This is a genomic window from Cohnella sp., assembly GCF_041641335.1.
In the GTDB taxonomy this organism is placed as follows: domain Bacteria; phylum Bacillota; class Bacilli; order Paenibacillales; family Paenibacillaceae; genus Cohnella.
Genome location: NZ_JBEPYQ010000059.1, coordinates 1 through 45,167, shown reverse-complemented (window position 1 = coordinate 45,167; position 45,167 = coordinate 1). Strand labels below are relative to the sequence as shown.

Below are 45,167 nucleotides of genomic sequence, written 5' to 3'. Positions count from 1 at the left end.
TTTTACAATCGCAAGAGAATCCATGGTTCTTTGGGTTACGTATCGCCGGATCGATTTGAGGCCATATATTACAAAAAAATCAGCTAAATGCGCTTAAAAGGTGTCCACTTTCTTGACAGAGGTCCAGGCAGACCGTTACGCGAACGAATCGGAGCGGATGTCTGCCTCTAGCGGTCTGGTAGACCGTTACGCGAACGAATCGGAGCGGATGTCTGCCTCTAACGGTCTGGCAGACCGTTACGCGAGCGACTTCGACGGGTACGCCATGACGAAAAAAACCAATCGCTATTTTCGTACATCTTTACTCCGAGGGACTCCAATAATTTGATGTAAGTCAATTGGTCAGCCGAAAAAAAAGGACGAACCGCGTCTAAGCGCAAGGGTTCGTCCTTCTTGTCGTTCATGATGTCTGACTAAGATGTCGCTATTTAATTTACTTCAGGTTGCTGAGGTTGTAGAACGCCGCTTTGCCGCCGTATTTCGCCGTAGAGCCCAGACGATCTTCGATGCGGAGCAGTTGGTTGTACTTCGCCACGCGGTCCGTACGGGACGGAGCGCCTGTTTTGATTTGGCCTGCGTTGGTCGCAACCGCGATGTCGGCGATCGTGCTGTCTTCGGACTCGCCGGAACGGTGGGAGATTACTGCTGTATAGCCAGCGCGCTTCGCCATCTCGATCGCGTCGAACGTCTCGGTCAAGGAACCGATTTGGTTGACTTTAACGAGGATGGAGTTGCCTACGCCCTTCTCGATGCCGTCAGCCAGACGCTCGGTGTTCGTAACGAACAGGTCGTCGCCGACCAGTTGAACTTTGCCGCCCAGCTTCTCGGTCAACAGCTTCCAGCCTTCCCAATCGTCTTCGGAGCAGCCGTCTTCGATCGAGATGATCGGATACTTGTCTACCCAGCTAGCGAGCAAGTCAACGAACTCGGCAGGCGTGAAGGACTTGCCTTCGCCTTCGAGGTGGTATTTGCCGTCTTTGAAGAATTCCGTGGAAGCGACGTCCATGCCGAGGAAAATTTCTTCGCCGGCTTTGTAGCCAGCCTTCTCGATCGCTTCGAGGATCGTCGACAGCGCTTCTTCGTTGGAACCGAGGTTCGGAGCGAAGCCGCCTTCGTCGCCTACGGCCGTGTTCAAGCCTTTGGCTTTCAATACGCCTTTCAGCGCATGGAAGATTTCCGTGCCTGCGCGCAGCGCTTCGGAGAACGTCGGCAAGCCGATCGGCAGCACCATGAACTCTTGCACGTCGATGTTGTTGTCCGCGTGCTCTCCGCCGTTAACGATGTTCATCATCGGTACAGGCAGCGTTTTGGCGTTGAATCCGCCCAGGTAAGTATAGAGAGGAACGTCCAGCGCGTCGGCAGCTGCGCGAGCAACCGCCATGGACACCGCGAGAATCGCGTTGGCGCCAAGCTTCGCCTTGTTCGGCGTGCCGTCCAGTTGAATCATCTTGTTGTCGATCTCGACTTGGTCAAGCGCATCGTAGCCGATGATTTCCGGAGCGATGACCGTGTTGACGTTCTCTACCGCTTTCAGAACGCCTTTGCCGAGGTAACGGCCTTTGTCTCCGTCGCGAAGCTCGACCGCTTCGTACGCGCCCGTAGAGGCGCCGGACGGCACGATGGCATGGCCTTTAGCGCCGGACTCCAGTTGAACTTCGACTTCGACGGTCGGATTGCCGCGAGAATCCAGCACTTCGCGAGCGTATACGTCAGTAATGATCGTCATAGGTAGAACACTCCTTCGGTAGGTTAATGGTTAATACGGTTAGACAATCAAGGATTTGCCCGTCATCTGCTCCGGCTGCGGCAATTGCAGCAGCGTCAGCAGCGTCGGGGCGACGTCAGCCAGAATGCCGCCTTCGCGAAGCGAGAGACCGGCTTGGGTCACGATGCACGGAACGATGTTGGTCGTGTGCGCCGTAAACGGCCGATCATTGTCGTCCAGCACCATGTCCGCGTTGCCGTGGTCGGCGATAATGACGCAAACGCCGCCTTTGGCCGTGACTGCGTCGACGACTCTGCCGAGGCATTCGTCGGTCGCTTCCACCGCTTTGATCGTCGGCTCCAGCATGCCGGAGTGACCGACCATGTCGGGGTTCGCGAAGTTCAGAACGATCGCGTCGTGCTTGTCGTCGGCAATCTCCTTCTCCAGTGCCTCCGTTACCTCGTAAATGCTCATCTCCGGCTGCAGATCATAGGTAGCGACCTTCGGCGAATTAATGAGAATCCGGGTTTCGCCTTCCAGCACGTGGTCCCGTCCGCCGCTGAAGAAGAACGTAACGTGCGGATACTTCTCCGTTTCGGCAATTCTAAGCTGCTTTTTCCCGTGTTGAACGAGCACCTCGCCAAATGTATTATCCAACTCTTTAGGCTTATACGCAACCAAGCCGCCTACGGTTTCCGCGAATAGCGTCATGCACACGAAGTACAGATTTTTCGGGAAGCCCGGACCGCGGTCAAAACCGCGAAAATCCTCATTCGTGAAAACATTAGACAGCTGAATCGCACGATCGGGACGGAAGTTGAAGAAAATAACCGAGTCCTCGGACTCGACCAGTCCGTTTGGCTTGCCATTCGCTCCGACGATCACCGTCGGCACGAAAAACTCGTCGTACACGCCTTGCTCGTAAGAAGCTTTAACCGCTGCGATCGGATCAATCGCCGCAGGGCCTTCGCCGTAAACCATCGCGCGATAGGATTTCTCCACGCGCTCCCAACGCTTGTCGCGATCCATTGCGTAGTAGCGTCCTTGCAGAGTCGCAATTTTGCCGATTCCGAACTCTTCGATCTTGCTTTGCAATTGGGTCAGATAACCGACTGCACTGTCGGGAGCTACGTCGCGGCCGTCAAGGAAGCCGTGGATATACACTTCCTCGAGCTCTTCCCGCTTCGCCAGCTCAAGCAACGCAAACAGGTGGTCGATATGGCTGTGAACGCCTCCGTCAGATAGCAAACCGTACAGATGCAGTTTCTTGCCGTTCTGCTTGGCATGGCGCACCGCACCGACCAGTGTCGAATTGTCAAAGAAGTCCTGATCGCGGATCGACTTGGAGATACGGGTCAAGTCCTGATACACGATGCGGCCTGCTCCGATGTTCAGGTGGCCGACCTCGGAATTGCCCATCTGGCCCTCCGGCAAGCCGACCGCTTCTCCGCTCGCCGTCAACGTCGTGTGAGGGAAATTGCTCCAGTATTTATCGAAATTCGGTTTATTCGCTTGAGCTACGGCGTTGCCATGCTTCTCTTCGCGAATACCGAAGCCGTCCAAAATTATTAGCGCAACCGGTTTGGGAGCTGCCATCTTACTTCGCTCCTTCAACCAACGCCACGTAGGAGGCCGGCTCCAAGCTTGCACCGCCGACCAACGCGCCGTCGATATCGGATTGGCCGAGGTACTCGGCTACCGTGTTCGGCTTAACGCTGCCGCCGTACTGAATGCGCACCTTATTCGCCGCTTCCGCGCCAAACTGCTTGGCCACGACGCTGCGGATGTAGGAGATCGTTTCGTTCGCTTCCGCAGACGTGGACGACTTGCCCGTACCGATCGCCCAGATCGGCTCGTAAGCGATCACGGTCGCCGCGACTTGTTCAGCCGTCAGGCCGGACAGCGCGCCTTCCGTCTGTACGCGAACCACTTCGTTCGTCGTACCGGCTTCGCGCTCTTCCAGCTTCTCGCCTACGCATACGATCGGAACCAGGCCGTGACGGAATGCCGCATGGGCTTTCTTGTTCACGATCTCGTCCGTCTCGCCGAAATATTGACGACGCTCGGAGTGGCCGATAATGACATAATCGATGCCGAGATCTTTCAGCATAACGCCGCTGATCTCGCCCGTGTACGCGCCGTTGTCTTCGAAGTGCAGGTTTTGCGCGCCGACTTTGATCGTCGTGCCCTTAACCGCCTCGACCAACGTTGGAAGCGCCGTGAACGGAGCGCAGATGACGCTCTCCACGCCGGATACTTCCGCTTTGCCTTTGACTTCGGCTACGAAGGACGCTGCCTCGCCCGCTGTCTTGAACATTTTCCAGTTGCCCGCGATAATCGGTGTTCTGCTCATCCTTGTCACCCCTATTTGTCGTTAAGAGCTACGACGCCCGGAAGCGCCTTGCCTTCCATGAACTCCAGGGAAGCGCCGCCGCCCGTGGAGATGTGGTTCATTTTGTCAGCCAGATGGAATTTCTCGGTCGCCGCTGCGGAGTCGCCGCCGCCGATGACGGTGTAAGCGTCCGAGTCCGCGCAAGCTTGCGCTACCTCGCGAGTACCGTTTGCGAAATCATCCACTTCGAATACGCCCATCGGTCCGTTCCAGAGAACCAGCTTGGAGTTTTTGATGACTTCCGCGTAGATTTTACGCGTTTTCGGACCGATATCGACGCCTTCCTTGCTAGCCGGGATACCGTCGATGCCGACAATATCCATGTTGACGGCCGATTTAAAATCTTCCGATACAACGATATCGACCGGGAGATAGAAGTTTTTGCCGAGCTTCTTCGCTTTCTCGACGAATTCGAGCGTCAGATCCAGCTTGGAATCATCGCACAGCGACAAGCCGATCTCATTGCCTTGCGCCTTCAGGAACGTGTAAGAGAGACCTCCGCCGATGAGGATGTTGTCCGCGATCTCGATCATTTTGTTGATGACGTCGATCTTGTCTTTTACCTTGGAGCCGCCTACGATGGCCGTGAACGGACGCTCCGGGTTGTTCAGAGCTTTGCCCAGTACGTCGAGCTCTTTCTCCATCAGCAAGCCGGAAACTGCAGGAATGTGGTGCGCGATGCCTTCCGTCGACGCGTGGGCGCGGTGAGCCGCTCCGAAAGCGTCGTTGACGAACAGATCGGCCAGCGCAGCCAGCGATTTCGCCAGCTCGGCGTCGTTCTTCTCTTCGCCCGCTTCGAATCGCACGTTTTCCAGCAGCAGCACGTCTCCGTCCTTCAACTCGTCAACCTTCGCTTGCACGGATGCTCCGACGACTTCGTCGGCTTTCGCGACCGGCTTGCCCAGCAGCTCGGACAGGCGAGCGGCAACCGGCGTCAAGCGCAGACCGTCGACGACTTGACCGTTCGGACGGCCAAGGTGGCTCGCCAGAATGACTTTCGCACCCTTCTCGATCAGGTGCTTGATCGTTGGCAGCGTCTCGCGGATGCGCGTGTCGTCCGTGATCGCTCCGTTTTCCAGCGGCACGTTGAAATCCACGCGCACGAACACTTTCTTCCCTGCAACCTCTACGTCTCTTACGCTTTTCTTGTTCACGGGTCGAACCTCCTCAGATGGCTGTCTATCTCCTTGCGCAAAGCTAGGCCCCTGTAGGGAGCCCGCCTTGTTTCTGTATCTCGTTCCCCGAAGGGAAGATTTGCTTTTGACCTTGGTTCCCGAGCGGCGAAGTCATTGCATGGGGAACCCCGGCTCTTGCCCTTGGTTCCCAAGCAGCGAAGTCATTGCGTGGGGAACCCCGGCTCTTGCCCTTGGTTCCCAAGCAGCGAAGTCATTGCGTGGGGAACCCCGGCTCTTGCCCTTGGTTCCCAAGCAGCGAAGTCATTGCGTGGGGAACCCCGGCCTTCTCTCCTCAAGAAGCGCAGTCATGCGCAGAGGAGAGCCGCCCTTCCTCCCGGCCCGCGGCCGCTCTTCCCGCTCGATAGTTAAGCGTAGTCCCGGGTTTGCGGAGCAAATCCGGGACGCAGCGATCCAAGCAGGCCGTTCCCCTCTCCCGTCCTCTGTCACTCATCCGACAGCGCTGGGTGTCCAGAGGGCGGAGCCCTCTGGAGTCCCCCGTCGGGAAGGGGGATTTAGGGGGATGCCGCACTCTGATTTAGGGGGATGGTCCCCTCAATTAAAGGGGGGGACTCTTACAAACCCTTGCTTGCGATATAAGAAGCCAAGTCAACAACGCGGTTGGAATAGCCCCACTCGTTGTCGTACCAGGAGATAACTTTAACCATGTTGCCTTCAACGACCATCGTGTTCAGCGCATCGATCGTGGAAGAAGCGGGATCGCCGTTGTAGTCGCTCGATACGAGCGGCTCTTCGGAGTAGTTCATGATGCCTTTCAGAGGGCCTTCTGCAGCAGCTTTCAGAGCCGCGTTCACTTCTTCAACCGTAACGTTGACTTTCAGCTCGGCAACCAGGTCCGTAACGGATACGTTAGGCGTAGGAACGCGCATGGACATACCGTTCAGCTTGCCTTTCAGCTCAGGCAATACGAGAGCAACGGCTTTCGCAGCGCCCGTCGAAGAAGGAATGATGTTCTCTGCAGCAGCGCGGGCGCGGCGCAGGTCTTTGTGAGGCAAATCCAATACTTGCTGGTCGTTCGTGTAGGAGTGGATCGTGTTCATCATGCCCTTAACGATGCCGAACTTGTCGTTCAGAACTTTCGCGAACGGGGCCAAGCAGTTCGTCGTACAGGAAGCATTGGAGATGATCGTGTGCGAAGCCGCGTCGTATTTGTCTTGGTTAACGCCCATAACGATCGTGATGTCTTCGTTCGTTGCAGGAGCGGAGATGATAACTTTCTTCGCGCCGCCTTTCAGGTGAAGCTCGGCTTTGTCTTTCGCCGTGAAGATACCCGTGGATTCAACGACGATCTCAACGCCTACGGAAGCCCAAGGCAGGTTGCCCGGATCGCGCTCTGCAAAAACCTTAACCGATTTGCCGTTCACGATCAGCGCGCCTTCGCCGACTTCAACCGTTCCGTCCAGTTTGCCGTGCGTCGTGTCGTATTTCAGAAGGTGAGCAAGCGTATTAACGTCCGTGAGGTCGTTGATCGCGACGATTTCTACTTCAGGATTGTTCAGCGCTGCGCGGAACACGTTGCGTCCGATACGTCCGAATCCGTTAATACCCACTTTTACTGCTGCCATGTTGGTTTCCTCCTTGGATTGAAAAAAATAATTGATGCTATATCAAGGCGACTAAGCGCCGAGACCGCTATTTAGAGGTCGTTCGAAAAGTCCAATTTTGATCACGAAGCGTTCCAAGAAGCGAGTTCGACTTCGAATCTTGAATTCAGCCGGCTCTTCCGGTACTCACGTAGATTTGACTACGCTCCGTTCCTCATCCCCGGTCTTCATCCAACCTTCCCGGATGCATGGGCGAGCAGTTCGCCGCAAGGCGAACGACCAGCCTCGGTGCTGAAAATCGAACTTTTCGAACACTTATTTGAATGTCGTTCGAACCAGTTGTTTAGAAACGTCGTTCGAAACTTTCGCTATAAGTAAGGATTACCCGAATTACAGGCTTTAAGCTCGCGATTAGCGTTAAATATGCTCAAGCGCTTCTCTCGCCGCCGCTTCGTCCGTTACAAGAACGTCGTCGTGTCCGAAACGCATGACGGACGCGATCGCTTCTCCTTTGCTCTTGCCGCCCGCGATTCCGATGACCACCTCGGCGGCTTCGATATCTTCGAGCCTGAGCCCGGCCGTCGCCATGCGATGCACGACTTTGCCGTGACGGTCGAAATAATATCCGAAGGCTTCCGCCAACGCCCCGTCTTTCACCAGTTCGTCTCTCGTCTCGTCCTTGAGCTTGCGGCGTCTGGCCATCGTCACAGCATCCCCGATTCCGTGAACGACGATTCGCGCTCCTCGGATCATGTCGACGACTTCCCTAACGTTCGGCTCCTGCATAATCGTCTGATAAGCTTCTTCGCTCAGATGATCCGGAACGTGCAGCATTCTGTAGCGCGCTCCCGCCCGTTTGGCCAGCTCCGAAGCGATCGTGTTCGCCTGGTAGTCGACGCTCTCTCCCAGTCCGCCTCTTGCCGGCACGAACCAGTTGTCCTTCATCTGGGAAGGTGCGGAAAATTGCTTGGCCATATGCGCCATCGTGGAACCGCCCATGACGGCGACCACGTCGCCCGGGGAGAGGCTTTCCCGCAGCACGCGGCTGCCCGCTCTGCCGAGTTCCGCCTTGACGAGTGCGGATTCGTCCGAGTCTCCGGGAACGACGACGACTCGTTTAAGTCCGAAAGCTTCGCGAACCTCGTCCTCCAGATCGGACAAACCGAACAACTCCTTGACGATCGGCTCCATCTCTTCGACCAGCTGCCTGCCTCCGGCGGTCAGCGTCATTCCTGTCGACGCCGTATCCAGCAGCCCTTGGGACTTGAGCAGCTCCAGCTCCGACCGAAGCACCCGCTCCGTCATCTCCAGGCTCGCTGCCAGCGTACGCCGGCCGATCGTGCCCTCCAGATAGATCCGGTGCAAAATATCGTACCTCGTCTCCATCACCTTCAGGAGATCCGGAAGCAGCTTCTTCTGAATATCGATTATTTTTCGCATTCTCTCCGCTTATCCTCCTGAGACCGAACGGTCATCGTCGGCAACGATGCGAATAGTTTGGTTGGACACAAAACGTCCCGCCACATCATTTTAAGTCCCACCTCTATTTTAATCCAATCATCGTCATATGGCAAGAGCTTCGTTCCCCGCATCCTTAGCCATCCCCAAACAAACCTCCGGCGCTGCCGTTCTAGGCAGAGCCGGAGGTTGAAAGCGGACACTGCGGCCTTGGGATATACGCCAATGTTGTCAAATAGGATAAAAATTTGTCGCTCCCAACGGTCCTGACGAGTAGGTTGAACTTAGGCGAAACCGAGACTACAGGGCAAAAGCCAAAAAGGTGCCTCCACGCCACCCCAGCCCACGGCGTTAAGGCCAAGTAAGCGCCTCCCCCCAGGCCGCCGCCGAGCATTGTACATAACCTGATAACATTCGGAAATACGCCCCCTCCCTTTTCGTCGCTGTCCAGGAAGGAGGCGTAGGCACACTCTATCCTCGAAGAGGAGCTCGCACGATTCGCGGATCAGTGAAAATATCCAGCCCATCAAGACTGTGCGGGGAAAATTCGCTGACGACCGCTCCGTCCGGCCCGGCCTGAAACCAGTGCTTCGTGTCCGGCGGGATCGTATATTGCTCGCCGGGCTTCAGCGCAATCTCCCGCCAAACCGTGTAGAAGGCTTCGTCCCCTTGGGGCGGACGGCATTGGGGATGGGACGTTGCCGCCCCATCGACGTAGAGATATACCATTCCGAATCGACAACGGAAGGTTTCCTGCTTGCCGGGATTGCCCGCGCCAACCGGCGGATGCCGATGCTCCGCGCAGGTCTGGCCCGGGAACAACACCAAGTCCTTGGCGCAATACCGAGGCGTATTGACGTAAGTCATCAACTGCAGGCCCGTCTTCTCCAGGCTTCCGAGGCCGAAATCGGCAACTTCGATCGACTCATGCTCGCGCTCCCCCAATAGGATGCCCGCCTTGCCGAGATATTCCGCTGCCCTGCTTCTTATCGAAGCAACCCCTTCCGCGCCGAAGGCCTCCGATCCTCCCTCCGCCAACGTCACCCCTCCCGTCAAAAGTACAAGCCGCGTTTGCCAACCGAACCGAACAAGTCCATCTTGCGTCCGATCAGTTCCTTGGCCGCGTCGATCGCGCTCGGGAACAGCACCGTCGGCTCGCACTCGTTCGGACGATCGGCGAGATTCACCCGAAGCTGGCCGAAAAACGCCTTTTTCATTTCAGTCGAAATATTGACCTTACAGATGCCGAGCCGCACCGACTCCGCCACTTCCTCGGGCGAATTGTCCGACCCGCCGTGCAGCACGAGCGGCGCCTGAACGAGGCCGGCGATTTCCTTGAGCCTGTCCAGCTGCAGCTTCGGCTTTCTGGACTTCGGATACATGCCATGCGCGGTGCCGATAGCCACAGCCAACGTGTCGGCCCCAGTGCGCTCCACGAATTCCTTCGCCTCCAGCGGCTCTGTGTACAGAATTTCGTCGCTGCCCCCTTCCATGCTGCCTTCCGCTTGGCCAACCGTCCCCAGCTCTGCCTCTACCGTCACGCCGACCGCATGGGCGACCGCCACGGCCTCCCTGGTCAAGCGGATATTTTCCTCGAAAGGTTTCGTCGAAGCATCGATCATGACCGACGTAAAACCGCAGCGAATGGCCCGGACGATATGGTCGACGCTTCCGCCATGATCCAGGTGAATGACCGTCGGCACCTTCGCTTTGTTCGCGATGTCCCGGCAATAAGCAACGAAGCCGTCCGTCAGAAACTCCAACTCGGAAGGATGGATCGCCAGAATGACCGGTGAATCCAGCCGTTCCGCCGTCTCCATGATCGCCCGCAAGTACTCGCCGTTCCCTACGTTAAAAGCCCCTACCGCGAATTTGTTCCTTTGAGCGACCGACAACAATTCCTTCATCGTAATCAACATGATGTTTCTCTCCCTTTTTTTATATAAGAAAACGTCTTTGCGACGGATTCTTCCCACCTGCCGTTAGCGCGGCGGAGCCGCCACCAGAAGCCCGCCCGCAAACGTGTCGCCCAAGCCGACCGTCCCCGCGAGCTTGCGGGCCTCGAACGCCGGCACCACGCATATCCCTTGCTTTCCGGCAGCGAGCTCGGCAAGTGCCAGCCCGCGCGCGTTCGGCGGCAGTCCGGCCACGATCCCAGCTATCTCCGCTTCGCTGCAAAACTTCCCAGAGACAGCCCGCGCGACTGCGAACCGAGTTCCGCTGCGGAGCGCCTCCTTCCATCCGTCAGCATCCGCACCGGAGAGGCAAGCCGCAAATTCACGAGTGTGCAGGATCAAATTCGACACGCCCAATGCGCTTCTCGCCTCCTCCAGGACGACAAGCAGCCGGTCGTCCGGCAGCTCCAGCAAAGGCTCGTCCAGTCCAAGCAATTCTCCGATTTCGTCCTCGTTGCAGCCCACGCTGCGAATATAGGGTCGGAACCGCTCGATTACGCGAAGCTGGGCTTCCCTTGAAAAAAACGCGGCAAGCTCGAGATGAACCGGAGGAGCCTTTGCTCCCAGCGCGACAATCAAATCGATTTGCTCCTGCATCAAGATGCCCGCCTTATCCTCGTTGTCGGCCGCATTGTACCCGGAGACGAGCAGAGCCCGAAAGGCGTTCGCCTCGTTCTCCAGGCGGTAAGCGAACCCCGCGGCAACCAGCCTTCCGGAAAACTCTCCGGTCCCTCTCAGGATCAGGCGGTTCGCCCGGCCTTCGCAGCTGAACTCCAAAATGTAGTGAACCGGCGGAGCCGCTTCGAGATTGCGCTCTGCCCGCAGACCGTCATGGTCCAGCAAATCATCAAACCTTTCCGTCCAGGCCGGCAAGTTGACCAACGCTTCGTGTCCGGCCGCCGCCGCCGCGCGGGCGGCCTGAAGGCCGGTCCCTCCGATCGCCCACTCCCAGTCCGCCATGCCGCGAAGGTCCCGAAGTAGCTCCTCGTCGGCAACGATATACTCTCCTCCGCTTCCCGCCGCGACGTTCCATGCTATCGCCTCGGCCAGCTCTCTTCTGGAGCGAAGCACAGCGCTTTGCTTGCGCGGGACTACGCCTTCCGCGCGGCGGTCCTTGCATAAGCGTTCATATAACGATGGGTCCAATGCCGCCTTGCCGTCCAAATTGGCCGTAAAGCCGCACGCAATCCGACTCATCCCTTCACCGCCCCTCCGGTAAGCCCTTTGGCCAGTTTCTTCTCGAAAATAAGCACGATCAAAATCAGCGGCAGCGTGACCACGACGCTCGCAGCCGCAACGTCTCCCCACGGAACGTAAAACATTTGCGGAAACAAAGCGATTCCTACCGGGATCGTCTGCGTGCTGACCTTGTTCGTCAGCGTCAGGGCGATCAAAAACTCATTCCACGAAGCGATAAAAACGAGCAGCCCTGCCGTCACGAGCCCAGGCATGACTAGCGGAAGAGCGATTTGCCAGTAGGTACGGACAATGCCGCAGCCGTCTACGGAAGCCGCTTCCTCCAGACCGTCCGGCAGCTCGCGGAAAAACCCGTGTAGCAGCCATACGCATAAGGGCAAGCAGAACAGCATGTAGGAAAAAACAAGCCCGATATGCGTGTTATACAGTCCTAGCCCCCGGATCATCGTATACAGAGGCGAAATAATCGCGATCTGCGGAAACATCGACGTCGCCAGAAACAACCCCAGCGCAAAGCCCTTTCCCTTGATAGGCAGTCTCGCAATCGCGTAAGCGGCCATGCTCCCGAGCAGAAGGCTGATCGCCGTTACACCGGCGGCGACGACCGCGCTATTCCCGATAAACCTGACAAACGTCGATTGAAGCACATTCGAGTAATGCGTCCAAGTGATTTCCGTAGGCAGCAGGGGCGGGAGCGAACTCAAGTCCCGGTCCGGCTTCAGCGACGTGATGATCTGCCATACGAACGGACCGATATTGAGAGCCGAAACCCCGGTCATCGCCAACGTCAGGACAACCGTTTTCCAGATTCTTTTGCGCAGCACCCCGTTTACCTGCCTTCTATTCGCGCATAAGCGCGACGCTGCAGCATTTGAAGAACCAACGCAAGAACAAGCACGGACAGCGCCATTACCGTCGCCATCGCGGCCCCGTAGCCGACCTGCGCGGAGGAAAAGATCGTCTTATAGGCGTAGCTCGAAAGCACCTCGGTCGAATTGGCCGGCCCGCCGCCCGTTAGCACGTACACCAGATCGAAGACACGGAATGCATCGAGCGCCCGCAGCAGAAATGCCGTTAGCAGCGCGGGAAACACCATCGGAAGCGTAATCCGCATAAAACGTTGGCCCGGACGCACTCCGTCGATATCTGCCGCCTCGTAGATGTCCTCTGGTATCGTTTGCATCGCCGCCAGCACGATCAAGGCCATGAACGGCGTCGTTTTCCAGACGTCCGCGACAATGACGGCCCACATCGCGCTGCCGCTGTCGGCCAGCCAGTTATGTGATGAGGAAATCACGCCGAGCCGCTCCAGCAAGTAATTGATCAGCCCGAAATCCGCATTGAACAGCCACTGCCACATGCTGGCGGAAATGACGGTAGGAATCGCCCACGGAATCAGCACGCTGGCGCGGACCCACTTACGCCCGGAAATGTTTTTGTCCAGCAGCACGGCAATACCGAGCCCGATCGCCGTTTCCAGCGCCACCGATAGAGCCGTGAATCCCCAGGTATTGCGGTAAGAGATTTTGAACCAGACGTCGTTTAACAGCCGCTTGTAATTGTCCAATCCGATAAAACGGGACGCCGAATCCAGAAACGAAGCGTCGTAGAAGCTGAGCGACAACGTTTTGAGCACCGGATAAAACCCGACCGCCGCCAGAATCGCAATCGACGGAGCAATAAACAAATAACCGATAAGGGCGGATTTGCGCTGACGTCGCGAGTTCGTCATTGGTTCAGAATCGCGCGAATTTCTTCGTCCAACTGCTTAGTCGCCCGATCGACATGCAGGCTTCCAGACAACACGGCCGAAACGGCGGCTTGCAGCTTCAACGAGATTTGCGGATATTTCGGCGTAATCGGCCTGGCGACCGTACCGTTGAACACCTCCGACAGTTCTGTCAGGAACGGAGCGTTCCGCTTCAGATCCTCATCCTCCAGAACGGACGGGCGAGTCGGGCTGAACGCCATCTTCTTGGCAAAATAAAGCTGGGACTCCTTGCTCGACAGAAACTGCGCGAACTTGACCGCTGCTTCCTTATGCTTGGAATTTTGGGCCACCATAAACTGGTAGCCTCCCATCGTGGACGCGCTCTTTCCTCCCTCGAACGCTGGAAGCGGAGCTACGCCTACCTTGCCCGCGACCTTGGAGCCGGCTTCGTCCTGCGCTACGTTCCACACATAGGACCAGTTGCGAAGGAATACCGCGTTGCCGTCGGTGAAAATCGTGCGGCTCGGCTCTTCGTCGTAAGACAGCAGAGATTTCGGACTGATCCCGCTGTCCAGCGTACTCTTCATAAAAGCGAGCGCTTTCTCCGTTGCCGGGGAATCGATGACGCTCTCTTCGTTCTCATCCACGACCGCCCCGCCGGCGCTGGTCAGAAACTCCACGAAATCACAGACGAGAACTTCAGCCTGCTTGCCTTGCCAGAGGAAGCCATGCAGCTTCGGATTTTGTTCCTTTTCCACAATGAACTGGGCCGTCTTGACTAGCTCGTCCCACGTTTGCGGAACCGCCTGCCCGTACTTCTCCAACAAATCCTTGCGGTAATAGAGCATGCCCCCGTCGACATACCAAGGCATAGCCGCCAATTGCCCCTGGTAGGTCAGCGCCTCGATTACCCCCGGATAGTACTGATCCTTCTCCACGTAAGCATCCATCGGCTCGGTCCAACCGGCCGAGGCGAATTCCGGCACCCACACAACATCGCCGGTAAATACGTCGATGTCGGCCTCTCCCGATGATAAAGCGGTTACAAGATACTGATGGATTTCCGTGCTCATGGACGGAGGCGGCAACTGATGGACATCTACTTCGATGTCGGGATTTTGCGCTTCGAACTCCTTTACCAATTCCGTCCACGAATCTTCGCCGAACGTTTTAATGCCCGTGAACCTGATCGTCACCTTCTCTTCCGCCCCGCCCGATTGCGATGCGGAGGCTGACTGAACGGCGTCGCCGGTCTCCCCCTTTTGTCCGCACCCGCCAAGCACCGCGGCCGCAACGGCCGCTGCCGCCATTCCTCCGACAAGCCTTTTCCCTAACGATTTCAAGCTAAGCCCTCCCCAAGTTTCGATTGTTCGTCGTTCTTGTTGCAAGCTAAAACGCTTAAAACCTTCGTCCACCCCCTGAAAATCAACACAAAGCGTTTAATATTGGTTTATTTTGTTCATTTCACGACTATAATAAGAGATATTTTGGTGATATGTCAACATTTAATTTCTATTTTTGTTTGTTATCAAACAAAAATGCAGGATATTTTCTTATTCGATTCATGGTTTATGTTTGTTTTTTTTGAAACTTGCATTGACACACCCTCAAATCGTTCACTAATATGTTTACATAAACAAACAATGATTATTTGTCGTAGAATCGAAACAAGAACAGGAGAGGTATAAAAATATGTCGGACAAGCGACTCGGAAAGCTGGCCGAGCTAATCAAACAGCGGGGAAATTTGTCCGTGCAGGAGCTCATGGATTACTTTAACGTGTCAGACATGACGATACGCAGAGACTTGCAGAAGCTGGAGAATTCAGGAAAATTCCAGCGTTTTCATGGCGGCATCCGTTTTCTGGACGAGACCCCTCTCGACAAGCGGGAGCACTGCCAGTTGGACGAGAAGAAGCGCATCGCCCATTACTGCCTTTCGCTCATCCAGCCCCGAGATACGATTATTCTGGATTCCGGCACGACGACAAGCCAGATTGCGGCCGCTCTTGCGGATTCGGACATTCGGGACGTCACGGTCATCACCAATTCGTTGACCGCAGCCCATTTGCTCCGCAATCAGGAACACGTTTCGCTGGTCATCAGCGGAGGAGAATTGCGGCATATTTCCCAATCGTTCGTCGGCAGCACGGCGCGGACGTTTTTCGAGAACGTATATGTCAACAAAGCTTTTATTGCCACCGGGGGAATTACAGAAAAGGGATTCTCCACTTCTACTTTCGCCGAAGCGGAAATCAAGCAGTGTATGGCCAATTCCAGCAGTTCCACCTACATCGTTACCGATTCCAGCAAATTCGGAAGTCGCTCTCTTAACTTTTTCGCGCCGCTGGAAGCGGCTAACGCCATCGTAACAGACACGGGAGTTCCCGATGAATGGGTCGCCTTGTGCAAACAACATCAGATCGAAGTCTGCTCGGTTTAATCTATGCCGGAAGCGCAGAAAAAGGCGGAAACCGCAACTTAATGCGGTCCCGCCCCGTATTTCGCATGTGATGTCTCCTGTAAAATTTTCGCACCAAGAAAGCAAACTCCTCCCTTGCTCCCGGCTCAACAATAATTTCAATCCCGAAATCCCTTGCATTTTAGAGTCTTATCCCCTATAATAACTCTTGCTGTACTTAATGAGCGCCCGTGGTCCAACGGATATGACGCAGCCCTCCGAAGGCTGAGATTGAGGTTCGATTCCTCACGGGCGCGCCAATATTGCTTATATCAGCCGGCCGGCTTCAGGCCGGTTTTTTTGTATCCCCGCCCCCCTGCTCAGAGAACCGCAAATTTCTTCGTCAACCCTCTTTGACTTTCTTTGACTTTTAGCTTCGGATTCGCTATGATAAGGAAACCACAGTTCATGAGGAGGGACGCCAAACATGAGTTTTGTACCTATGGTTGTCGAGCAAACCAATCGAGGAGAACGGGCATATGACATCTATTCCCGATTACTCAAAGATCGAATCGTATTTCTGGGAACGCAGGTGAACGACGTAGTCGCCAACTCCATTATCGCTCAATTGCTGTTCCTGGCGGCCGAAGATCCGGAAAAGGACATTCACCTCTACATCAACAGTCCCGGCGGTTCGATTACGGCCGGCATGGCCATATACGATACGATGCAGTTCATCAAGCCGGACGTCTCCACGATTTGCGTCGGCATGGCCGCGTCGATGGGCGCGTTCCTGCTCGCCGCGGGCGCCAAGGGCAAGCGCTTCGCCCTGCCGAACAGCGAAGTAATGATCCACCAGCCGCTCGGAGGAGCCGAAGGGCAAGCCAGCGACATCGAGATCCGCGCTCGCAGAATTCTGAAGCTGCGGGATAAGCTGAACGGCATTCTGGCCGAACGTACCGGCCAGCCGCTGGAAAGAATCGAGAAGGACACCGACCGCGACAACTTCATGGATGCCGAAGTCGCCTGCGAGTACGGTCTGATCGATAAAGTCATCGAGAAAGTCAACTAAGCGTTACTCCCGCATTAAGAAGAAGCCGTTCGGGTCATCCCAAGATGACCTGAACGGCTTCTTCTTACCCCCCCCATTAACACAACTCCAATTGTATGTCAACAAAAATTCAAAACTTTGAATGCCCTCTCTGCTAGTCCACCAAACCATGTTATTCTGTTAATTATAAGAATTCCATTTAGACCCAGTTCTAGCTATCTCTTAGGAACTTTGGAAGAGAGGAATTATGTATGCCTGAAAGATCGTATCCGTACCTTGTAGCCACGTCGTCCGAGGACCCTTCCGCAGCAGGGAGAACGCATTCTGCTCCCGTTGACATGGTTGCAGCTCGTCGGTTGAGCGATAAAGCATCCTTGCTTCGCCCGCTTAAAGATGAGCATCTGCTGGAAGTCTACAGAGAAGCCAAGAAGATGAATCTGTCTCATGAATTCATCGAACTGCTGGAAGAAGCGCTCTCTATCCGTCAGTTGAGCCATTATAAAGAAGCGTAAACCCGTCATCTTTGCGATAACTTTCCTACTCTTTCCGCCCGCCGGCTTAGGCGGGCGGTTTTATTTCTCCTATCTTGCTTCCTGGCTTGCGAACGTCTTAATAATTGGATAATTCAATTAAGTTTCCATCAGGATCTCTGAAATAAATGGAGGTTATCGGTCCTAATGCTCCCGTCCTCTTAACCGGCCCTTCTACGATATCGATGCCTTTTTCGATGAACTGCGTGCGGAGTTCTTCAATCGGCTCTTTGGTTATAAAGCAGAGATCCTCTGAACCAGGCAACGGCGACTGGGCTTTGGGTTCGAACTCATTGCCGTATTCGTGAAGATTGATCTTCTGTTGCCCGAAGGAAAGGGCCTTTCTATTCGCACCGAACGTAATCAATTCCATTCCTAATGCCCCTGTATAAAACCGGACCGTCTTTTCCAAATCCCTAACCGTTAACACGATATGATCGATTCTCTCAATCATGCGATTGGTCTCCTCTCGAACAGTAATCCTGCCTTCATGTCCCTCGGACGTTCATGGGTCAGTCGCAGAAAAAGAGGGCGTCTCGAAAACCGGAGGCCTCCTGCGAGAAACCCTCCGAGCTTTCAAGACGACCTCCGCCTTGTTCGCGTCTATTATTGCATTTCGTATTGAACGGTGACTTGCGTGCTGATCTCGATCTGGCCCGATTGCACCGAGGAAGCCGCGCTGTCCATAGCCATTTCAGCCATCACGGCCTTGGCTTGCGTGCGGGCATACAGCACCGGATTGTTCGACACTTCGCCCTGCACGATGTTCGTGACGCCCTTCAGCTGACGATTGGCCGACGTCGCCAATACCCCGGCTTTGGCAGCCGCGTTCTGCATCGCCTTCTTGAGCGCTTCCAGCTCGTACTGCTCCTTCTTCTCCGTAGAGAATTGCACGCCGTCCAGCCGGTTCGCTCCGGACTCCGTCAACGCATCGAACAGCTTGCCGATGTCCGGCAGCTTCCGGTAGGTCACCTGAATCGAATGAACCGCGATGTAGCCCTTCAGCACGCGTCCGTCCTTCTCCGTATAGTTGTACTCGGGCTGCACGTCGAACCCGGTCGTCGTAACGTCCTTCTTGGCGATGCCGAACGTCTCGTACAGCACCTTCTCCACTCCCGCGAACTGCTTCGCGTTCGCTTGCTGCGCCTCCGTCGCTTTCGACCCGCGCGTCTCGACCGCCAGACGCAGATAAGCGACGTCCGGCTCTACCATCACGGAGCCGCTCGCCCCCACCGTTACCGTATAAGGCGCCGTTTGGACAGCCGAAGCCGAAGTTTCTGCGGACACCGCGTTCCCCTCCCCTTTCACGAATCCGAACCATCCAATTACCGCCGCGGCCAGAACGACCGACAACACTTGCAAAGCGCTTTTTTTCATGACCAAGCCCCTTTCGATCGGTTTGCCTTTATTAACGCAATCGAATAGACAAATGTTTCACGTTCAGGGACAAAAATGTTAAAAACGCAAAAAGCCCCTCCACGGGGGCTTCATGCAAAAAATCTTATTGATTTTCCAGTTCTTCTTTGCTCACGAGTTGGACTAAAGCGGTTACAGCCTGCTCTGCGTCCGAACCCTCCGCGCTGATCGCGACCTCCGTGCCGGAGCTGATCGCCAGGCTCATAATGCCCATGATGCTCTTCGCGTTAACCTTCTTCTCATCCTTCTCAACGAAGACGTCCGAAGAGAATTTATTGGCCTCTTGCACGAATAGTGCCGCCGGTCTGGCGTGAAGACCTGTTTTAAGCCGAACGACTACCGGCTGTCTCGTCATGGACCGGATACCCCCTATCTTTAATTCGTCCCGCTCGTCGGGACTCCCGTGCTCCAGTTCTACATTATTATAACATTGATATGAACAAATGCGCCATACGCTTTATGCCCCGCCGTTTCGGATTTTTTCGGCCAACTCGTCGAGCTTGCGGAGCCGATGGTTAACGCCCGATTTGCTGACCTGGCCTTTCAGCAGATCTCCGACTTCCTTGAGGTTGATATCCGGGTGCTGGAGCCTGACCTCGGCCACCTCGCGGAGCTTGTCGGGAAGATTGTGAAGTCCGATTTCCTTCTCCAAGAGCTTGATGTTATCGATCTGCCGAACCGCGGCTCCGATCGTCTTGTTCAGATTGGCGGTCTCGCAGTTGACGATCCGGTTCACGGAATTGCGCATATCCCGCATGATGCGGACATCCTCGAACTTGAACAGCGCCTGATGCGCGCCGATAATGTTCAGAAATTCGATGATCTTCTCGCCTTCCTTGATGTACAGGATAAAACCCTTCTTCCGCTCAATGAACCGGGCGTTCAGATGGAACTTGTTCGCCAAGTCGACGAGAGCCTTGCAGTGCTCTTCGTACATCGACGAAATCTCGAGGTGGTAGGACGACCCTTCGGGATTGTTCACCGAGCCTCCCGCCAGGAAAGCGCCCCGCAGATAAGCCTTCTTGCAGCAGGATTTACGCACGAGCTCCTTGTCGATGCTCGGATGGAAGAGGAACCCCTCCGAGACGATGCTCAGATCGTTCAAGATCGCTTCGGCCCCGGCTGGAATTCGAACGACGTAGACGTTGTTTTTTTTCAGCCGCATCTTTTTGCGGACGAAAAGCTCAGTGACGACCGTAAAATGGCGCTTTAGCAACGTATAGATTCGACGCGAAATCGCGGCATTCTCCGTGGCGATGTCCAGCACGACCCTGCGGTTCGACAACGAGATCGTACCGTTCATCCGAATCAGCGCAGACAGTTCCGCCCTTTCGCAGCAGCTGTCGCTCTCGAGCATCGTGAGCTCCTTTTTCGTTTGCGCTGCAAAAGACATGCCTTTCTCACCCCTTTCTGAGCATCCAGTTATCGACCAACTGGTAAATGTGCTCGCTTAGTTTCTCCGCGTCATGCCGCAAGTAAGTGCGGAACAGGACGAGTTTGTCCGCGATGACCTTGTAGCCCCGGCGGGTAACCTCCTCCAGGTCCAAGTGGACCGCCTTGGCTCCCTGCTCGGCGTAGAGGTTCTCCACCTGCGGGGGGATTTCTCCATCGTTCACGATGACGTAGTCAAAAAGATGATGGCCGATATGGGCGTGAACGGCGGCCAGATGATCGCTGACGGAATAGTTGTCCGTCTCGCCGGGCTGGGTCATCACGTTGCAGACAAACAGCTTGGCCGCGTTGGATTCCACGATCGCCTCCGCCAGCTCCGGTACGAGCAGATTTGGAATAATGCTCGTATACAGGCTTCCCGGACCGATCAGGATCGCATCCGCTTCCCGCAGGGCCTCGACGGCCTCCGGAAGCGCCTTGACGTCGGGCGGCTCCAGATACACTCTCCGGATGGCGAGCCCCGACTTCGGAATCGCCGACTCTCCTACGACGGTCGAACCGTCCTCCATCTCCGCCTTCAACACGATAGACTGATTGGCCGCCGGCAGCACCCGTCCCCTGACGGCGAGAATGCGGCTCAGCTCGGTAATGCCCGTGACGAAGTCTCCGGTAATGTCCGTCATCGCCGCCAAGATGAGATTGCCGAGGCTGTGTCCGGCCAATCCCGTCCCGTTCTGGAATCTGTATTTCAGCACTTCGGCCATAAGAGGCTCCTTATCGGCGAGCGCGGTCAGCACGTTGCGGATATCGCCGGGAGGCGGAATCTGCAATTCCTCCCTCAGAATGCCGGAACTGCCTCCGTCGTCCGCGACCGTGACGATGGCCGTAATGTCGAGCGGCTTCCGCTTCAAGCCGCGCAGCATAACGGACAGCCCGGTGCCTCCGCCGATCACGACGATCCGCGGCTTGCGGGCAGAGGGTTGTCTTTTGCTCATTCCCTCACCTCAATGCCGGTCGCGTTCGGAGTCGCGGTGGCTTACTCGCACCGATTCCGTATCGCTGGAGCCCAGCCTGCGTCCCAAATATTCGGCTAGCGCCACCGATCTGTGCTTGCCTCCCGTGCATCCGATACCGATGACGATCTGGCTCTTGCCTTCCTTATGGTACATCGGGATCAGAAACTGCAGCATATCGAGCAGCTTCGTCAAAAAAGTCTGCGTCTCCGTCCACTTCATGACATAATCGTACACGTCCGGGTCGACTCCCGTTTTCGGGCGAAGCGTGTCGATATAGTGCGGGTTCGGCAAAAAGCGAACGTCGAAGATTAGATCGGCGTCGATCGGAACGCCGTACTTGAATCCGAACGACGTCACGTTAATCGAGATGTTGTTCTGATCCATGTTCGTGAACCGGGCGACGATCTTCTCTTTCAGCGCGGCGGGCTTCAGATTGCTCGTATCGATAACTTGATTGGCCCAGCCCTTCAAGTCTTCGAGCAGCTTACGCTCCAAGTGTATCCCGTCCAGCGGCAATCCATCCGGCGCCAGCGGGTGACGGCGCCTGCTCTCCTTGTAGCGCTGCACGAGCACCGAGTCGGTCGCGTCGAGGAACAGAATCTCGTAGTGGATCGTGTTATGCTCCCGAATATGATTAAGCGATTCGGACAGCGCCGTGAAGAACTCTCGCCCGCGCAGATCGATCACCAAGGCGACCTTGGCGATTCGGCCTTGCGACTGGTCGATCAAATCCGCGAACTTCGGAATAAGCACCGGCGGCAAATTATCGACGCAGAAGAACCCCAGATCCTCCAAGCTCTGCACGGCGATCGTTTTGCCGGCTCCCGACATCCCCGTTATAATGACGAGCCTAGGCTGCGTCGTTATCGTATCCATGCGTTACCCCTCTCCCTGCGGCCCTGATTACGTTCGTCCCTCTGCGGGACGGTAAAATAACATGAAGCGCCCGGACCGCTTCACGAGCGTGCGGAGCCGAGCGCCTTGCTGCAATTATGCCCGAAGGAACAATCCCGCGGCTCCGACCACTCCGGCGTTGTTGCCGAGCTCCGCCGCCACGATCTCCACTCCTGCCGTCGCGTTGGCCGGCGTCAGCTTGCCGAAGGCTTCGCGAATTTGCGCGAACAGATACTCTCCCGCCTTGCTGACCCCGCCGCCGATAATGAAGCGCTCAGGATTGACGACAAGCGCCACGACCGCCATCGATTTGCCCAGATAGAAGGCGGCCCGGCTGACGATCCTTGCGGCCGCCTCGTCGCCATCCTTCGCCGCGTCGATGACGTGCTTGGCCGTCAGCTCTTCTTCCACGAGAGCGAGCGACGTCTTGTCTCCGCGCGCGACGGCATCCTTCGCCATGCGAATGATTCCGGTAGCCGACGACACCGTCTCCAGACAGCCCATTCTGCCGCAGCCGCATTGGATCGCCTCAAGATCGGGCACGATCGTGATATGGCCCAGTTCCCCGGCCATCCCCGAAGCCCCTTCGATCAGCCGGTCGTTCAGTATGACGCCGCCGCCGACGCCTGTCCCGAGCGTATAGCAAACGCAGTTCCGTACGCCTCTGCCTGCGCCTCCCCATGCTTCGCCGAGAGCGGCGACGTTGGCGTCGTTGTTGATCTTCACCGGCTTGCCCAGCTTCTCTTCCATGATGCCCTTGACCGGTACGTCCTTGAACGGAAGGTTGGGCGAGAAGTTGATAATCCCCTCGGGAATGTTGAGAAACCCGGCAATGCCGATGCCTACGCCGACGACCGCTTCCCATTCCGCCGTTCCCGGAGGAACGAGCTCCCGGACATAGGCCGCGATATTGGACAGAACGGCATCCGCTCCATCGGAGGCTTGCGTAGGTCCTTCGTACGTGCGAAGCAAATCTCCCGTCTCGTTGCACAAGCCGACCTTGATGGACGTTCCGCCCAAATCTACGCCTACGAACAATGAATCTGACATGTTTGTCGACACCTCATAAGGAATAATTAGACTTAAAACAGTCGGCTCCGCCGCCGACGGGTCGGCGACGGAAGCGGCATATGAACCCAAGCTTACAGAGACTGGCTCCAGTCGTGCGTCGCGGAGCCTTCCAGAAACTTCTCGCAATCGAGCGCGGCCATGCAGCCGCTGCCTGCCGCCGTAATCGCCTGGCGGTACTTATGGTCCTGCACGTCTCCGCAAGCGAACACGCCCGGCACGTTCGTCTCCGTCGATCCCGGCTTCACCTGGATATAGCCGAGTTCGTCCGTCTCGATCTGATCGCCGAGAAACTTCGTGTTCGGCGTATGGCCGATCGCCACGAACAAGCCCTGCGTGCCGAGGATCTCTTCCTCTCCTGTCGCGTTGTCGCGCACTTTGAGACCCGTAATGCCCTGTTCGCCGGCGACGACCTCCAGCGGAGTTTTGTTTAATCCCCACGAAATCTTGTCGTTCTGGCGAGCCCGCTCCTGCATGATCTTGGAAGCGCGAAGTTCGTCGCGGCGATGGACGAGCGTCACTTCCGAGGCGAACCGCGTCAAGAAATTGGCTTCCTCCATCGCGGAATCTCCGCCTCCGACGACGATGATTTTCTTGCCGCGGAAGAAGAACCCGTCGCAAGTCGCGCACGTGCTGACTCCGTATCCGACGTTCTCCTTCTCCCCCGGAATGCCCAAATATTTGGCCGAAGCCCCGGTAGAGATAATCAGAGTCTCCGCTTGCAGCGTCTCCCCGCCTTCGAGCGACAGATTGAACGGCCGCTTGGACAAGTCAACCTGATTGATCCAGCCCGTGCGGAATGCCGCTCCGAACCGTTCGGCTTGCTTGCGCATGTTCGCCATGAGATCCGGTCCCATAATCCCCTCGGGAAAACCGGGGAAATTCTCGACCTCCGTCGTCGTCGTCAATTGACCGCCCGGCTCGGGCCCTTCGATGACGAGCGGCGACAGGTTCGCGCGGGCCAGATAGATCGCCGCCGTCAGCCCTGCGGGTCCCGTTCCGATTACGATTGTTTTGTGCATGGATGCTGCCTCCTCGTGGCGCGAAACGATATCAAGTCGTGTTCGAGTTCGTTGGAATTTAGATGCTAGTGAAACGAAGGTCTCGTCAAATCCAGCTTCTCCCGAATGCCGCACGCTTCGTCGATCCGGTTCGCGTACCGGCTGATGCTCGCTTGAGACACGCCGTACCGGCTGACGAGGTCCGCATACGTGACCGTTCTTCGGTGCATCTTGGCCGTCCAATATTCGAGCGCCGCCGCCCAGCCCGTCGACTTGTGCAGCTTCGGCACCTCCGGGTACACGCGCGACAGAAAATCGACCCACAGCGTCATCATGTCGTGCTGCTGCACGACGTCGTACCGTCCCGACATCCCTTCGAGCGCCTGCTCCAGCACGGTCTGCCATGCGCTGTCCCAGACCGGAAGCTGCGCGGATTTGCGGCGCGCGTCCAGCGTCAGCGTCCGTCCGCTGAAGATGACCGCGAGCGAGTCCTGCACCCCGATGGAACGGAGCACCAGCACCGCCACCCGCTTCAGTTCGTCCTCCTCGTCCGGATCGATCAGGAAGGCTTTCAGCGCCTCGACCACTTCATCGTCCGCCACGAGGCCCAGCGCTTGAATGACCTGCACCTTCGTGCGCCGGTCGCCGTGCCTGAGCGCCCAGAAGAAAGACGAACGGATAAGCGGATCGTTCTTCAGCGCCTCCGTCACTTGGCCAGGGTTGTTTTCCCACTGCTTGAACTGCTCTTCGAACGGAAGGTGATAATGGTAATGCGTCGGAGCGGTCTCTTCTCCCGCGCGGATCCTTTCCAGCTTTTTCAGGTGAAAAGGAGGCACTTGCGATTCGGGATCGAGTCTCTCGGCCTGCTGCCAATGCTTCTTCGCATCTTCGTAACGCTGAAGATTGACCGCCGCGATCGCCGCGAAGTGATGCAAGCTCGGCTCTCCCGCCAATTCTCCCGTGCGCAGCAGACGGCGGAAATGCTGGTAAGCCTCGCGATGCTCCCCCACGATGCCCAGCGTCGTCGCCATTTTGAACACGTGCTCGGGGTGGAAGGGAATCGTCTTGTTCAGCTTCGCGATCAGCGACCGAAGCTGCTCCTCCTGGTTCGAATGCTGGTAGAAAATGGCCAGATTGCACAGCGCGTGCAGATTGCCCGGCTCCGAATCCAGCACCTCGGTAATGGTGGAGACCGACTTGTCGAACAGCCCCATATAGTAGTATGCCAGCCCCAGGTTATTCCTTGCCGCCAAGAAGTCCGGCTGCCGCTCGATAATTTCTTCCAGCATTTTGACCGCCTCGGCGAACCGGCCTGCTTCCAGCAGTTCCCGGGCCTTGTCGTGGGCGTAGATATTTTCTTTGGCCTTAATGGTCGACAGCTTCGCGGGCCGGTTCAGCTCATAGTGAAGCAAGTCGAGCAGTTCGTCCGACTCTTCCAGAAATTGGCCTTCCGTATCGTTCTCCAGATACCGGACAAGGGCTTCTTCCGCCGCTTCGAACAGCTCCATGTTGGCGTAGTTGTTAGCTAAGTAGTAGTAGCATTCCGTCATCGCGGGATCGATCTGATCGAGCACCGAGCGAAGAATGACGTTCGATTCCTCGTACCGTCCCATCTCGGACAGAATGCCGGCCATGTTGCAGTGGTTGACCGGGTTCTCCGGTTCGTACTCCACCGCGCGGCGAAAATATTTCAGTGCCTTGTCGTAATGGTACCGATCCAGCGACTGAACGGCACGCTCGAAGAAGAATGTCGCATCCAATCTCATCGGGATGACTTTGGGACGTCGGTTTTTCGCCGCGCGCTTTCGCTGGCTCATCGCAAGGCACCTCCTCGTGGTCTGAAACTCATCACCCAAGATTATAACACAGCCTGCGCGATCCATAAAATAAAACTCCGGGGGCCTCATCCCCCGGAGCCAAGCAAGGGCGCCGACGAACGGACAAGGTCCGTCCGCCGCAGCTGCCGCTTCGTGTATTTTTCTATACGCCTTTCGTCTTGAAGAGCGTGCTGATCGAGCCGCCTTCCATGATGATGCGCGTCGCTTCCGCGAGCATCGGCGCCACCGAGATCACCTTGAACCGGGAAGAGCGTTCCTCCGGCAGCAGGATCGTGTCGGTAACGACCACTTCCTTGATGTTCGGGTGGTCGAGCCGCTTCAGGGCCGGATCGGAGAACAGCGGGTGGGTCGCGCATACGAACGGATCCTCCGCGCCGCGTTCCTTCAAGCCCTCGACGACGTTAACGATCGTCGTGCCGGTATCGATCATGTCTTCGATTACGATCGGGGTAAACCCTTCGACTTCCCCGATGACGTGCGTAATGACGGATTCGTTGTGCGCCGGACGCTTCTTGATCATGATGGCGAAAGAGCAATCCAGTTGGTTCGCCAGCTTCTCGGCCGTCGAGGCTCGTCCCGCATCCGGGGAGACCACGACGGGATTGCGGATGTTCTTCGACTTCAGATAGTCGCTGATCAAGTCCAGCGCGGTCAAGTGGTCGACCGGAATGTCGAAGAAGCCTTGAATGGCCGGAGCGTGCAAGTCGATCGTCACGATGCGGTGCGCGCCGACGGTCGTCAGCACATCGGCTACCATCTTCGCGGAGATCGGCTCGCGGGGAGCTGCTTTCCTTTCCTGCCGGGCATAGCCGTAATACGGAAGCACGACGTTAATCGTCCGTGCCGACGCCCGTTTCGCCGCATCGATCATGACCAGCAATTCCACGAAGTAATCGTTGATCGGATGGGATAAAGACTGGACCAGGAAAACGTCGCAGTTGCGAATCGTCTCCTCGTAGTGAACGTACACTTCACCGCTCTTGAACCGGGAAAGCTTGATTTTCCCCAGCGGCACTCCGAGATTGTCGGCGATCTTGCCTGCCAACAGCGGATTGGATGATCCCGAAAAGATACGAAGCTTACTGCTGCTGTACATGTGCCCCTCCATATTTTGGCGATTCGACGCTCCATGTGTCGAAATCCGTCAAGTCATCAAACCCATTATACATGAGTTCGGGCCGATTTTAAAAAGGTTTCGATTCCCGTTTACGCCCCGTGAACAAAGCCAGGTCCGTATATCCGGCTTTTTTCAGCATCGCTTGCGCTTCTGCTCCTTTTTGTCCCACTTTGTCGGGGTGATGGGCGTCGGAACCGTACGTTACGGGGATGTCGTAAGCTCTGGCTCGCTCCAGAATGGAAAAGGAGGGATACATTTCCTTGCAAGGCGCGTAGAAGCCTGCCGCGTTCAGTTCGAAGGCGAGGTCGTGCTTCTTGACGGCCTGCAACGCTGCATCCTCCAGGGCGGTCACGTCCTCCTCCGGACGGTAGCCGAACCGCTTGATCGCGTCGATGTGCCCGATGTAGTCGTAGAAGCCGGTTGCCGCGGCTTTCGCGATAGCGTCGAAGTACTGCTCGTACACGTCGACGACGCGGCGCCCCTCCCATCGGCCAACCTGCCGGAAGTCCGTCACATCCCACGTTCCGAGAAAATGAACCGAACCGATCACGTAATCCCATGGATAACCGTTCACGATTCGCTCGATCTCTTCTTCGTAACCCTCGACGTAATCGCCTTCCAGGCCGACCCGCACCTCGATGCGGCCCTTGTATTTCTCCTTCAGGGCAAGCGCCTCCTCCACATAGCGGGGAAGCTCGTCCATCGGCATCGCGGAATCGGGATTATCCTTGTCGGTGACATGCAGCAAAGGCATGTGGTCGGACAAGCCGATCTGCTCCATGCCTTGGTTTATCGCGCTGAGGATGTAGTCCTCCAAGTTGCCGACCGCATGGCCGCAGCGCGCGTGATGCGTATGATAATCGATGAGCATGCCTTTCGCTTCCGCCTGGGTCATGGCCGCTCCACCTAATCCTTCTTGACCGGTTTCCGGTGACGGAATTCCAGCTCTTTCAGCACGTCGTCGAACGGAATGCCCTGCTCGCGGAGCAGCACCATCAGGTGGAAAACGAGATCGGCGGACTCGCAGCGCAGCTCGTCCCCGTCGCGGTTTTTCGCGGCGATGATCACTTCGGCGGTTTCTTCCCCGACCTTCTTGAGAATTTTGTCGAGCCCCTTCTCGAACAAGTACGTCGTGTAGGCGCCTTCCGGGCGTTCCGCGTCGCGCTGCGCGATCGTCGTCTCGAGCCGGCTAAGCGGAGCGAAGCGGTCCTCCTGCCGCGCCGCTGCCTCGGCCGTCTTCGACGTACCTTCGCGATAGAAACAGCTGTACGCCCCGGTATGGCACGCCGGTCCGTTCTGGCGCACCTTCACGAGCAGCGTATCCCCGTCGCAGTCGTAATGCAGCGACTCGATCTGCTGCGTATGCCCGCTGGTTGCCCCTTTGTTCCACAGCTCGCCGCGCGACCGGCTCCAAAACCACGTTTGTCCGGATTCCAGCGACTTTTGCAGAGACTCCTTGTTCATGTAGGCCAGCATGAGCACTTCCTTGCTCAGCGCGTCCTGCACGACCGCCGGCACGAGCCCGTCGTCGCTCCACTTGATCTGATCCTGCCACTGTCCTTGCTCTTGCTGCGTCATCTGACGTTCACTCCTTTGCCGCGTAACGTTTGCTTAACCTCTTGCACCGTAACTTCCTTATAGTGAAAAATGCTCGCCGCCAGCGCCGCGTCCGCCTGCCCTTCCGCGAACACGTCCGCGAAATGCTGGGCGTTGCCCGCTCCTCCCGAAGCGATGACCGGGATGCCCACGCTCGACGACACCGCCTTGGTCAGCGCGACGTCGAAGCCGTCCTTCGTGCCGTCCGCGTCCATGCTGGTGAGCAGAATCTCTCCCGCTCCCCGGCGCTCCGCTTCTTTCGCCCACTCCAGCGCGCGAATGCCCGTCGAATGGCGTCCGCCGTGGGTGAACACCTCCCATTCTCCCCACTCCGCGTTGAACTTCGCGTCGATGGCCACCACGATGCACTGCGCGCCGAACGTACGGGAGCCGTCCGTAATCAGGTCCGGATTGCGGATCGCCGCCGTGTTGATGCCGATTTTGTCCGCGCCCGCGCGCAGCAGCCGCTTCATGTCCTCCACCGCCGAGATGCCGCCCCCGACCGTGAACGGAATCGTAATCTCCCCAGCCGTCCGCCGCACCACGTCCACCATCGTCGCCCGGCCTTCCACCGACGCGGAGATGTCCAGAAACACCAGCTCGTCCGCGCCTTCCCGGTCGTAGATCGCCGCCAGCTCCACCGGATCTCCGGCATCCCGCAAATTCACGAAATTAACGCCCTTAACGACCCGCCCGTCCTTCACGTCCAGGCAAGGTATGATTCTTTTAGCTAACATGCGGCGTTCCCCCTTTTCTCGCGTTATCCGTTACGACGACCTCGACGGATCGCAATAGGCCACGACTTCGCTATAGGGAAGAGTCCCCCCGAAAATATCGAGAGCGCTGCCGATCGTAATATCCAGCTTGCCGCGCGTCAACTCGCGGAATCGCGCCAAATCCGCGAGCGATCGCGCGCCGCCTGCGTAAGTGGTCGGAATCGTCGCCCATTCCGCGAGCTTGGCTGCCAGCTTCTCTTGCACGCCCTCTCGCTTCCCTTCCACATCGACCGCATGGATCAGAAACTCGTCGCAATAGCTTTCGAGCTCCCGGACAGTGGCTTCGTTGACTTCCAGATCGCTAAACTTCGTCCACTGGTTGGTCACCACGAACCATTTGCCGTCCCGTTCCTTGCAGCTGAGGTCAAGTACGAGCCGTTTCTTGCCGACCTCCGCAACGATGCGCCGCAGGTTGTCCATCTGAAGGCGGCCGTCCCGGAAAACGTAAGAAGTGACGATGACGTGCGAAGCCCCTTCGCTTAAGAAGGCCGCCGCGTTATCCGCCGTGATGCCTCCGCCGATCTGCAAGCCGCCGGGATAGGCCCTTAGCGCGGACAACGCAGCCTCCCGGTTGCCGTCGCCGAGCATGATAATGTGCCCGCCGGTTAACCCGTCTTGTTTATACAGCGAAGCATAATCATCCGCCCCACGTTCGGAGACGAAGTTCTCCACGACCTTCGAGTCGTCCGCTTGAAGCGTTTCCCCGACGATCTGCTTCACCTTGCCTTGGTGAATATCGATACAAGGTCTAAACTTCAAAGCCCCTCATTCCTTCCCGACGCCATATCCGTGAACTTGCGGAGCAGAGCCATGCCCAGCTCGCCGCTTTTCTCCGGATGGAACTGCATGCCGTACACCGAACCTCGGCCGACGATTGCCGTCACCGGCTGGTAGTAGTCCGTCACCGCCAGCAAATCCGACTCCCGCTCCGGCAGCGCGTGATACGAGTGCACGAAATACACGTGCCCCGGCTCCACGCTCTCGAACAGCGGGCTCTCTTGCTTGAAGATCAACTCGTTCCAGCCCATATGCGGAACCTTGTAGTCCCCTTGGAACCGGACGACCCGTCCCGGCAGCAAGTCCAGTCCCCGATGGACGCCATGCTCCTCGCTCTCGGTGAACAGCAGCTGCATTCCGAGGCAGATGCCGAGAAACGGCTTGCCCGAAGCCGCGTACTCCTTAACCGTATCGACCAGCCCGGTCTCGCGCAGATTCGACATCGCGTCGCCGAAAGCGCCGACGCCCGGCAGAATCGCGCCGTCCGCCGCCAGAATCTCCCGCGGGTCGGACGTCACGCGAGCTTCGCAGCCGAGCCGCTCTACGGCTTTGCTGACGCTGTGCAGATTTCCCATGCCGTAGTCGATGATCGCGATCACTTACAACACTCCTTTGGTGGACGGCACGCCCTTCACGCGCGGATCGATCGAAGTCGCTTCGTCCAGAGCGCGTCCGAGCGCCTTGAATACGGCCTCGACCATATGGTGCGTATTGCGTCCGTAGTGGACGATGACATGCAGCGTAATGCGCGCTTCCAGCGCCAGCTTCCACAGGAACTCGTGTACCAGCTCCACCGTGAAGCTGCCTACGTTAGCCGCCGGGAACTCCCCGCGCAGCTCGAAATGCGGCCGGTTGCTGATGTCGACGACAACCTGCGCGAGCGCTTCGTCCATCGGAACGAACACGCTGGCGTAGCGCTTGATGCCCTTCTTGTCGCCCAGCGCCTCCCGCAGCACTTGCCCGAGGCAAATGCCGATGTCTTCGACCGTATGATGGTCGTCGATGTCCACATCTCCGCGGGCTTCGACTTTCAGGTCGAACTGGCCGTGCTTGGCGAACAGGTCCAGCATGTGGTTCAAGAACGGAACGTCCGTCTCGAGCGACACCTCGCCGCTTCCGTCCACTCCCAGGGACAATTGAATGTCCGTCTCGTTCGTCTTGCGGGATACGGCCGAGGAACGGCCGCCCAACACCTTCTCTTCGCTCACTTCGTCTCCCTGCCTTCCAATCGGATTTCCACCGCGCGGGCGTGGCCTTCCAGCCCTTCGTGCCGGGCCAGCGTCGCGATCCCCGCGGCGTCTCTAAGCAACGCCTGCTTGCTGTATCGGATCAAGCTGGATTTCTTCAGAAAATCGTCCACGTTCAGCGGTGACGAGAACCGCGCCGTGCCGTTCGTCGGCAGGATGTGGTTCGGGCCCGCGAAATAATCCCCTACCGGCTCCGAGCTGTACGGACCGATGAAGATCGCCCCCGCCGTCTCGATGCGCCCGAGCAGCTCCATCGGCTCGGCCGTCATCACTTCCAGATGCTCCGGAGCCAGCTTGTTGACCACGTCCAGCCCTTCGTCCAGGCTGTCGACGATCAAGATCGCCCCGTGCTGCTCCAAAGAGCTGCGCGCGATATCGACCCGCGGCAAAGCCTCGACCTGGCGCTCCAGCTCCGCCTCCACCGCCTCTGCCAAAGCCTGCGACGGCGTCACCAGCACCGCCGACGCCATCTCGTCGTGCTCCGCCTGCGACAGCATATCCGCGGCCACATACCGCGGATCGGCGCTGTCGTCCGCCAGCACGACAATCTCGCTCGGGCCCGCGATGCTGTCGATGTCGACCGTGCCGTATACGGCCCGTTTCGCCAGCGCCACGAAGATGTTGCCCGGCCCGCAAATCTTGTCGACGGCAGGGATGCTCGCCGTCCCGTAGGCGAGCGCGGCGACCGCCTGCGCTCCCCCGACCCGGTACATCTCCGTCACGCCCGCTTCCGCGGCCGCCACCAGAATGTACGGGTCGATGCCTTCCCGGCCGCCGGTCGCCGGCGGAGTGACCATCGCGATCTCCGGCACGCCGGCTACCTTGGCCGGAAGCACGTTCATGAGCACCGACGACGGATACGCCGCCTTGCCTCCGGGCACATACAGCCCGACGCGGCGCAGCGGGCGAATCGCCATGCCCAGCATCGTGCCGTCCGGCGCCACGTCGATCCACGAGCCGCGCTTCTGCTTCTCGTGGAACGCCGTAATGTTCGCCGCCGCCTGCCGCAGCGCCGCCAGAAACGCCGGCTCCACCTTGGCGTAAGCGCCTTGAATTTCCTCTTCCGTCACCCGAAGCTGCCCCGGCGTCAACGTCACCTTATCGAAAGCCGCCGTATACCGCAGCAGCGCCTCGTCGCCTTCCCGGCGCACCGCCTCCACGACTTCCCGCACCGTGGCGTTCTGCTCCGGCGAGCCGTACTCGCTCTCCCGCTCCAGACGGAATCCGTCCGCTTTGCCTATATACATTCCTGCTCCCTCCTCGCTTAACCGTATCCGTCAGACCGGAGCGCCGATCATCGCGCTCAGCCGGTCGCACAGCTCCTGAATCGCCGAGTTCTTCAGCCTGTAGCTGACGCGGTTGGCGATCAGACGGCTCGTCACCTGAAACAGCGTCTCCATCTCGACGAGCCCGTTCTCCTTCAGCGTCTGCCCGGTTTCCACCATGTCCACGATCCGGTCGGCGAGGCCGATCAGCGGAGCCAGCTCGATCGAGCCGTTCAGCTTGATCACTTCCACCTGCTGCCCCTGCTCCCGGAAATATTGCGAAGCCACGTTCGCGTACTTCGTCGCCACGCGAGGATGGATAACCGGCTTCCAATCAGGCAGCCCGATGACCGACATCCGGCACTTCGCGATGCCGAGATCCAGCAGCTCGTAGACGTCCTTGTTTTCCTCCATCAGAACGTCCTTGCCCACGATCCCGATATCCGCCACGCCGTACTCCACGTAAGTCGGAACGTCGACCGGCTTCGCCATGATGAACTCCATGTTCGCCTCGGGAACCGGGATGATCAGCTTGCGGGAATCGTCGAAATCTTCCGGAATCGGCAGACCGGCTTGCCGGAACAGCTTGCTGGCCTGCTTGTAGATGCGCCCTTTGGGCATCGCGACTTTTAACGTGCCGCTGTCCGTCATGCCAAATCATCCTTTCCGTCTTCGAAAGAAACCAGCTTCTCATACGTTCTTCCGCGGTATGCTATCCCGCTCCTGCTCGCATGCCCTTCCAGATGCGAAGCCCGCAGTTCCTCCAGCTCCGAAGCCGATACGAGCGCGGTCACGACGATCTCGCCTTGCTCGCGCAGCCTGTTCGCCTTCGCGAGAGCCGCCTGACGCTGCGGGCCCTCATACGCCACAAGCGTCCGTTCGCGCTCTTCCGCGGCGTCTTCCACGACCTCCAGAATACGCGTCGTCTTCAGCGCGAATCCCGTAGCGTGAGCGGAGCGTCCGAACTGCGAGAGCAGGTTGTCGTATCGTCCTCCGCTGCACACCGGGAAGCCCAGATGCGAGGCATAGCCTTCGAAAGTCATGCCCGTGTAATAGGAGAAGTCCCCGATCATCGTCAGATCGATCAGCACGTGCTCCTGGATGCCGTACGCCTCCAGCACGTCCCATACGTCGCACAGATGTCGGATCGCCGCCCGCGCCCCTTCGTTCGAGCTAAGCTCCAGCGCCTGGGAGCACACCTCCTGACCGCCCCGAAGCCGCAAAATGTCCTCCAGCTCCCGCTTCCACGCGGCGTCCAGCGACAGCTTGCGAATCGCGTCCCGGTAGCCGACGTGATCCCGCTGCAGCAGACAGGCTTTCAGCGTCTCCTGTTCGCCAACCAGCCCTGGCAGCGTCTCCTCGAACAAACCGTTCAGGAACCCGACGTGGCCCATCGCAATCCTGAACGCCGGCACGCCCGCCGCCTTCAGGGAGGCGACCGCCAGCGCGATCATCTCCGCATCCGCCTCCGGAGACGCGTCTCCGACCAGCTCTACGCCGGTCTGGTAGAATTCCGAGTCCCGACCGCCTTCTTCCTCGAAAGCCCGAAACACGTTGCCGTGGTAGCTCAGGCGGATCGGGAACGCCTCATCCTTCAGCAGCGAACCGACGACGCGCGCGATCGGCGCCGTCATGTCCGAGCGCAGCACGATCGACGTGCCTCGGCGATCCAGCAGCTTGAACAGCTTCTGGTCCGACGTTGAGCTGGCCATCCCGACCGTATCGTAATATTCGAGCGCGGGAGTGATGATCTGCTCGTAACCCCACAAGCGCATGCACTCCAGCACGCTGCGCTCGATCTTCCTCAGCTTGGCTACCGCATGCGGCAAATAATCCTTCACTCCAGTAGGCTTCTCGAACACTTTCGGTTTCGTCATCTTTGCGCACCTTCTTCGCATTTTCCTCTATTGCAAATGGACCGTGCCGCACTCTCTTGCGACTCTCCGTTGCTTTTCGCAATCACTTCATTGCATTAAAGTGCTACCATGTTACCATACTGCCAAAATAAAGAGATTAGTCGTATATTACCATGACCCCATCGCTCAGTCAATCCCGCTTTCCCGATACGTTTCCGCTCTCCGATACAGTGAAAGTCGCCCGACGCCGTCTAGGCCGTCGGGCGACTTTCGTTTATTCGAATACGACTCCTGCGCCGTATTGCACCAAGTCGCGAACAAGCATGAACGCGTCGCCGTTCGTCAATCGTTCACGGTCGGCCAGATTGGCGATCGTCTCGTCGCGAATCCATCCCCGCTCCGCCAATGCCTGCAAGGCCGTCTGGCGGTCGTCGTCCAGTCCTGCCGCTTTGGCGATCATGTACGCGGCCAGATCGAGACCGAGCGCATCCTTCGCGGATGCCCCGCCAACCGAGGAAGCCGTCAACGTTTGCCGTATCAGCTCCGGATAGCGCTTCTGCAACGTACGCATTTGATTTAAGAATCTCTGGGAATTCGTCATCTCGTCCAGCTTCCAGTCGTTCCCGTACCCGCCGCTCGCAAGGGCCAGGCTGGCCGCCGCCGCAAGTCCCGGGTACGCTTCATGCTTCGTATAAGCCGGAGGCGAGAAGCTGCGCATTGTCAAGTCCATCCCTTGCTCCGTCAGCCTCTGCCGAAGCTCCCCTATCGCTTCCGGCGACAGGGAAAGCTCCCGCAGGGAGACTCCCCGCTCCAGCGCAAGCTTGACGGCGGCGCCAGCGGCCTCGCCAGTCGCCATTCCGAGCGGAATGACCCGAGCGCTGCCGTGAGGCAGCGTGTCGAAGCTGGCCGACCGCCCAACGACGAGCAGGCCGTCCACCTTCAGAGGAACAAGACTGCGGAAGGGCACCCCGTACTGCTTCGGCACCATCAGAATCGTGCCTTTGTTATTGGCGTCGAGACTTTGAATATCCACCTCGTACGACCCATAGGCGATCGCGTCCCAATGATCGCGATTTTCCAGCAGATCCGCCATCTTCAGCCGGTACTCTCCCAGGATGTGACGGGTTTCCCTGACGTACAGCTCGGGCGCGGTGCCGGCGAATTCTACGCCGCGGAATTGCTCGAACCTCGTCTTTAGAAATTCGACGATCAACGGCGCTTCCTTCTCGCCGATCCGCAGCCCCTCGTTTACCGATTCGGGGTCAAGCGGATCGATTCCGTAAATCTGCATCGAGTTGATCAGTACCGTGTCGCCGTCCTGTCGTCCAATGTTCAGGTTGCGCATCTGCACTCTCGACGAATCCGAAGACACGTACTCCCTGGCTTCTTGATATCCCCAGATGCTGCGGCTGTCGAAGCCGCCGGCATTGTCGAACCGCTTCATCTTGCGCCACGCTTCGTCCGTCACGCCGCTGAGCTTGAATACCAGCGTTACCGCCATCCGCGCTTCCGGCTCCCCGAGATCCTCGCGTCCGAACGTGTACGGCGCCCCCGCGGCGGCTGCGACGTCGGCATCTTGGGTCGCGTCGATAATCGCCTTGGCGCGGACGACGAACTCCCTTCCGTCTACCGTCGCCAGCCGCATCCCGACCGCCTGGCTCCCTTCCAGCATGGGCTCCATCGTTCGCGCGTGCAGCAGAAGGTCGATATTTTCCTCCGCGGATATCATTCGAATGAACAGATTGGCGGCGCGGTTTACATCGAAGGAGGAGCCCCGAATTCCGTCGTACCACTCCTGGAACAATCCTTTATTCAAATAAACGGGATCTTTCCAGAGCCGATAGTTAACGGGAGCTTTATTGAGATCGAGCGTATTCAGCCACCCCAGCGTCATCAGCCCGCCCAGAACGGAACGGTCGCGGTTCTCGACGAGCAGCACCTTCAAACCGTTGCGCGAAGCCGAGATCGCCGCCATAATTCCTTCCGGATCGGTTCCCGCTACGATTACGTCGTACTCGTCGGCAAGGCGTTCCGCGGAAACGACGGGATCGAGCGGCTCCTGAGCAACTTTGTAGTTCGATTCATGAAGCCGATTCTGGTAGGTTAGGCAGAGCAAAAGGGGAACGAGCAGCAGATAACCGATAATTGTTCCCGGACGCTTCATCATTTCGCCACCTCGCTATCGAAGCTCCGAGCCGTCGCCGGCATCGCCAAGCGAACGCAGAGGATTGCCCCCGACCCGCGCCCCCGGAGCGACGTCCTTGTGGACGACAGAGCCGGCCGCGACGACCGCCCCGTCGCCGATCGTTACCCCCGGCAGCACCGTCACGTTCGCTCCGATCATGACGTTAGCGCCGATTCGAATATCTCCCAGACGGTATTCCTTGATCAAATATTCGTGAGTGAGCAGCGTCGAGTTGTAGCCGATGATCGAGTTGTCTCCGATCGAGATTCGCTCGGGGAAGAAGACGTCCACCATCACCATGAGCGCGAACGACGTATGCCGCCCGACCTTCATCCCGAGCACGCGCCTGTAGATCCAGTTTTTAACCGGCAGGCTCGGACAGTAGCGCGCGATCTGGATAAAGACGAAATTGCGCACCGACTTGAACCGAGACACCGTGCGGTAGACTTGCCACAGCGCGTTCGGCCCCTCCACCGGATACCTCTCCACGTTCCTCAACCTTAAGCACCCTCATTTCCGATTCCGCATAGGGCCAGCAGCTCGCCCATCTCCGTTACGATGTACGAAGCGCCGGATTTGCGCAGCAGCTCTTCCCCCTTCAGGGACCACGCCACTCCTACGGGAACAGCTCCCGCCCGGAGCGCGGATACGATGTCGACGGAGCTGTCTCCGACCATCAGCGTCTCCGACGCTTTCGAGCCGAGCGCCGCGACCGCCTTCTCCACCGGCTCCGGATGCGGCTTCGCGTTCTCCACGTCGTCCAGCGTCACGATCGTATCCATATAGGAATAGATCTCCAGAAGCTTAAGCGCGCGAATCGTCGTCTCCCTCATCTTCGTCGTTACGACGCCGATCCGAACGCCCTCCCGATGAAGCCGTTCGATCGTTTCCTTCACGCCCGGAAACAGCGACACCATCTCGTCGTGCTTAAGCAGATTGTATTCGCGGTAGGAGCCCACCAGCGCCGCGACATCGTCTCTCCCGGTAAAATGCTTCATCTGAACGGCCAGAGGCTCGCCCATCGACGGAATGATCCGCTCCCGCCCGAAGCTCTCGGGAACATGACCGCGAAGCGCATGCATGAAAGATTGGATGATCAGTTCATTCGTATCGATGATCGTGCCGTCAAGATCGAACAGGACGGTCGTGATCTTGGCCCCGGACCTAGTCTCCGCCGCCTCCATCGTTCCCGGAGTCGCTTCCTTCGTCTGAATCTTTGCGGTTGGTTGCTCCTCCGTCCGCGTCGTTGCGTTTGTTCCCGTTTGCGTCATTCTTGCTGCTCCCCGTTTCTTCGCGCCCCACGGACGCGGTTTTCCCGGTTTTGAAATTCACCAGCGGATCGTTGTACTTCTCCGTTGCATATCCCAGCTTGCGCCGCGTCGCGATCAGAATGATGCCGCCTATGACGAGCAGCAGAGCCAGCAGCTGCGAGATGCGGATATTGCCTTCCGCCGGGTTCAGGTAGCCTTGCTCGAACACGGCCGTCATCGGAGACCACAGGGCGTCCAGCGTCGACTTGAGCCATTCCGGCCCTTTGAAAGCCAAGCTGTCCGTGCGAAGCGCCTCGATGAAGAAGCGGCCGATCGAATACCAGATGAAATAGGTGAACAGCAGTTCGCCCGATTTCAGGAAGTTGCGGCGCCGGATAACGAACAGAATGATCAGACCGACCAGGCTCCACAGCGATTCATAGAGAAAGGTCGGATGATGAAACACGCCCTGGACGTTCATCTGATTCACGATAAAATTCGGAAGGTGGAGCGTCTCCCGCAGAAACGACTCTTCAACCTCTCCGCCGTAAGCCTCCTGATTGACGAAGTTGCCCCAGCGCCCGATCATCTGCCCGATGAGCAAGGATGGAGCGCAGATATCGGCGATTCTCCAGAAACTGTAGCCTTTGGCCCGTATGTAGAAAAAGCCGCTGAGCAGCGCTCCGATCAACGCTCCGTAGATGGCGATCCCGCCGTTCCAAATCTGGATGATCTCGCCCGGATGATCCTGGTAATAATCCCACTTGAACGCCACGTAATACAATCGCGCCGCAATAATGGAAGACGGAACTCCGATCAGCAGCAAGTCCAGGAAAAAATCGGCGTTTAACCCGAAGCGCTTGCCTTCCTGAACCGCGATGAGCAAGCCGGCCAAAGCCGCGGCCCCCAGAATGATGCCATACCAATGTACATCAAGAAGAGTTCCTATCGAGAACGCGATCGGATCGAGCAGCATCGTAAACATCGTTTTCCTCCAACTCTATTATTCGTAATCGTCCTCGGATATCGCTTCCGTCAGCTTGTTCGTGAATTGCAGCGCCGCATTGTAGCCCATTCGCTTAAGCCGATAATTCATCGCCGCCACTTCCAGAATGACCGCCAAGTTCCGGCCCGGTCTGACCGGCACGGTGAGCAGCGGCACCTCTGTCTCGATAATCTTGGTCGTCTCTTCGTCCAGTCCGAGGCGATCATACTGCTTGTCCTGCTGCCAATTCTCCAGACGGACGACGAGGCTGATGCTTGTCTGGTTTTTCACCGCGCCGGCTCCGAACAGGGTCATCACGTTCAGAATGCCTAATCCGCGAATCTCAAGCAGATGCCGAATCAGCTCCGGGGACGTTCCAAACAGATGGTTGTCGGCCGTCTGGCGGATTTCGACCGCATCGTCCGCGATCAGGCGATGGCCGCGCTTGACCAGCTCCAGCGCCGTCTCGCTCTTGCCGATGCCGCTGCCGCCGGTAATGAGCATGCCCACACCGTACACGTCCACAAGGACGCCGTGAATCGTCGCCGACGGAGCCAACCTTTTCTCCAGAAAATTCGTAATCCGGCTGAGCAGAATCGTCGTCGCGACGGAGCTCCTGAGTACCGGAAAATGGCGCTCGTTGGCGATCTCCACCAGCTCGGCGGGAGTGTCCAGTCCGCGCGTAATAATAAGGCAAGGCGTTTCCTCGTGGCATAGCCTCTCCATCCGGTCGCGCCGCTCTTCCGAAGTCAACGTTTCGAGGAACGCGAGCTCCGTACGGCCCAACATCTGCGCCCGATCCGCCGGATAATAATTGAAATAGCCGGCCATCTCCAGGCCTGGCCGATTTAAGTCGTCCGTGATAATAGTACGTCGCAATCCGTCTTCGCCGGCGACAATTTCGAGGTGAAATTGCTGCACGAGCTCGGATACTCTCACTTTTTTGGCCATCGTACAGCTCCTTTCCTGATTTCCCCTATTTATCGTATCGAAAATAATCGGACAAAGCAATCGAATTCGCAGGAAGGAACGCCGGTTGAGCGCCAAGCGCCAAAAAACCGTCCGGCCATTGGCCGAACGGTTTCCGCTCTTACCGATCTATTAGCTCTCGAATACGTTCAGTTCCGAGTCCTTGTCGAAGATGTGGACTTTGTTCATGTCGATCGCAAGCTTGATGTTTTGGTTCTCGCGCAAGCCGGAACGTCCGTCAACGCGGGCAATGACGTTCTCTTTGCCCAGGCCGTTCAGGTACAGGTATTGCTCGTGACCCAGGTTCTCCGCAACTTCGATCGTCGCGTTGACGACCGTGTTCGGGGAAGCTTCGATGAATACAGGCTCTTCGTGCAAATCTTCCGGACGGATGCCCAGGATGATCTCGCGGCCGATGTAGCCTTTGGCGCGCAGTACTTTCGCTTTGCCTTCCGTAACTTCAACGTTAAAGCCGGTTGCGCGGAAGCGAACGGAGCCGCCTTCTTCAACCAGTTGGCCCGTGATGAAGTTCATCGCCGGAGCGCCGATGAAGCCTGCAACGAACAGGTTGACCGGATGGTTGTACAGAACGTCCGGAGTAGCGGCTTGCTGAATGAAGCCGTCTTTCATAACGACGATACGGTCGCCCATCGTCATAGCTTCCGTCTGGTCATGCGTTACGTAGATACAAGTCGTCTCAAGACGCTTCATCAATTTGGAGATGTTCGCGCGCATTTGCGTACGCAGCTTGGCATCCAAGTTAGAGAGCGGTTCGTCCATCAAGAACACTTGAGGCTCACGAACGATTGCGCGTCCCAGTGCGACACGTTGACGCTGACCGCCGGAGAGAGCCTTCGGCTTACGGTCGAGCAAGTGCTCGATTTCCAGCGTGCGAGCCGCTTCGCGTACGCGACGGTCGATCTCGTCTTTGCGGAATTTGCGCAGCTTCAGACCGAATGCCATGTTCTGATACACGTTCATATGAGGATAAAGGGCGTAAGATTGGAATACCATCGCGATGTCGCGATCTTTCGGAGCGACGTCGTTCACGACGCGGTCGCCGATGTACAGCTTGCCTTCGGAAATTTCTTCGAGTCCTGCGATCATACGCAGCGTAGTCGATTTACCGCAGCCGGATGGGCCTACGAGAACGAGAAATTCCTTGTCTTGGATGTCCAAGTTAAAGTCGGTAACCGATGCTTTGTCGGAACCCGGATATTTTTTATACACGCTTTCTAAACGAACGCCTGCCATGTACATTTCCCCCTAAACTTCGTTTGAAGGTACACGAATATCTTACCTTACAGCCGGGCCGGATGACTATGCACAAAGCGTACAAAAAATTCATTTCCTTTTCGTGACTTTGTACAATAGCAATAAGATCCGTACGAGCACTGCATCGTTGAACGAGCGCACGTCCAGTCCCGCCTCGTTTTTGATTTTGTCCAACCGGTACAGAAGGGTATTCCGGTGAATGAACAGTTTTTTGGCGGTTTCGCTCACGTTGCAATCCATCGAGAAGAACGCGTCCAGCGTGGCGACCGTCTCCGAATCGGTAAACAGGTCGGGCCTTCCCATCATTTCTTCGACGAATCGGGAGCGAACCGTCTCGGGAATGCCGCTGAGCAGCCTCTCGAGATGCACGAGCCACGGCAGATGAATCTGCATGCCCACGTGGAACTTGCGACCGAGGAAGATCGTCTCCCTTAGCGTAGCAACGATGCGCACGACGTTCTCCGAAGGCACGATCGGCTCTCCCACCGCGATGTGACACTCTCCGCCCCATTCGCTCGTAATCAGCTCGTGCAGCCCTTGAGCCAATGAAGCCAGCAGATCCTTCGTCTCCTCGTGCCCGATCTCTTCGTCTCCGTCCGCGTCCGCCTCGGACAGCACGCTGTCGCTGGTGAGCACGAGCCATTCGTGCTCGCGCAGAGGAATAAGCAGCGTGTCTTCCGGGATATACGTCCGTATCGTCTTCTCCAGTTCGCCGTACGACGGCTCCTTGTCTTCCACCTGCTCGCATGAGAGGAGAAAAGGCACCATTCCCTCGAACAGCCGGTTGCGCAGCTCCATCCGGTCCGGAACCTCCGCCCTCCACTCGCCGGCCGCCACCGACTGCTGGATCCATTCTCCGAATCGTCTGGCCTGGCGCTCCAGATCAGAGGCCGTCGAGACCGGCCGCATGTTCCCTTGGCGGATCGCCCAGCTCAGAAGCTGTCTCTCGAGCGGAGACAGCGTGGCCCCGATCTCCACGCAATGGAGTTCGGATCCGCCGACTCGCGCGAGCATCAAGCACCCGGTATCCGTCTGAATGGCATCTCCGGCTTCCGGGTGCTTCTCCCCGCCCGCCTTCTCCCATTCGGTTCCGGTCAGCACTTTGGCGACGACCGTCGCGTTCAGCAGCTTGCTCAGCTCCTGCAGCTTGGTTTTATTCATCGTTGAAAAAGCCCCTTGTCAGCGAAGATTGCGATATGCGTCATTGTACCATATTTGACGCGGGCGGAGCGATTCAACGCAGAATGAGCAGCACGACGATGGACAGCAAGGAGAACACCGCCGCGATCAAGTAGAGGAAGCTGACGGTCTGAACCTGCGTCAGCCCCCACTTCATCAGGCTGTGGTGGGTATGCAGATTGTCCGCCCGGTGCAAACCTTTGCCTTCGAGCAGCCTTCGCGAGAATACGATCACCGTATCCAGAATCGGCACGCCGAGGGCCAGCATGGGGACGGACAGGGAGAGCAGCGTCGCCCCTTTGAGCGTGCCGTCCACGGCCGTTACCGCAAGCGCGTATCCCAGGAAGGTCGCTCCGGCGTCGCCCATGAAAATGCGAGCGGGATGGAAGTTGTATGCGAGGAAAGCCAGACAGGCTCCCGAGAGCGCGACGGCCACGAGCGCCGTATCCTTATGCGCGAAGATGAGCGAGGCGGCGAACAGCGTCATCGAAGAGATCGCGGTCACGCCGGACGCCAATCCGTCGATTCCGTCGATGAAGTTGAGCATGTTGATCAGGGCGAACACCCATACGGCCGTGAAGGCGGCGGAAGCCGCCGGGGAGAAAATAATCATCGCGGCGGAGGAGGGCGAGGAGATGCCCTGGATGGCGATCCCCTGCCAGAACGGGACGAACGCTACCGCGATGTAGGCGATGAGCCGGGGCCATACCGGGAATTCCAACCCTTTGGCCTTGAATCCGTCGTCGATCAGCCCGACGACGATCAGAGCGGCGCCGCCGATCGACAGCGCGCGAAACAAAGGCGAGTCGCCCATGAAGAGAACAACCGGTACCATGACGCCGGCAAACAGCGCGATTCCGCCGGACAACGGAACCGGCGCCGCATGGATTTTGCGCTTGGAGGGACGATCGACGAAGCGGAAGCGGAGCGCAAGCTTGCGCACTTGAGGGACGAGCAGCAGCACGATTGCGAAAGAAAGAGCCAAGGCGTACAGGTAGATCATCTGGTGTCCTCCGCCATTGTTCGATATGCACTTAACTTTCCCCCGCCCTGACGCCTTCTATCCCTTAAGGGAGAACGCGATCGCCTTCTCCGGGCCGCCAGGGAAGTCGCTGAGGAAGTTATATTCAATGATGTCCGGCAGATCGCCAGAGGCGAGCAGGATGTTGAGCGCTTCCTTCGCTTGTCCCGACGGAGGAGCGATGAAATTCAGCTTAACTCCCGTTATCTTCTGCCACTCTTGGAAAAACGGAACTTCGTCGTGCGTCGCTTTGACGCCTACCAGGTTGCCCGTCAACTCTCCCCAGTAGGTCAGCGTCTTGTCTGTGTTAAGCGGATACGTCGCCGCCCCGCCATCTTCTCCCTGCTGGCTTGCCGATGCTTCCGCCGTCGCGGACGGGCTGTTCGAAGCAGCAGGGCTTTCCCCTTTGTTAGCGTTGTTGTCTTTGGATGAACAAGCGACTAGCAGCGTGCCGACCATTATAATGGCAAGGGCAGCCATGAGCAGTCTTTTCATTTCCCAACCTCCGCCTGTCGAATAGTGAGATGCATCTCGCTATCAGACTAACGGAGGAAACGCTGGGGCCGATATGGGCAAAACGTAAAATCGGATGGCGAATTTCGCGCCGCCTGAGCGACGATTTCTCCAATTGGATTGATCATACGAACAAAAAAAGAGCCGGGAATCATCCCAGCTCTTGCAGCGCTTCGTCCGGAGAGAGCACGCCGCTTGCTACGCGCTCGATGCGATCGGCGAACAATTCCAACATGTAATGAAACAAAGAGACGACCTCCAGCAGTTCGTCCGCCGATACCGTCCGCGAAGACGAAACCGTATAGACGTAACGGGCGTACACCTCCCCGTCCTCCTTAATGCCGAAGTATCCGAGTGGCAGCAGCACATGCCTGATGGTGAGCACCGGGTACTACCTTCCTGTTTGACGTTTTTACTTGCGCCGCTCCGGTTCTGCCTGCGACATCAAAAAAAGCAGACGCTTTAACGTCTACTGTCGGTTCAAAAACTGGTGAGCCATGTAGGACTCGAACCTACGACACCCTGATTAAAAGTCAGGTGCTCTACCAACTGAGCTAATGGCTCGGGTACTGGTGGAGGGTGATGGATTCGAACCACCGAACCCGAAGGAAGAGATTTACAGTCTCCCGCGTTTGGCCACTTCGCTAACCCTCCATGTATAACCCGCCGGTAGAATGCACACCTGATTGGCTTGCTAATACCGGGTAAAACCGATGGTGGCTCGAGACGGAATCGAACCGCCGACACGAGGATTTTCAGTCCTCTGCTCTACCAGCTGAGCTATCGAGCCTTACTTGCCTTGGTACAGGCATCCGACGAATGATCGGAAAATAAATGGCGGAGCCGACGGGATTCGAACCCGCGGTCTCCTGCGTGACAGGCAGGCATGTTAGGCCTCTACACCACGGCTCCGCGATACAAGGGGCCCCGAAAAGTAATCGGAATATGCCACGAAGGCATTCTTCACTTTTTGGGGTACTTTTATGGTGGAGGCTGAGGGGATCGAACCCCCGACCCTCTGCTTGTAAGGCAGATGCTCTCCCAGCTGAGCTAAGCCTCCATGGGATTAAAGATTGGTAGCGGCGGAGGGACTTGAACCCCCGACCCTCCGGGTATGAACCGAATGCTCTAGCCAGCTGAGCTACGCCGCCACATCGTAAACGTCGATTCGGCACGATAGCTGAACCGATATGCATTCATCATGCACGCAAGGCTTACGCCTTGAAAACTGGATGCGAACCAAGTGGAGCGAAGAAGAAGGTGAAGTATCTTGCTTTATCGTGTCATTCGTTAGGATAAGCCCTCGACCGATTAGTACTCGTCAGCTCCACACATTGCTGCGCTTCCACCCCGAGCCTATCAACCTGGTGTTCTTCCAGGGGTCTTACGAATTGG

General features: G+C 57.6%; 44 protein-coding genes, 7 tRNA genes and 1 rRNA gene. 4 read left to right on the top strand and 48 right to left on the bottom strand.

Going from position 1 to position 45,167, the window contains the following annotated elements; translation table 11 throughout:
• Positions 1-433 precede the first annotated feature (433 nt).
• The 12 genes from eno to ACESLM_RS18890 form a co-directional block, all read right to left on the bottom strand.
• Positions 434-1,726, bottom strand: a complete 1,293-nt coding sequence (eno, locus tag ACESLM_RS18945) for a phosphopyruvate hydratase (protein WP_094042927.1) — start codon at positions 1,724-1,726, stop codon at positions 434-436.
• Between the two features lie 39 nt (positions 1,727-1,765).
• On the bottom strand, positions 1,766-3,301 hold the full coding sequence (gene gpmI / locus ACESLM_RS18940; protein ID WP_372633121.1) for a 2,3-bisphosphoglycerate-independent phosphoglycerate mutase: 1,536 nt from the start codon (positions 3,299-3,301) through the stop codon (positions 1,766-1,768).
• Between the two features lies 1 nt (position 3,302).
• Complete coding sequence (gene tpiA, locus ACESLM_RS18935; RefSeq protein WP_372633120.1) at positions 3,303-4,058, bottom strand: triose-phosphate isomerase; 756 nt, start codon at positions 4,056-4,058, stop codon at positions 3,303-3,305.
• An 11-nt stretch (positions 4,059-4,069) separates the two neighbouring features.
• The gene (locus tag ACESLM_RS18930) at positions 4,070-5,251 is read right to left on the bottom strand and encodes a phosphoglycerate kinase (RefSeq protein WP_372633119.1); all 1,182 of its coding nucleotides are present in this window, start codon (positions 5,249-5,251) and stop codon (positions 4,070-4,072) included.
• Between the two features lie 593 nt (positions 5,252-5,844).
• Complete coding sequence (gap, locus tag ACESLM_RS18925; RefSeq protein ID WP_094042923.1) at positions 5,845-6,855, bottom strand: type I glyceraldehyde-3-phosphate dehydrogenase; 1,011 nt, start codon at positions 6,853-6,855, stop codon at positions 5,845-5,847.
• A gap of 396 nt (positions 6,856-7,251) precedes the next feature.
• A complete protein-coding gene (locus ACESLM_RS18920; RefSeq protein WP_372633118.1) occupies positions 7,252-8,274 on the bottom strand; it encodes a sugar-binding transcriptional regulator in 1,023 nt (340 codons plus the stop codon).
• Between the two features lie 489 nt (positions 8,275-8,763).
• Positions 8,764-9,282, bottom strand: coding sequence for a cupin domain-containing protein (locus ACESLM_RS18915; protein WP_372633123.1), 519 nt, complete (start codon positions 9,280-9,282; stop codon positions 8,764-8,766).
• Positions 9,283-9,344: 62 nt separating this feature from the next.
• On the bottom strand, positions 9,345-10,211 hold the full coding sequence (locus tag ACESLM_RS18910; protein WP_372633117.1) for a ketose-bisphosphate aldolase: 867 nt from the start codon (positions 10,209-10,211) through the stop codon (positions 9,345-9,347).
• A gap of 63 nt (positions 10,212-10,274) precedes the next feature.
• Positions 10,275-11,444, bottom strand: coding sequence for an ADP-dependent glucokinase/phosphofructokinase (locus ACESLM_RS18905; protein WP_372633116.1), 1,170 nt, complete (start codon positions 11,442-11,444; stop codon positions 10,275-10,277).
• Positions 11,441-12,268 (bottom strand): carbohydrate ABC transporter permease, encoded by an 828-nt coding sequence (locus tag ACESLM_RS18900; RefSeq protein WP_372633115.1) that lies wholly within the window; start codon positions 12,266-12,268, stop codon positions 11,441-11,443. Before ACESLM_RS18900 ends, ACESLM_RS18905 begins: the two co-directional genes overlap by 4 nt.
• A 5-nt stretch (positions 12,269-12,273) precedes the next feature.
• Positions 12,274-13,176 carry a carbohydrate ABC transporter permease gene (locus tag ACESLM_RS18895; protein ID WP_372633114.1) on the bottom strand — a complete coding sequence of 301 codons (903 nt, stop codon included), beginning with the start codon at positions 13,174-13,176 and terminating at the stop codon, positions 12,274-12,276.
• On the bottom strand, positions 13,173-14,498 hold the full coding sequence (locus ACESLM_RS18890; RefSeq protein WP_372633113.1) for an ABC transporter substrate-binding protein: 1,326 nt from the start codon (positions 14,496-14,498) through the stop codon (positions 13,173-13,175). The genes ACESLM_RS18895 and ACESLM_RS18890 overlap by 4 nt, the downstream gene beginning before the upstream one ends.
• A 349-nt stretch (positions 14,499-14,847) precedes the next feature.
• On the opposite strand from ACESLM_RS18890, the gene ACESLM_RS18885 reads away from it, so the two are divergent.
• From ACESLM_RS18885 to sda, 4 genes are all read left to right on the top strand, one after another.
• The gene (locus tag ACESLM_RS18885; RefSeq protein WP_372633112.1) at positions 14,848-15,597 is read left to right on the top strand and encodes a DeoR/GlpR family DNA-binding transcription regulator; all 750 of its coding nucleotides are present in this window, start codon (positions 14,848-14,850) and stop codon (positions 15,595-15,597) included.
• Positions 15,598-15,800: 203 nt separating this feature from the next.
• A tRNA-Arg gene (locus ACESLM_RS18880) sits at positions 15,801-15,875 on the top strand.
• Positions 15,876-16,042: 167 nt separating this feature from the next.
• Positions 16,043-16,627, top strand: a complete 585-nt coding sequence (gene clpP, locus ACESLM_RS18875; protein ID WP_094042921.1) for an ATP-dependent Clp endopeptidase proteolytic subunit ClpP — start codon at positions 16,043-16,045, stop codon at positions 16,625-16,627.
• 335 nt (positions 16,628-16,962) lie between these two features.
• Positions 16,963-17,118, top strand: coding sequence for a sporulation histidine kinase inhibitor Sda (sda, locus tag ACESLM_RS18870; RefSeq protein WP_372633111.1), 156 nt, complete (start codon positions 16,963-16,965; stop codon positions 17,116-17,118).
• A 97-nt stretch (positions 17,119-17,215) separates the two neighbouring features.
• Here the strand turns inward: sda and ACESLM_RS18865 are convergent, their stop codons facing one another.
• The 36 genes from ACESLM_RS18865 to ACESLM_RS18690 all read right to left on the bottom strand — a co-directional run.
• On the bottom strand, positions 17,216-17,590 hold the full coding sequence (locus tag ACESLM_RS18865) for a VOC family protein (RefSeq protein WP_372633110.1): 375 nt from the start codon (positions 17,588-17,590) through the stop codon (positions 17,216-17,218).
• Between the two features lie 152 nt (positions 17,591-17,742).
• Positions 17,743-18,513: an SIMPL domain-containing protein gene (locus ACESLM_RS18860; protein ID WP_372633109.1), complete on the bottom strand. Its 771-nt coding sequence runs from the start codon at positions 18,511-18,513 to the stop codon at positions 17,743-17,745.
• A 124-nt stretch (positions 18,514-18,637) separates the two neighbouring features.
• The gene (locus tag ACESLM_RS18855; RefSeq protein ID WP_094042918.1) at positions 18,638-18,907 is read right to left on the bottom strand and encodes an HPr family phosphocarrier protein; all 270 of its coding nucleotides are present in this window, start codon (positions 18,905-18,907) and stop codon (positions 18,638-18,640) included.
• Positions 18,908-19,009: 102 nt separating this feature from the next.
• Positions 19,010-19,945 carry a DNA-binding protein WhiA gene (gene whiA, locus ACESLM_RS18850; RefSeq protein WP_094042917.1) on the bottom strand — a complete coding sequence of 312 codons (936 nt, stop codon included), beginning with the start codon at positions 19,943-19,945 and terminating at the stop codon, positions 19,010-19,012.
• Between the two features lie 7 nt (positions 19,946-19,952).
• On the bottom strand, positions 19,953-20,939 hold the full coding sequence (locus tag ACESLM_RS18845; RefSeq protein ID WP_372633108.1) for a gluconeogenesis factor YvcK family protein: 987 nt from the start codon (positions 20,937-20,939) through the stop codon (positions 19,953-19,955).
• Positions 20,940-20,948: 9 nt separating this feature from the next.
• Positions 20,949-21,836, bottom strand: coding sequence for an RNase adapter RapZ (rapZ, locus tag ACESLM_RS18840; protein ID WP_372633107.1), 888 nt, complete (start codon positions 21,834-21,836; stop codon positions 20,949-20,951).
• 114 nt (positions 21,837-21,950) lie between these two features.
• Positions 21,951-22,904: an ROK family glucokinase gene (locus ACESLM_RS18835; protein WP_372633106.1), complete on the bottom strand. Its 954-nt coding sequence runs from the start codon at positions 22,902-22,904 to the stop codon at positions 21,951-21,953.
• A 92-nt stretch (positions 22,905-22,996) separates the two neighbouring features.
• Positions 22,997-23,944 (bottom strand): thioredoxin-disulfide reductase, encoded by a 948-nt coding sequence (gene trxB / locus ACESLM_RS18830; protein ID WP_372633105.1) that lies wholly within the window; start codon positions 23,942-23,944, stop codon positions 22,997-22,999.
• A gap of 65 nt (positions 23,945-24,009) precedes the next feature.
• A complete protein-coding gene (locus ACESLM_RS18825) occupies positions 24,010-25,740 on the bottom strand; it encodes a tetratricopeptide repeat protein (RefSeq protein WP_372633104.1) in 1,731 nt (576 codons plus the stop codon).
• A gap of 163 nt (positions 25,741-25,903) precedes the next feature.
• On the bottom strand, positions 25,904-26,857 hold the full coding sequence (locus tag ACESLM_RS18820) for a ribose-phosphate diphosphokinase (protein WP_094042909.1): 954 nt from the start codon (positions 26,855-26,857) through the stop codon (positions 25,904-25,906).
• An 88-nt stretch (positions 26,858-26,945) separates the two neighbouring features.
• Entirely contained in the window at positions 26,946-27,749 is an 804-nt protein-coding gene (gene hisJ, locus ACESLM_RS18815; RefSeq protein WP_372633122.1) for a histidinol-phosphatase HisJ, read from the bottom strand.
• A 35-nt stretch (positions 27,750-27,784) separates the two neighbouring features.
• Positions 27,785-28,456, bottom strand: a complete 672-nt coding sequence (gene hisIE / locus ACESLM_RS18810; RefSeq protein ID WP_372633103.1) for a bifunctional phosphoribosyl-AMP cyclohydrolase/phosphoribosyl-ATP diphosphatase HisIE — start codon at positions 28,454-28,456, stop codon at positions 27,785-27,787.
• Positions 28,453-29,211 carry an imidazole glycerol phosphate synthase subunit HisF gene (hisF, locus tag ACESLM_RS18805; protein ID WP_372633102.1) on the bottom strand — a complete coding sequence of 253 codons (759 nt, stop codon included), beginning with the start codon at positions 29,209-29,211 and terminating at the stop codon, positions 28,453-28,455. Before hisF ends, hisIE begins: the two co-directional genes overlap by 4 nt.
• 30 nt (positions 29,212-29,241) lie before the next feature.
• A complete protein-coding gene (gene hisA / locus ACESLM_RS18800; protein ID WP_372633101.1) occupies positions 29,242-30,009 on the bottom strand; it encodes a phosphoribosylformimino-5-aminoimidazole carboxamide ribotide isomerase in 768 nt (255 codons plus the stop codon).
• The gene (gene hisH / locus ACESLM_RS18795) at positions 30,006-30,626 is read right to left on the bottom strand and encodes an imidazole glycerol phosphate synthase subunit HisH (RefSeq protein ID WP_372633100.1); all 621 of its coding nucleotides are present in this window, start codon (positions 30,624-30,626) and stop codon (positions 30,006-30,008) included. The genes hisA and hisH overlap by 4 nt, the downstream gene beginning before the upstream one ends.
• Complete coding sequence (gene hisB / locus ACESLM_RS18790; RefSeq protein ID WP_094042904.1) at positions 30,627-31,235, bottom strand: imidazoleglycerol-phosphate dehydratase HisB; 609 nt, start codon at positions 31,233-31,235, stop codon at positions 30,627-30,629.
• Positions 31,232-32,521, bottom strand: a complete 1,290-nt coding sequence (gene hisD, locus ACESLM_RS18785; protein ID WP_372633099.1) for a histidinol dehydrogenase — start codon at positions 32,519-32,521, stop codon at positions 31,232-31,234. The genes hisB and hisD overlap by 4 nt, the downstream gene beginning before the upstream one ends.
• Before the next feature lie 30 nt (positions 32,522-32,551).
• Positions 32,552-33,190: an ATP phosphoribosyltransferase gene (gene hisG, locus ACESLM_RS18780; protein WP_372633098.1), complete on the bottom strand. Its 639-nt coding sequence runs from the start codon at positions 33,188-33,190 to the stop codon at positions 32,552-32,554.
• Complete coding sequence (locus ACESLM_RS18775; protein ID WP_372633097.1) at positions 33,187-34,416, bottom strand: ATP phosphoribosyltransferase regulatory subunit; 1,230 nt, start codon at positions 34,414-34,416, stop codon at positions 33,187-33,189. The genes hisG and ACESLM_RS18775 overlap by 4 nt, the downstream gene beginning before the upstream one ends.
• A gap of 253 nt (positions 34,417-34,669) precedes the next feature.
• Positions 34,670-36,562: an FAD-dependent oxidoreductase gene (locus ACESLM_RS18770; RefSeq protein ID WP_372633096.1), complete on the bottom strand. Its 1,893-nt coding sequence runs from the start codon at positions 36,560-36,562 to the stop codon at positions 34,670-34,672.
• A 12-nt stretch (positions 36,563-36,574) separates the two neighbouring features.
• The gene (locus ACESLM_RS18765) at positions 36,575-37,078 is read right to left on the bottom strand and encodes an acyltransferase (protein WP_372633095.1); all 504 of its coding nucleotides are present in this window, start codon (positions 37,076-37,078) and stop codon (positions 36,575-36,577) included.
• A 2-nt stretch (positions 37,079-37,080) separates the two neighbouring features.
• Positions 37,081-37,764, bottom strand: a complete 684-nt coding sequence (gene ppaX / locus ACESLM_RS18760; protein ID WP_372633094.1) for a pyrophosphatase PpaX — start codon at positions 37,762-37,764, stop codon at positions 37,081-37,083.
• On the bottom strand, positions 37,745-38,815 hold the full coding sequence (lgt, locus tag ACESLM_RS18755) for a prolipoprotein diacylglyceryl transferase (protein WP_372633093.1): 1,071 nt from the start codon (positions 38,813-38,815) through the stop codon (positions 37,745-37,747). The genes ppaX and lgt overlap by 20 nt, the downstream gene beginning before the upstream one ends.
• 18 nt (positions 38,816-38,833) lie before the next feature.
• Complete coding sequence (gene hprK, locus ACESLM_RS18750) at positions 38,834-39,766, bottom strand: HPr(Ser) kinase/phosphatase (RefSeq protein WP_372633092.1); 933 nt, start codon at positions 39,764-39,766, stop codon at positions 38,834-38,836.
• 150 nt (positions 39,767-39,916) lie between these two features.
• Entirely contained in the window at positions 39,917-41,038 is a 1,122-nt protein-coding gene (locus ACESLM_RS18745) for an ABC transporter ATP-binding protein (protein ID WP_094042897.1), read from the bottom strand.
• A gap of 90 nt (positions 41,039-41,128) precedes the next feature.
• A complete protein-coding gene (locus tag ACESLM_RS18740) occupies positions 41,129-42,220 on the bottom strand; it encodes a PucR family transcriptional regulator (protein WP_372633091.1) in 1,092 nt (363 codons plus the stop codon).
• Positions 42,221-42,293: 73 nt separating this feature from the next.
• The gene (locus tag ACESLM_RS18735) at positions 42,294-43,241 is read right to left on the bottom strand and encodes an MraY family glycosyltransferase (protein ID WP_372633090.1); all 948 of its coding nucleotides are present in this window, start codon (positions 43,239-43,241) and stop codon (positions 42,294-42,296) included.
• 57 nt (positions 43,242-43,298) lie between these two features.
• On the bottom strand, positions 43,299-43,754 hold the full coding sequence (locus ACESLM_RS18730; protein ID WP_372633089.1) for a hypothetical protein: 456 nt from the start codon (positions 43,752-43,754) through the stop codon (positions 43,299-43,301).
• 169 nt (positions 43,755-43,923) lie between these two features.
• Entirely contained in the window at positions 43,924-44,157 is a 234-nt protein-coding gene (locus tag ACESLM_RS18725) for a hypothetical protein (RefSeq protein ID WP_372633088.1), read from the bottom strand.
• A gap of 103 nt (positions 44,158-44,260) precedes the next feature.
• A tRNA-Lys gene (locus ACESLM_RS18720) sits at positions 44,261-44,336 on the bottom strand.
• A 6-nt stretch (positions 44,337-44,342) separates the two neighbouring features.
• Positions 44,343-44,426, bottom strand: a tRNA-Tyr gene (locus ACESLM_RS18715).
• A gap of 60 nt (positions 44,427-44,486) precedes the next feature.
• Positions 44,487-44,562 (bottom strand) — tRNA-Phe (locus tag ACESLM_RS18710).
• 45 nt (positions 44,563-44,607) lie between these two features.
• A tRNA-Asp gene (locus ACESLM_RS18705) sits at positions 44,608-44,684 on the bottom strand.
• A gap of 72 nt (positions 44,685-44,756) precedes the next feature.
• Positions 44,757-44,832: transfer RNA gene (locus ACESLM_RS18700), tRNA-Val, on the bottom strand.
• A gap of 14 nt (positions 44,833-44,846) precedes the next feature.
• Positions 44,847-44,923 (bottom strand) — tRNA-Met (locus ACESLM_RS18695).
• Positions 44,924-45,063: 140 nt separating this feature from the next.
• Positions 45,064-45,167 (bottom strand): 23S ribosomal RNA (locus ACESLM_RS18690); the annotation flags it as partial.

Excerpts from the sequence above, each read along its gene's own strand:
- eno (WP_094042927.1), bottom strand. The coding sequence starts at position 1,726 with ATGACGATCATTACTGACGTATACGCTCGCGAAGTGCTGGATTCTCGC.
- gpmI (WP_372633121.1), bottom strand. The coding sequence starts at position 3,301 with ATGGCAGCTCCCAAACCGGTTGCGCTAATAATTTTGGACGGCTTCGGT.
- tpiA (WP_372633120.1), bottom strand. The coding sequence starts at position 4,058 with ATGAGCAGAACACCGATTATCGCGGGCAACTGGAAAATGTTCAAGACA.
- gap (WP_094042923.1), bottom strand. The coding sequence starts at position 6,855 with ATGGCAGCAGTAAAAGTGGGTATTAACGGATTCGGACGTATCGGACGC.
- ACESLM_RS18920 (WP_372633118.1), bottom strand. The coding sequence starts at position 8,274 with ATGCGAAAAATAATCGATATTCAGAAGAAGCTGCTTCCGGATCTCCTG.
- ACESLM_RS18910 (WP_372633117.1), bottom strand. The coding sequence starts at position 10,211 with ATGTTGATTACGATGAAGGAATTGTTGTCGGTCGCTCAAAGGAACAAA.
- ACESLM_RS18905 (WP_372633116.1), bottom strand. The coding sequence starts at position 11,444 with ATGAGTCGGATTGCGTGCGGCTTTACGGCCAATTTGGACGGCAAGGCG.
- ACESLM_RS18895 (WP_372633114.1), bottom strand. The coding sequence starts at position 13,176 with ATGACGAACTCGCGACGTCAGCGCAAATCCGCCCTTATCGGTTATTTG.
- ACESLM_RS18885 (WP_372633112.1), top strand. The coding sequence starts at position 14,848 with ATGTCGGACAAGCGACTCGGAAAGCTGGCCGAGCTAATCAAACAGCGG.
- clpP (WP_094042921.1), top strand. The coding sequence starts at position 16,043 with ATGAGTTTTGTACCTATGGTTGTCGAGCAAACCAATCGAGGAGAACGG.
- ACESLM_RS18865 (WP_372633110.1), bottom strand. The coding sequence starts at position 17,590 with ATGATTGAGAGAATCGATCATATCGTGTTAACGGTTAGGGATTTGGAA.
- ACESLM_RS18860 (WP_372633109.1), bottom strand. The coding sequence starts at position 18,513 with ATGAAAAAAAGCGCTTTGCAAGTGTTGTCGGTCGTTCTGGCCGCGGCG.
- ACESLM_RS18855 (WP_094042918.1), bottom strand. The coding sequence starts at position 18,907 with ATGACGAGACAGCCGGTAGTCGTTCGGCTTAAAACAGGTCTTCACGCC.
- whiA (WP_094042917.1), bottom strand. The coding sequence starts at position 19,945 with ATGTCTTTTGCAGCGCAAACGAAAAAGGAGCTCACGATGCTCGAGAGC.
- ACESLM_RS18845 (WP_372633108.1), bottom strand. The coding sequence starts at position 20,939 with ATGAGCAAAAGACAACCCTCTGCCCGCAAGCCGCGGATCGTCGTGATC.
- rapZ (WP_372633107.1), bottom strand. The coding sequence starts at position 21,836 with ATGGATACGATAACGACGCAGCCTAGGCTCGTCATTATAACGGGGATG.
- ACESLM_RS18835 (WP_372633106.1), bottom strand. The coding sequence starts at position 22,904 with ATGTCAGATTCATTGTTCGTAGGCGTAGATTTGGGCGGAACGTCCATC.
- trxB (WP_372633105.1), bottom strand. The coding sequence starts at position 23,944 with ATGCACAAAACAATCGTAATCGGAACGGGACCCGCAGGGCTGACGGCG.
- ACESLM_RS18825 (WP_372633104.1), bottom strand. The coding sequence starts at position 25,740 with ATGAGCCAGCGAAAGCGCGCGGCGAAAAACCGACGTCCCAAAGTCATC.
- ACESLM_RS18820 (WP_094042909.1), bottom strand. The coding sequence starts at position 26,857 with ATGTACAGCAGCAGTAAGCTTCGTATCTTTTCGGGATCATCCAATCCG.
- hisJ (WP_372633122.1), bottom strand. The coding sequence starts at position 27,749 with ATGCTCATCGATTATCATACGCATCACGCGCGCTGCGGCCATGCGGTC.
- hisIE (WP_372633103.1), bottom strand. The coding sequence starts at position 28,456 with ATGACGCAGCAAGAGCAAGGACAGTGGCAGGATCAGATCAAGTGGAGC.
- hisF (WP_372633102.1), bottom strand. The coding sequence starts at position 29,211 with ATGTTAGCTAAAAGAATCATACCTTGCCTGGACGTGAAGGACGGGCGG.
- hisD (WP_372633099.1), bottom strand. The coding sequence starts at position 32,521 with ATGTATATAGGCAAAGCGGACGGATTCCGTCTGGAGCGGGAGAGCGAG.
- hisG (WP_372633098.1), bottom strand. The coding sequence starts at position 33,190 with ATGACGGACAGCGGCACGTTAAAAGTCGCGATGCCCAAAGGGCGCATC.
- ACESLM_RS18775 (WP_372633097.1), bottom strand. The coding sequence starts at position 34,416 with ATGACGAAACCGAAAGTGTTCGAGAAGCCTACTGGAGTGAAGGATTAT.
- ACESLM_RS18770 (WP_372633096.1), bottom strand. The coding sequence starts at position 36,562 with ATGATGAAGCGTCCGGGAACAATTATCGGTTATCTGCTGCTCGTTCCC.
- ppaX (WP_372633094.1), bottom strand. The coding sequence starts at position 37,764 with ATGGAGGCGGCGGAGACTAGGTCCGGGGCCAAGATCACGACCGTCCTG.
- lgt (WP_372633093.1), bottom strand. The coding sequence starts at position 38,815 with ATGTTTACGATGCTGCTCGATCCGATCGCGTTCTCGATAGGAACTCTT.
- hprK (WP_372633092.1), bottom strand. The coding sequence starts at position 39,766 with ATGGCCAAAAAAGTGAGAGTATCCGAGCTCGTGCAGCAATTTCACCTC.
- ACESLM_RS18745 (WP_094042897.1), bottom strand. The coding sequence starts at position 41,038 with ATGGCAGGCGTTCGTTTAGAAAGCGTGTATAAAAAATATCCGGGTTCC.
- ACESLM_RS18740 (WP_372633091.1), bottom strand. The coding sequence starts at position 42,220 with ATGAATAAAACCAAGCTGCAGGAGCTGAGCAAGCTGCTGAACGCGACG.
- ACESLM_RS18735 (WP_372633090.1), bottom strand. The coding sequence starts at position 43,241 with ATGATCTACCTGTACGCCTTGGCTCTTTCTTTCGCAATCGTGCTGCTG.
- ACESLM_RS18730 (WP_372633089.1), bottom strand. The coding sequence starts at position 43,754 with ATGAAAAGACTGCTCATGGCTGCCCTTGCCATTATAATGGTCGGCACG.